Annotated in this window: 40 protein-coding genes (2 of these 40 only partly in view); 11 read left to right on the plus strand and 29 right to left on the minus strand. The window is 59.6% G+C overall.

Annotation, left to right across the window (positions count from 1 at the left end):
• Window positions 1–430, minus strand: the beginning of a protein-coding gene (locus EI291_RS01645; RefSeq protein WP_170172454.1) for a TonB-dependent receptor. Its footprint begins 2,366 nt before the window's first position; only the first 430 of its 2,796 coding nucleotides appear in the window; the start codon lies at window positions 428–430; its stop codon lies beyond the left edge, outside the window.
• Between the two features lie 178 nt (window positions 431–608).
• On the opposite strand from EI291_RS01645, the gene EI291_RS01650 reads away from it, so the two are divergent.
• Together EI291_RS01650 and EI291_RS01655 are read left to right on the plus strand one after the other, a co-directional pair.
• The gene (locus tag EI291_RS01650) at window positions 609–1,505 is read left to right on the plus strand and encodes a YicC/YloC family endoribonuclease (protein WP_125417524.1); all 897 of its coding nucleotides are present in this window, start codon (window positions 609–611) and stop codon (window positions 1,503–1,505) included.
• A 375-nt stretch (window positions 1,506–1,880) separates the two neighbouring features.
• Window positions 1,881–2,387: a hypothetical protein gene (locus tag EI291_RS01655; RefSeq protein ID WP_148103362.1), complete on the plus strand. Its 507-nt coding sequence runs from the start codon at window positions 1,881–1,883 to the stop codon at window positions 2,385–2,387.
• Window positions 2,388–2,539: 152 nt separating this feature from the next.
• On the opposite strand, the gene EI291_RS01660 is transcribed toward EI291_RS01655, so the two are convergent.
• From EI291_RS01660 to EI291_RS01705, 10 genes are all read right to left on the minus strand, one after another.
• Window positions 2,540–3,901 (minus strand): M28 family metallopeptidase, encoded by a 1,362-nt coding sequence (locus tag EI291_RS01660; RefSeq protein ID WP_170172455.1) that lies wholly within the window; start codon window positions 3,899–3,901, stop codon window positions 2,540–2,542.
• Complete coding sequence (locus EI291_RS01665; RefSeq protein ID WP_125417527.1) at window positions 3,898–4,305, minus strand: VanZ family protein; 408 nt, start codon at window positions 4,303–4,305, stop codon at window positions 3,898–3,900. Before EI291_RS01665 ends, EI291_RS01660 begins: the two co-directional genes overlap by 4 nt.
• Before the next feature lie 23 nt (window positions 4,306–4,328).
• Window positions 4,329–4,709, minus strand: a complete 381-nt coding sequence (gene gcvH, locus EI291_RS01670; RefSeq protein WP_125417528.1) for a glycine cleavage system protein GcvH — start codon at window positions 4,707–4,709, stop codon at window positions 4,329–4,331.
• A 177-nt stretch (window positions 4,710–4,886) separates the two neighbouring features.
• Window positions 4,887–12,350, minus strand: a complete 7,464-nt coding sequence (gene sov, locus EI291_RS01675) for a T9SS outer membrane translocon Sov/SprA (RefSeq protein WP_240635332.1) — start codon at window positions 12,348–12,350, stop codon at window positions 4,887–4,889.
• Between the two features lie 264 nt (window positions 12,351–12,614).
• The gene (ruvA, locus tag EI291_RS01680) at window positions 12,615–13,220 is read right to left on the minus strand and encodes a Holliday junction branch migration protein RuvA (RefSeq protein ID WP_125417529.1); all 606 of its coding nucleotides are present in this window, start codon (window positions 13,218–13,220) and stop codon (window positions 12,615–12,617) included.
• 295 nt (window positions 13,221–13,515) lie between these two features.
• On the minus strand, window positions 13,516–15,792 hold the full coding sequence (locus EI291_RS01685) for an NADP-dependent malic enzyme (protein WP_205701551.1): 2,277 nt from the start codon (window positions 15,790–15,792) through the stop codon (window positions 13,516–13,518).
• A gap of 156 nt (window positions 15,793–15,948) precedes the next feature.
• Window positions 15,949–17,904: a LysM peptidoglycan-binding domain-containing protein gene (locus EI291_RS01690; protein WP_125417530.1), complete on the minus strand. Its 1,956-nt coding sequence runs from the start codon at window positions 17,902–17,904 to the stop codon at window positions 15,949–15,951.
• Window positions 17,905–18,103: 199 nt separating this feature from the next.
• Window positions 18,104–19,543, minus strand: coding sequence for an Asp-tRNA(Asn)/Glu-tRNA(Gln) amidotransferase subunit GatA (gatA, locus tag EI291_RS01695; RefSeq protein ID WP_125417531.1), 1,440 nt, complete (start codon window positions 19,541–19,543; stop codon window positions 18,104–18,106).
• 12 nt (window positions 19,544–19,555) lie between these two features.
• Window positions 19,556–19,933: a Sec-independent protein translocase subunit TatA/TatB gene (locus EI291_RS23390; protein ID WP_125417532.1), complete on the minus strand. Its 378-nt coding sequence runs from the start codon at window positions 19,931–19,933 to the stop codon at window positions 19,556–19,558.
• Window positions 19,934–19,945: 12 nt separating this feature from the next.
• Complete coding sequence (locus EI291_RS01705; protein ID WP_205701552.1) at window positions 19,946–20,170, minus strand: twin-arginine translocase TatA/TatE family subunit; 225 nt, start codon at window positions 20,168–20,170, stop codon at window positions 19,946–19,948.
• Between the two features lie 323 nt (window positions 20,171–20,493).
• Between EI291_RS01705 and EI291_RS01710 the strand changes: the two genes are divergently transcribed.
• Window positions 20,494–21,447: a GAF domain-containing DNA-binding protein gene (locus EI291_RS01710; protein ID WP_125417533.1), complete on the plus strand. Its 954-nt coding sequence runs from the start codon at window positions 20,494–20,496 to the stop codon at window positions 21,445–21,447.
• A gap of 271 nt (window positions 21,448–21,718) precedes the next feature.
• On the opposite strand, the gene EI291_RS01715 is transcribed toward EI291_RS01710, so the two are convergent.
• From EI291_RS01715 to EI291_RS01745, 7 genes are all read right to left on the minus strand, one after another.
• Window positions 21,719–23,068 (minus strand): murein hydrolase activator EnvC family protein, encoded by a 1,350-nt coding sequence (locus tag EI291_RS01715; RefSeq protein WP_125417534.1) that lies wholly within the window; start codon window positions 23,066–23,068, stop codon window positions 21,719–21,721.
• Window positions 23,052–23,810 (minus strand): DUF4292 domain-containing protein, encoded by a 759-nt coding sequence (locus tag EI291_RS01720; protein ID WP_125417535.1) that lies wholly within the window; start codon window positions 23,808–23,810, stop codon window positions 23,052–23,054. Before EI291_RS01720 ends, EI291_RS01715 begins: the two co-directional genes overlap by 17 nt.
• Window positions 23,803–25,614: a tetratricopeptide repeat protein gene (locus EI291_RS01725; RefSeq protein WP_125417536.1), complete on the minus strand. Its 1,812-nt coding sequence runs from the start codon at window positions 25,612–25,614 to the stop codon at window positions 23,803–23,805. Before EI291_RS01725 ends, EI291_RS01720 begins: the two co-directional genes overlap by 8 nt.
• A gap of 118 nt (window positions 25,615–25,732) precedes the next feature.
• Window positions 25,733–26,743 (minus strand): sugar phosphate nucleotidyltransferase, encoded by a 1,011-nt coding sequence (locus EI291_RS01730; RefSeq protein ID WP_125417537.1) that lies wholly within the window; start codon window positions 26,741–26,743, stop codon window positions 25,733–25,735.
• Between the two features lie 59 nt (window positions 26,744–26,802).
• The gene (gene dut, locus EI291_RS01735) at window positions 26,803–27,237 is read right to left on the minus strand and encodes a dUTP diphosphatase (RefSeq protein ID WP_125417538.1); all 435 of its coding nucleotides are present in this window, start codon (window positions 27,235–27,237) and stop codon (window positions 26,803–26,805) included.
• 171 nt (window positions 27,238–27,408) lie between these two features.
• Window positions 27,409–28,908 carry a polysaccharide biosynthesis C-terminal domain-containing protein gene (locus EI291_RS01740; RefSeq protein ID WP_125417539.1) on the minus strand — a complete coding sequence of 500 codons (1,500 nt, stop codon included), beginning with the start codon at window positions 28,906–28,908 and terminating at the stop codon, window positions 27,409–27,411.
• A 114-nt stretch (window positions 28,909–29,022) separates the two neighbouring features.
• On the minus strand, window positions 29,023–29,811 hold the full coding sequence (locus EI291_RS01745) for an enoyl-CoA hydratase/isomerase family protein (RefSeq protein WP_125417540.1): 789 nt from the start codon (window positions 29,809–29,811) through the stop codon (window positions 29,023–29,025).
• A gap of 244 nt (window positions 29,812–30,055) precedes the next feature.
• Here EI291_RS01745 and mscL point away from each other — a divergent pair, with 244 nt between their 5' ends.
• From mscL to EI291_RS01760, 3 genes are all read left to right on the plus strand, one after another.
• Complete coding sequence (gene mscL, locus EI291_RS01750; protein WP_125417541.1) at window positions 30,056–30,478, plus strand: large conductance mechanosensitive channel protein MscL; 423 nt, start codon at window positions 30,056–30,058, stop codon at window positions 30,476–30,478.
• Between the two features lie 82 nt (window positions 30,479–30,560).
• On the plus strand, window positions 30,561–31,553 hold the full coding sequence (locus EI291_RS01755) for a DUF3078 domain-containing protein (RefSeq protein WP_125417542.1): 993 nt from the start codon (window positions 30,561–30,563) through the stop codon (window positions 31,551–31,553).
• Window positions 31,554–31,662: 109 nt separating this feature from the next.
• The gene (locus EI291_RS01760) at window positions 31,663–32,121 is read left to right on the plus strand and encodes a hypothetical protein (protein ID WP_125417543.1); all 459 of its coding nucleotides are present in this window, start codon (window positions 31,663–31,665) and stop codon (window positions 32,119–32,121) included.
• Window positions 32,122–32,567: 446 nt separating this feature from the next.
• Here the strand turns inward: EI291_RS01760 and EI291_RS01765 are convergent, their stop codons facing one another.
• The 6 genes from EI291_RS01765 to EI291_RS01790 form a co-directional block, all read right to left on the minus strand.
• Window positions 32,568–33,386 (minus strand): hypothetical protein, encoded by an 819-nt coding sequence (locus tag EI291_RS01765; RefSeq protein WP_148103363.1) that lies wholly within the window; start codon window positions 33,384–33,386, stop codon window positions 32,568–32,570.
• 190 nt (window positions 33,387–33,576) lie between these two features.
• Entirely contained in the window at window positions 33,577–36,663 is a 3,087-nt protein-coding gene (gene infB, locus EI291_RS01770) for a translation initiation factor IF-2 (RefSeq protein ID WP_125417545.1), read from the minus strand.
• Window positions 36,664–36,787: 124 nt separating this feature from the next.
• Window positions 36,788–38,074, minus strand: a complete 1,287-nt coding sequence (gene nusA, locus EI291_RS01775; RefSeq protein WP_125417546.1) for a transcription termination factor NusA — start codon at window positions 38,072–38,074, stop codon at window positions 36,788–36,790.
• 105 nt (window positions 38,075–38,179) lie between these two features.
• Complete coding sequence (locus tag EI291_RS01780; protein ID WP_205701553.1) at window positions 38,180–38,653, minus strand: ribosome maturation factor RimP; 474 nt, start codon at window positions 38,651–38,653, stop codon at window positions 38,180–38,182.
• A gap of 112 nt (window positions 38,654–38,765) precedes the next feature.
• Window positions 38,766–42,659 (minus strand): DUF7948 domain-containing protein, encoded by a 3,894-nt coding sequence (locus EI291_RS01785; protein WP_125417547.1) that lies wholly within the window; start codon window positions 42,657–42,659, stop codon window positions 38,766–38,768.
• 76 nt (window positions 42,660–42,735) lie between these two features.
• Window positions 42,736–46,173 carry a DUF7948 domain-containing protein gene (locus EI291_RS01790; protein ID WP_170172456.1) on the minus strand — a complete coding sequence of 1,146 codons (3,438 nt, stop codon included), beginning with the start codon at window positions 46,171–46,173 and terminating at the stop codon, window positions 42,736–42,738.
• Between the two features lie 177 nt (window positions 46,174–46,350).
• On the opposite strand from EI291_RS01790, the gene EI291_RS01795 reads away from it, so the two are divergent.
• The 3 genes from EI291_RS01795 (at window position 46,351) to EI291_RS01805 (ending at window position 50,422) form a co-directional block, all read left to right on the plus strand.
• The gene (locus EI291_RS01795) at window positions 46,351–47,481 is read left to right on the plus strand and encodes an endonuclease/exonuclease/phosphatase family protein (RefSeq protein WP_125417549.1); all 1,131 of its coding nucleotides are present in this window, start codon (window positions 46,351–46,353) and stop codon (window positions 47,479–47,481) included.
• A gap of 238 nt (window positions 47,482–47,719) precedes the next feature.
• Window positions 47,720–49,267 (plus strand): cysteine--tRNA ligase, encoded by a 1,548-nt coding sequence (gene cysS, locus EI291_RS01800; protein ID WP_125417550.1) that lies wholly within the window; start codon window positions 47,720–47,722, stop codon window positions 49,265–49,267.
• A 132-nt stretch (window positions 49,268–49,399) separates the two neighbouring features.
• The gene (locus EI291_RS01805) at window positions 49,400–50,422 is read left to right on the plus strand and encodes a M28 family peptidase (protein ID WP_125417551.1); all 1,023 of its coding nucleotides are present in this window, start codon (window positions 49,400–49,402) and stop codon (window positions 50,420–50,422) included.
• Window positions 50,423–50,498: 76 nt separating this feature from the next.
• Here the strand turns inward: EI291_RS01805 and EI291_RS01810 are convergent, their stop codons facing one another.
• Complete coding sequence (locus EI291_RS01810; protein WP_125417552.1) at window positions 50,499–51,020, minus strand: GNAT family N-acetyltransferase; 522 nt, start codon at window positions 51,018–51,020, stop codon at window positions 50,499–50,501.
• Between the two features lie 24 nt (window positions 51,021–51,044).
• Entirely contained in the window at window positions 51,045–51,950 is a 906-nt protein-coding gene (locus EI291_RS01815; RefSeq protein ID WP_125417553.1) for a S66 peptidase family protein, read from the minus strand.
• A 139-nt stretch (window positions 51,951–52,089) separates the two neighbouring features.
• Here EI291_RS01815 and EI291_RS01820 point away from each other — a divergent pair, with 139 nt between their 5' ends.
• The gene (locus EI291_RS01820; RefSeq protein WP_125417554.1) at window positions 52,090–53,316 is read left to right on the plus strand and encodes an alpha/beta hydrolase; all 1,227 of its coding nucleotides are present in this window, start codon (window positions 52,090–52,092) and stop codon (window positions 53,314–53,316) included.
• A gap of 205 nt (window positions 53,317–53,521) precedes the next feature.
• Window positions 53,522–54,682, plus strand: a complete 1,161-nt coding sequence (locus EI291_RS01825) for an alpha/beta hydrolase (protein WP_125417555.1) — start codon at window positions 53,522–53,524, stop codon at window positions 54,680–54,682.
• Between the two features lie 73 nt (window positions 54,683–54,755).
• Here EI291_RS01825 and EI291_RS01830 read toward each other — a convergent pair whose 3' ends face one another.
• The 3 genes from EI291_RS01830 to EI291_RS01840 form a co-directional block, all read right to left on the minus strand.
• Window positions 54,756–56,021, minus strand: a complete 1,266-nt coding sequence (locus tag EI291_RS01830) for a homoserine dehydrogenase (RefSeq protein ID WP_125417556.1) — start codon at window positions 56,019–56,021, stop codon at window positions 54,756–54,758.
• Window positions 56,011–57,048, minus strand: coding sequence for a homoserine O-acetyltransferase MetX (gene metX, locus EI291_RS01835; protein ID WP_125417557.1), 1,038 nt, complete (start codon window positions 57,046–57,048; stop codon window positions 56,011–56,013). Before metX ends, EI291_RS01830 begins: the two co-directional genes overlap by 11 nt.
• A gap of 237 nt (window positions 57,049–57,285) precedes the next feature.
• Window positions 57,286–57,671: the final stretch of an O-acetylhomoserine aminocarboxypropyltransferase/cysteine synthase family protein gene (locus EI291_RS01840; RefSeq protein WP_125417558.1), read on the minus strand. It continues 994 nt past the right edge of the window; the window shows 386 of its 1,380 coding nt (coding positions 995–1,380); its start codon lies beyond the right edge, outside the window; it ends in the stop codon at window positions 57,286–57,288.

Genomic DNA, 57,671 nt, shown 5'->3' on the forward strand with positions numbered 1-57,671 from the left:
CCACTTCGGCCGCGTCACGGTCCAGGGTTTTCACAATCTGGTCGTTGCTCATGCCGCTTACCACCACTTCGGCCTTCTTCAGGTCCTGAATCATGGCCACTTCGGTACCGGTTTGCTTCTGGCCGGTCACTACTACCTCTTTCAGGGCCTGGGTATTTTCTTCCAGTGCCCCGTTGAGAGTGGTTTTCTGATCGGCCTGAATACTGATACCGCTGAACGTGAGCGGCTTGTAGCCGATAGACTGGATGGTAATGTTATAGGTGCCGGCGGCCAGTTTCAGGGCGTAGCTACCGTCCAGCTCCACCGGGGCGGCCTGCGTGGTACCGGTTACCAGCACCGTGGCCCCGATGGCACCTTCGCCGGTTTTTTTATCCGTTACTTTCCCAATCAGCGTACCTTGCTGTGCCCACAACAAGTGGCTGATTGTCAAGAAAAAAAATAAGAGAAAAGAACGCCGCATACGAGGGTCGTAAAAAGGTTTCACAAAGCTAGACCGGCCCTGTTATGCTAATATTGCGGCCACGTTATGCTTGTGTTACCGCCCAGCTAAGCGGTTCACCGTCTGCGTGAAACCTGTACTTTTGCGCCCACTTTGCCCACTTCTGCCCATGCTCCAGTCCATGACCGGCTACGGTATCGCCACCCGCGAAACCGATTCTTATGCTGCTACCGTCGAAATCAAGTCGCTCAACTCCAAAACTCTTGATCTGAGTCTGCGGCTGCCGCGCTTCCTGCAGGACCGGGAACTGGAAATCCGTAACCTGGTCACTAAGAGCCTAATCCGGGGGAAAGTGAACCTGAACCTGGACTTCGCGCGCCCGCGCGCAACGGGTGCGCAGGGTTCTATTGTCAACCAGGCTGCTGTAACCACTGCCTGCCAGGAGCTGCTGCAGGTGAGCTTGGCCACCGGCCTGTCGTTGGAGCAGGTAACAGCCGTGGCTCATGCACTGCCTGGTGCTTTGCGCATCCCGGCCGATGCCACAGCTGCTACTGAGGAGGAAGAAGAAACTCCTTGGGAAGAGCTGCTGCCACTACTGCAACAGGCCCTGGACCGCGTCAACCAGTTTCGCCGCGACGAAGGGCAGGCCCTGACCAGCGAAATACTGGGATACGTGGACCGGATTCGGATTCTGTTGGCGGAGGTAGAGAAGCACGACCCTACCCGTATCGAGCAGGTGCGGCAGCGACTGGAAGGCCATCTGGCCGACATCTCCGCCAACGAGAATTTCAACCCGATTCGCTTTGAGCAGGAGGTGCTATACTACATCGAGAAGCTTGACATTGCCGAGGAAAAGGTGCGGTTAGTCAACCATCTGCACTACTTCACCGAAACGGCCGGTTTACCTGAGCCTACCGGAAAGAAATTAGCGTTTATTTCGCAGGAAATTGGTCGTGAAATCAATACCATTGGTTCCAAAGCCAACGACTCTACCATCCAGCATCTGGTGGTGAGTATGAAGGAAGAACTCGAGAAAATCAAGGAACAGATCAATAACATCCTGTAAATACTACACCCCACACCACCCGCCGGTCAGCGCTGTAAATTGAACTTTGTTGGTACTATATCGTATTGGCTATTCTTGATACAGCATTGGGATTTTTCGAGGTTGTGTTTTTCGAAGGTATAACCTGATGAAATCCGATAAACCTTGTTTCTGAGTTATGTAAGCCGTTTTTGATCAAAAAATGACGGGAGAGTGGATGAGACTCTTGATTATTTTTTTGTAAAATACTTGCAGCTTACGTTTTTGTGCGTAAATTGTGTTATCCAAACAGAGCGACTTTGCTCTCGTAGGACCATCAGCTTGCTTTTGAATCTCATCTTTTTTCAGTCTAGGATTATGAAAAAAGTCTTACTCTCTGCCCCTTTATTTTGCCTGATGCTGCTGCTGATGGCTGCCCGCCCCTTTGCCGAAGTAGAGCTGGTAAAGAAGCGCGTGCTGAGCGAGCGTGTGGAAATCCTCATTCCCAAGGGTTTTGAGGTAATGAGCGAGCAGCAGATGGACTTCAACTACGCAAAGGCGCAAAGCCGCCCCAGCGTTATCTACACCAACAATAAGGAGGCCAGCATTGCCTTCTCGTACACCGACAACACGGCTGACCAGGACATGATTGACATGTACTCGGACAACTTCTATAAGATCTACGCCAAGCAGTTCAAAGAAGCCAAGTGGTTCAACCACGGCGTGAAGGAAGTGAACGGCCGCAAAGTAGGCTATATGGAGTTGATGAAGCCCGAGCTCGGTCACGAGGTGTATCAGCTGATTTTCTTCACCGATGTGGAAGGTAAGCTGCTGATGTGCACCTTCACTTGCGCCGACCGTCAGAAGCCGGAGTGGGAAAACGTTGCCAAGCAGATCATGGGCTCGTTCAAAGCCAACAGCTAGTAGCACTACCACCTCATACAAAACGCCCAGTCTGCGTGCGCAGGCTGGGCGTTTTTGTGTCATTAGTCATAAGCAGGCTGGATGTAAGGTCAGCTTGGCTTTTAGAGGGCTACTTATGTTGATGCCCCATCCGGTAAGCTGATACCACGGGCTTACTTCACCATAGCGGCCCCCTGCAGATTCAAAAAATCCCGTAGGAGCTGAAAGACTTGCGGGAAAGTCGTAAGGGGTAAGGTTTCCGGCCGGTCTTCCACATCATGGTAAGCCGTGGTGCCGCCTCGGGTGTAGAGGAAAAATGCGGGTACTCCCTGTTCCGAAAAGTGGTAATGGTCGGAGTTGGCGGCCCGGCCGCGGGCTCCCAAGGCAGGGAGGTAACGGTGCTCCGCGTTGAGTTGCTGCAGCTGCTGGAACTGTCGCTCAAATACGCGGCCGTTTACCACGGTAGCGCCCTCGGAACCAGTACCCAGCAAATCCAGATTGAGCAGGAAACGGATACGGTTAAGCGGTACGAGTGGGTGCTCTACGAAGTATTGGGAGCCAATCAGGCCCGCCTCTTCGGCCCCAAACCCGATAAAGACCAGCGAATAAGCCGGCCGGTTCTCGGGTCGGGCATAGTAGGCGGCAAGTTCCAAGAGCATGGCTGTACCACTGGCGTTGTCGTTGGCCCCCGGGAAGTAGGTGCGCCGGCCCATCGTGCCCAGATGGTCATAGTGGGCCGTTACAACCAGAAAGGAGTCAGGCTGAATGCGGCCGGGCAGGTAGCCTACAATATTCTGGGTGTGGTACTGGCGCTGTAATTTGGCTTCAACGCGCGCAGCTACTAATGCTACGGTAGGGCCACTGGCGGTAGAGGGAATACTATTCCACACCGGCTCTAGTACCTCCAGCCGCATCTGAGTAGCTTGGTCAGGGGCAAGTGAGGCCGTGAGTTTTGGGACCAGCGTCAGGCGTAGGGCAGCCGAATCCAGGTGCTGGCGTAAGGGCAACGGTAGGGTAATCAGTCGCCGCTCATCGGCGGCCCGGAGCACCAGCCCACCACCGTGCCAGGGGTGCCGCAGCAACAGCTGCTGCGCCGTGCTGCTGGTGAAAGTAAGCGTGTCGAAACGCCATATCGGTACGGCGGAGAACGGGCCACCTACTTTGCCACTGCCGGAAGCCGGAGCCGCAATAAAGTCGATGCCCGGCCGGAGCCGCCGCGTACTGCCCAGTACCGGGAAACGGAGCATGCCTAAATTCAGCTCCAGCTTCAGCGCCCCCGGAAAGGAGTTTACATCCAGCGTGAACGACTGACGGTAGCCGGGAGCCAGCGGCTGCAGGCCGAGCTGCTCAAACCGTTGGCAGAGATACTGGGCGGCTTTCTTATCTCCATCCCGAACATAACCCCTGCCCTGAAAAGCAGGCGAAGCCAGCGTGGAGATGGTGCGCCGCACCCGTGGCATATCTTGGCTATGGGCAGGGTGGAAACCCAGCAGCGCCAGTGCCACCAAGGTGCTGAAGGTAGCAGCCCGTTTCATTGCCAGAACCGTTTGACGGTCCACATCAGCAACAGGCCCAGCACCACGCCCAGCGAGTCGCTGAGCATATCCGACCATTCACCGTTACGACCCAGATCCATCCACATCTGCAGCACTTCAATACCGGCGCCCATGGCTACGGTGCCCAGGAATACCGCCCGGAATGCATGCTTGCGGAGCCCGGCGAACCACCGCTGCCGGCCCGCTGAGAAAACGGCCAGCACTGCCAGTAGCCAGAACACAAACGCATGCGCCGCCGTGTCGAAGGACAGAAACTCCCAGTGCGGGGTTTCGGGCATGGAACGGGCCGGGGTGAGAGTACTCACTAAAATAAACGCCGCCCACGCCAGCGGCAGAACCACAAAGGCTCGGCGGCGGGGCGGGGGCGGCGCAGTGGCTAACACGGCCAACAAGAAGAAGTGGTAGACTAAGCGCCTACCAGTTCACCATAGGTAGAGGCGGTCAGCAGGGCATCCAGCTCAGCCGGGTTGCCAATGGACATTTTAATCATCCAGCCGTCGCCGTAAGGGTCGGAGTTTACCAGCTCGGGGCTGCCGTCCAGCTTATCGTTGATTTCCAGCACGGTGCCGGTGATGGGGCTGAACAGATCGGAAACCGTTTTTACGGCTTCCACAGTGCCAAATACCTCGTTCTGGGCTACTTCTTTGTCGAGCGTATCGATATCCACATACACGATGTCGCCGAGTTCCTTCTGGGCGTGGTCGGTGATGCCGATGAAGGCAACGTCGCCTTCCACGCGGATCCATTCGTGCTCTTTCGTGTACTTCAGGCTGGCAGGCAGATTCATGGGGTGCGGTACTTGAAGGGTGAGTGAGGAAAAACGCCCGATGGCGCTTCAGGTCAAAAGTACAGGGAAGCGGTGAGACGGTGAAATAGTCAGATGGTGAAATGGTGAGTTTGCTGTTCAATCCACGCAGGTAGCGCAAGAAGAACATCAAACTCACTATTTCACCATCTCAGTATTTTACTGCGAAAGGCTGTAGCGCAGCTGAATGCCACCCTCGGTGGCCGTGTTGCGGAAAGCGTTCTGTACGCGGGGCTCAGTAATGTTCTGGGTAAAGAAGAACTGCAGGTTCAGGCGTTGGTTCAGCACGTAATCAATAGTTGGGCGCAGCTGAATCTGACGGGTACCGCTGGTTACCTTGCTGGAGGCGCGGCCCTTATTGCCGGTGGAGGTAGCATTGGGGTCAACCACGTCCAGAATGGTGCGCTGCACGGCGTAGTTGTCGCTGATGCTCAGGTCGAGGCGGGCGGTCAGCTCGTTGCGCAGGATGCGCTGCTCCCCACCCACCCGGAAGGGCAGTTTGAGGCGGTTGGTGGAGTAGCCGAAGCGGATAACGATATCGGAGCGGTGCAGCTCGGTAACCTGGGCAATGGGCGTGTTTAGGCCAATGGTCCGGTCGATGCGGTACTCCACGCCGCCTGTTATTTTGCCGGTGGTCTGGAAATTCACCCCAATCAGCGGAGCCAGTCGCTCGGCAATGCTTACCTGCCCCAGAATGAAGTACGGGATGTACTGGTTCGACTGGTTGGTGATGGACGAGAAGTCATCCTTGCCCGGCTCCCGCGTGTAATTAGCCGAGGTAGTGTAGCCCGCAATGTTGTACTGCGAAGTGTACACGTGGTTGATGGTAAACGAGCGGAAGTACCGCTGCATAAATGGCAACTCCGCCAGGCCATTGTACTGAATATTCCAGTTGGGCACGGGCAGCAGAGAGAAGGGGTTGAATCCTTTGGCTTTGTAGTTGGTAGAAGATTTACCCCGGTATGCATCCAAGAAGGCCGGAATCAGCACGTCCTGGGAATTGTAACCGTACAGACCTTGGCGAAGCGGACCGGCAACGGTATAGCCGCCCCGGGCTTCCTGCAGGCGCTGCTGCACAGACACGCGGTTATCGATAAAGCGGTCAAACGCCTTCGATATTTCACCGCCGCTGCTTAGGTCCCCGAACAGCGTCTGAATGGAAATGAACGAGGTGGTGAAGGTGCCGGAACCCAAGGCATTGCTGGCCGTGGGTATAGCGCCCGTAACAGGCAGCAGAGTAGTCGTATCCACGGGATTACGGTAGAATACCTCCCGGTTGCGCACCAAGTTGCGGCGGGCATCCAGCTGAATGTTGAAGTCGCGGAACGGCTCCAGGGTGGTGCGCAACGTCAGGGCTTCCGTGAGCAGCGAGCTAAGCGGGGTGTTCAGGTACTGGCTCTCGGTGGTGTACCAGCCACGGCTGTAGGCCCGGTCGAAGAGGCCATCCAAGTCATACTGCTTGCCCAGCAGGAACGGCACGCCCGGCGCGTCAAAGCTGCTGTTCATCCCGAAGAAGCGGGTACGCGGCAGGTAGCCGGGCAGCAGCGTGCCGTTGGAGCGGGCGTACGTAAAGTTCAGGGAGCGGGCCGTCATCAGAGAGCGAAGAATGCTCTTCAATACACGTAGTTCGGGGCCTTTGCTGGAGTCAGCGGCGGCAGCCTGATCAGCAGTAGCCTGGCTGCTGCCTTTGCGGCCCAGAGCAGCGCGTGGGTCGTTTTTGCCGGCTTCGTCGGCTTTCACGCGGGGCTGGGGTGGGGGTGCGTTGTTGATGATGTTGAGGAAGCGCACCTTGTTGTAGAGCTTCACCAGGTCAATCTTGCCGTTGGCGCTCAGCTCCCCGTTGTTCTGGATGGTGTTACCCAGCTTCAGCTCGCGGGTCTGGGTGCTGTCGGGCTGCGCGGGGTATACGGGAGCTGTCAGGGCCGTAGAGGCAGCCTGCCAGGTGTAGTTGGCCGCGTAGCGCACATCCGAGGAAACCCAGTCCGTGAGCGGGAACTTGTCCAGCGGCAGGCGGTAGGTGAGGGCTACCGTCTGGTTGAAGTTGGTGGTGCGGCCGCCGTTGCGGAACAGGTTGTCGCGCAGCTGCTGGCGGTTGCGCTGGGCTTCATCGGAGCTGCCGATGCTGCGTCCGGTGCCTTCATCCACCACGGCGCGGTTGTTGGCCGTGTAGTCCAGGGCCAGGGCCTTGGTTAGGTCCCAGCGCAGGTCGTAGATGCGGTTGAAGTAGAACGACTTCTGAAACACGCCCGGGATGCCGGTGGTAACGGGCACCTGGCCGGGCTCTAGGGTACGCTGCAGGAACCGCTCATTATACCGCCGGTCCAGGTCGGCGCGGAACGAGAAGCGGGAAGGCAGGGGCGTGAAATTCACCTCCTTGAACATGGCCAGGTAGGGCGAGTCAAATGCCTTGACGCGGGCCAGGGGCGTGTAGTTCTTGGGCGTGGCCTGGTACACGTAAGCCAAGGCCCCGGTGTACGTGCGGGTATAGTCCCGGTCGGTGCGGATATCGGTGTGCAGGCGCTCCGTGATGGAGTAGCTCACGGCAAAATTTTCGATGTCGTAGGGCCGCGCCTTCTTCTCGGGGTTGGTGCGCTCCTTGCGCACGTTGAGTAGGGAAATGCTACGCTGGCTGGTCTGGTCAATCACCTCCTTGCGGTAGGCGGCTTTTTCCTCACTCGACTTAAACTTCTCCAGTGACTGGGTCAGCTTGGTATCGGGGTCCAGGGGGTCGTACTTGGGGGCGCGGGTTTCGATGCCGGCCTGCACCAGTACCGGCACCCGCAGGCCCAGCTTCTCGGGGAAGAATTTCTCGGCGGCTACCGTGGCGTTGATGTCGCCGCGGGTGATGTTGTCGGTGGAGCGTTGCTGGGCTTTGTCCTGCAGCCCCCCGAAGCCCGTGCTGATGAAGCTGCCCGTAGCCGTTACGTTGGCCACATCGGCTAGCTTGGCGTTGAAGCGGGCCGTGGCGGCCCAGCCGCTTTCGTTGTCGAAATCCAGCACCCGCAGCTCATCGGCCCAGAAGGTTACCGACTTGTTAGCCCCGTCATTCTTGGGGTTCAGCACGCCAATCATAGCGCCCTGCACCGCCGAGAGGTCGGGGTTACCCACTACTGTAATGGTCGAGCCATCAGCCAGCGTTACTGTAAACGGCTTGGTGTAGTCGATGCTGGAAGCGGCCTGCTTATTCCGGGCCGATTTGGCATCAATGAAAGCCTGGAAGGGCAAGTCAATTCGGTTATCTAGTGGCCACACCTCGTCGGCGGTGTAACGGGCCGGCGCGCCCGAGGTGCCCGGCTGGGGAGTCAGCACCAGCGGACGGGAGTACTCGTAGTAGTTCTGAATGTAGTCGGTGCCGAGGCGCACGAAGCCGCGCAGCTGCCCGTCGCGCACCGTCCGGTCTTCGCTTTCGGCGTGCATGAACATGCGCAGCCGCTTGTAGCGCAGCATGTTCAGGCTCACGTTTTTGTAAGCGGCTTTGGCAAAACCGTCGCGCAGGCCGTCCACTACCAGCCGCAGGCTCTGCTCGTTCTGCTGGCGGTTTACGGTGCTGGAGCCGTACTCCCGGTCACGCCGGATGTTGGGCGGCAACACGTAGGGAATAGCATCATTAGCCGTGCTCGAAACGCCGTTTTCCTCAATGCTTACCGTAGAGATGCTGAAGCCGTCGGCGTCCGTATCGGGATTCACAATAGTTTGGCCAGGTTCGGCCAGCTTGTTGAGGTAGCGGCGCCATTGGTTGGCCACAAACTGGGGCTGCACCATGCGCAGTACCACCGGCTGCTGCCAGCGTGTGAGGTACATGCGCAGGAAGCGGATAGACTTGAAGCCGAAATCCTGGCCGGCCGGTACACCTACCACACCCGTGGGCTGCCGCACCGGAATGCGGAACTGGTACCACGTAACGGGCTCGTTGTTGGTGTCGGTGTTGGTATTCGTGATTTTGTCGACGATGTAGTTCTGGCCCACCTCCATGCTGGTGGGGTTCAGCTGCAGGCGGTACTCGTAGTACCGCTCCGTATCCGACAGCACGTTGTCACGGTTCAGGTCTTCCTTATCAGGGAAGGCCGTGGAACTGAGCTGGCTGCCCTCGGGCGAGTTGCCCTCCATGCCGTTAAAGTTCTTGTAGCGGGCCAGGATTTTGGCGTCCTGCTGGTCGTAGCTGCCGTCCAGGTGGTGGCGGAAATTATCGGCGGCCGGGTCGGGTACAGACTGATAGACTGGGCTGATGCCGGTCAGCTGCTGTTCTTCGCCGTCATTCACCCCATCCAACCCCACGTCCTGCCGGGCGCGGGCCCCGGGGGCGGCGCTGAAGGCATCGGTGAGGAACTGCTGCTTGGTCACGCGGCCCCACAGCGTGGCGGCGGTTTCTAGCGGCAGGTTGGCCGCGTCTACCGGAATGCCATTTTCAAACTCGTACTGGTTATCGTCCTTCAGCACATCCTCCGACACCGAGCCCAGGTTGATGTACATGTCGCCGCCGGTGGTGTTGTTGGCGTTGTGCCCGTCGGAATCCACTACCCGGCCATTGTCGCCGGCCAGGAAGGGGTCCATCATCCAGAACTCCAGAAACTCCACGTTGGCGTTGTCGAAGTCGGTATCGAAGGTGATTTCGCGCGAAATACCCGCGTGGCGGGCCGCGTTGGCGGCCGGAGTGGTAGTCGAGAAGAAGGTAGGGTTGGTGGAGTTAACCTGGGGCGTGTAGTTGTACTGGCCGCGCTGGTCAGGAAAATAGGCTAAGTCCAGCGTGGTTTCAAAGGAGTTGCCGGTGGTGCCTACGTCCTTGTTCGGGAACACCTCCGTGCGCTTAATGCCGCGCACATAGTGGTTTTTCAGGTCGTTGATGCCAATGTTGCGGGGCTTGCTCTGGCCGTTGGTATAGTAGGTTTGGTCGATGGTGTACCAGGCCAGCTTGGCGCGGCTGTAAGCCACGGCCAGGCCCTGGGCCGTGCCTACCAGCGGAGCCGGTGTGGAACCCAGCCGCCAGGTAGTAGCCGAGCTGACGCCGCCCAACGTGTAGGGCGTGCGGGCATTTTCGAAGTCGTCGAGGTAGGAAACGCCGTTTTCACCGCCACTATCACTGGTGCCCAGCTTGCTCTGGCCGGGCAGCAGCTGCGCAAATTCCCCACTAAAGGCTACCGTCGAAATTTCCTTGGTACTCACGAAGGGCAGCGCGTCCAGGTACTTGGTCAGGGCCCGCGACTCGCGGCGCATGTTCACGTCGAAGCCGTAGATGGTGTTGTTGCCCGGCTCGTCGCCGATGTTCACGCGGTTGATACCGGGGGCCTGGTTTTCACGCAGGTGCAGCACCGTGGCCCCGAAGTTGATATCGGGCGAGAGGCGGTAATCGAAGCGGGCTCCGAGCAGCTTACGCGGCTGCACCTGCACCAGGGCGTTTTTTTCAAACTCCACCCGCAGCTCATTGGCCGAGTTCAGGTAGGCCGGGTTCAGAATTTTGACCTTGGCCTGGTCATAGAAAACCTGGTAGTCGGTGCCTTCCGTGAGCAGGGTGCTGCCGGCAAATACCCGCACCGAGCCCTCGGCAATGCCAATGCCGGGCAGGTTGATTTCATCAGTAGAGGTGGCCTGGAACCGGCCGCGCAGGTAGAATTTGTCCTTCTCCTGGCGCTGCTGGGCGTCGCTCTGCACCTGGTTGTACAGCTCCCGGTACACGTATTTGCGGGCCAGGTCCCGCTCGGCGGTGGAGGCAGTGGTATCAAACTGCGCCGCCAGGTAGCTGCCGAAGGGCTGCACCTCCGGGAAGATGATCTTGCCCAGCTCCGTATCCACCGTCACGCCCGGGAAAAAGTCGAAGTTGCCGTCGGGGTTCCGGTCGTTGTTGGGGTTTACGTTATCGAGGTTGAGCACCTCAATCAGGGGGCGGTTGGCAATGCGCTGGCCTTCCTTCAGCGAAATCAAATCCACCCCCGTAATGTCATCCTTATAGATGAGCTGGAGTTGGAAGTTGTCCCGGTTGAGCTGGTTGGCGTTCAGGGGATAGATGTTTTTCATCATCAAATCCCAGGTCGGCAGGTTGCGGGTCAGCAGGTTCTCGTTGCCGCTGTTGGGCGCGCCGGGAGTCGGTACGTTTACCGTCGGGTCGTTGAGGTTGGCCAGCCCCACACCGGGGTTGGTGGCCTTCAGCATCTTCAGGAAGATGACCTCCTCTTGGCCCACGTTGGTGTAATCGTTCTGGATTTCGCCAACGGTGTAGGTTTTACCGTTGTAAATGTACTGGTACGACACGCCCAGCACCTGCTCCGGCAGCAGTTGCGTGTTCAGCGAGATGTAGCCCAGCTGCGCATTGTAAGTGTACTCGCGCGGGTCGAGCTTGCGGGCCCGCACGTGCTCAAAGTCCACGTTTTTGGTCAGGTTCAGGCTGGCCAGCGCATTGTCCACCGTCAGGTTGTTGCGGAAGCCAGCCGTGCCGCGCACCTGACTGAACAGGGTGTTGTTATTGTTGTCGGCCAGGGCGTTGGGGCCGCTGGGCTTGATAAACTGCCGGCGGTACAGGCGCTTGGGCTCGGCCACGTCCATGAGCGTTACCACGTTGCGGAGGTTGTCGCTCTGGCGGTTATCGTTGGTTACCCATACCTCCAGATGCGTAATTTCCACCCCGCTCTGAATGGTCGGCAGGTTGCGCAGGGCCGCGTCGTATCGGTCGCGGAAGGCCTGGTTCAGGAAGAAGTGCCGGTCCCGCTCGTACTGGCTGGCCTTGATTTCGAACTGCCGACTCTGGCCCCCGTTCTGGATGCGCACGGCATCAGCCTGCCCGCGCAGGGTGCTGGCCAGGGCCGTTACACCCAGCCGCCCGAACTGCAGCTGGGTTTTCACACCAAACAGGTTCTGGCCGCCCGTAATAAGGGAGTTGTTCAATGGCAACGATACGTTGCCCAGCTCCACCTTCCGGATGATATCGGTTTCGTAGCCCGTGTAATCGAGCTTCATGTTGTTCTCGAAATCGAAGGCCGCGCGGGTGTCGTAGTTGAAGGTCAGCTTGAGCTTTTCGCCAATCTGACCGGTCAGGTTGAGGTTGAGGTTCTGGTCGTACTGGAAGTCGCCCACCCGCTGCTGCCGCAGGGTGAGGGTGGGGTTTTCGTTGCGGTTGCCCCGGTAGCCCATGCGCAGCGTCACGGCACCCTGGGGCCGGATGTCTACGTAGCTGCCCCCAAAAATCCGGTCGGCCATGGGGCCCAGGTAGATTTTAGGAATGAGGCGACGGTTCTCGGGCTGGTTGGCGTCGCCGGCTACGCCCCCGTTGGAGCGCTGTCGGAAATAGTTGCGCACGGCCTGCTGCTGCTGCCAGCGCGAGTACTCCTCAAACGTCATCCGACTTGGGTCGCGGAAGTCGAATTCGGGTCCTACTTTTTCGCGGATATCAAAGTTTTGCAGGCTGTCGTCGGCCTGCACGTCCATTTGTACGTTAGAAGGCAGTGGCAGTACCAGCGGGGAACGGCGGCGCTGCGGCGAAAACGGCGTACCCACCCGATCCTCCGGTGCTACCCGGGGCCGGGTGCTGGGGCGGTAGCGGGTGGTATCGGTGCGGGGCGTATCGGGGCTGAAACCGAACGACAGGCGCGGCAGCCGCTGCCCGGCAGGCAGCCAGTCGGACCACAGCTGACGCATAGCAAACGGCGCGGACGCCCCGCCTAACGGTCGGGCCTGAGACCACCACGCTACCAACGACACAACGGCCACCGCTGAGGCAGCCAAAGACTTCTTACCGGTATTCAAGCGTCAATAAGCGAAGGGCGAAAGGAGAGGAGTGCGTTTTTCGTTGCTCGTTGTTTGCGGTTCGTTTTTGTCACGCCTTCATCCACATGGAAAGCCCAGCGGCTTCCGGTGAAAAGCAGCAAAAACGAGCACCAAACAACTAAAAACGAATCTGGCCTAGTGAGACTTAAGAGCGAATTTAATCAATTCCTCCACGCTCAGGTCGTTACCGTGCTTGTGCTGAATTTGGTCGAGGGTTTTCTCGGCCGCCGCCCGCGCGAAGCCCAGCATTACCAGGGCTGCTAACGCTTCACTGCGGTTGGTATTGTGCGCCTTAGCCAGCGGCACGGTATCAATGCCGGCTTTGGCCAGCAGCTCGTCTTTGCGGAGCTTGTCTTTCAGCTCCAGTACCACCCGCTGGGCGGTTTTGGGCCCTACGCCCTTAATGCTCTGGATGGAGCGCACGTCCTCGTTCACAATAGCCTGCCGAATCTCACCCACCGACATCGACGATACCATCACAATGCCCGTGCCCGGCCCGATACCCGACACCGAAATCAGCTGCATAAACAGCGCCTTCTCGTTGGGGTCCAGAAAGCCGTACAGCGTCTGCCCGTCTTCTTTGATGTGCTGGTAGGTGTAGAGCTTGGCCTTTTCGCCCTCGGGGGCCAGCTTGGAGTAGGTAGCCAGCGAAATCCGGATTTCGTAGCCGATGCCATTTACATCCAGAATGGCTTGGGTGGGGTCTTTATAAGCGAGTTTACCGTCGACGTAGGCAATCATGCGGGGTGGTGAAGTTGGGAGTTGTCAGAACCAGCAGAACACCAGCGCACGGACTTTTGTGCCAAACCAATTAGTGGTTCCAACGAAATTAGCTGCCGCCATGCAACACGCGGCCGTTTGGGCAAGTTGCGCCGATTTTGGTCGGAATCAAAACATTGAAAGTTATCAGATGAAGAAGCCGTGAGGAGGACGATAAAAAAGAAGCCCCAACTGCCAGCGTAGCAGTTGAGGCTTCAGGATTGACAAGTTGGGAGCGACGGGTAGTGCAGTTCCCTGCCAGCGTCGGCGCAATATTCTACAGCCCTTTCCCGTCGGGTTGCTGGGCGTCTACCACGGCAATGGCGGCCATGTTCACGATTTCGCGCACCGACGCGCCCAGCTGCAGAATGTGCACCGGCTTGCGCATTCCCATCAGGATGGGCCCGATTACCTCGGCCCCGCCAATTTCCTGAATGACCTTGTAGGCGATGTTGCCGCTAATCACGTTCGGGAAGATGAGCGTGTTGGCTCCGCCGTGGGCGGCCAGCTCCGAAAAGGGATACTGCTCACGCAGCAAATCGGGGTTCAGGGCGGTGTTGGCCTGCATTTCCCCGTCCAGAATCAGCTCGGGGAAGCGCGCTTTGGCCAGCTCGGTGGCGCGGCGGGCTTTGTCGGGCAGCTCGCCGGGGTTGGAGCCGAAGTTGGAGTAGCTGATAACGGCCACCTTGGGCTCGGCATCGAAGAACTTCACCGCCCGGGCCGTGAGGCCGATGATTTCCACCATTTCCTCGGCCGTGGGGTCGATGTTCACGGTGGTATCGGCGAAGAAGAACGGGCCTTTCTTGTGCTGAATGATGTACATGGACGCCACGCGCTTCACACCCTCGGCCACGCCAATTACCTGCAACGACGGTACAATGCTCTTACCGTAATCCTTGCTCAAACCGGTGATGAAGGCGTCGGCCTCGCCGGTTTCTAGCATCATCGAGCCGAAGTAGTTCCGCTCGCGCAGCAGGCGGCGGCCTTCGTAGAGCGTAATGCCCCGGCGCTGCCGCTTCTCATAAAACAGGTTGGCAAACTCCTCGCGCTTGGCTTCCTCCTGCAGAATATCGATGATCTGGCAGCCTTCCAGGTCCAGCGAATTCTCGGCGGCAATGCGGGCAATTTTCTCCCGGTTCCCCAGCAGAATGGGCAGGGCAATGCCTTCATCGTGCAGAATCTGGGCGGCTTTGAGGATTTTGTAGGTGTCGCCCTCGGCAAAGACCACGCGCTTGGGGTTGCTGCGGGCGGCCTGCGTGATGCGGTTCATCAGCTTCTGGTTCACGCCCAGACGGGCGCGCAGCTCGTCCTCATAGGCAAACCAGTCGTCGATGTGGATGCGGGCCACGCCGCTGTCCATAGCGGCTTTGGCTACGGCCGGACTCACGGCCGTAATCAGGCGCGGGTCCAAAGGCTTCGGAATCAGGTAGGTGCGCCCGAAGCTGAGCGTGTTGTCGCCGTAGGCCTTGTTCACCATGTCCGGCACGGCGTCCTTGGCCAGGTCCGATAGCGCCTTCACGGCGGCCAGCTTCATGGCCTCGTTGATTTCGGTAGCCCGTACGTCCAGCGCCCCCCGGAAAATGTAGGGGAAGCCCAGCACGTTGTTCACCTGGTTGGGATGGTCGGAGCGGCCGGTAGCCATAATGATGTCGGGGCGGGTAGCCATAGCCACCTCGTAGGCAATTTCCGGGTCGGGGTTGGCCAGGGCAAACACGATGGGGTCGTGGGCCATTTTCAGCAGCAGCTCGGCCGGCAGCACGTTGGCCGCCGAGAGGCCCAGGAACACGTCGGCTCCATCCAAGGCTTCAGCCATGGTGCTGATGGCGCGGGTGGTGGCAAACTGCAGCTGCAGCTCGGCCAGGTCGGTACGCTGGGGCGTGATGATGCCGTCCTTATCGAATACCACCACGTTTTCCCGCTTCAGACCCAGAGCCACGTACAGGCGCAGGCAGCTGATGGCGGCGGCACCCGCGCCGCTCACCACCATCTTAATCTCCTCAATCTTCTTGCCCACCAGCTCCAAGCCATTCAGCAGCGCGGCTGAGGAAATAATGGCCGTGCCGTGCTGGTCGTCGTGCATCAGCGGAATGTTCATCTGCTCCCGCAGCGCCGTTTCGATGCGGAAGCACTCCGGGGCCTTGATGTCCTCCAGGTTGATGCCGCCAAACGTAGGCTCCAGCGACTTCACAATGCGAATAAACTCGTCGGGGTCGGTGGCGTCAATTTCGATATCGAAGCAGTCGATGCCGGCGAACTTCTTGAACAGTACGCCTTTCCCTTCCATTACCGGCTTGGAGGCGTCTGGGCCGATATTGCCCAGACCCAGCACCGCGGTACCGTTGCTGATAACACCCACCAGGTTACCTTTGGCGGTGTATTTATATACATCGTCGGGGTTGGCTGCAATGGCCTTGCAGGGCTCAGCCACGCCCGGCGAGTAGGCCAGGGCCAGATCCAGCTGGGTGCTGACGGGCTTGGTGGGAATTACCTCAATTTTGCCGGCAGGGCTCTGCGAGTGGTAGTTGAGGGCGTCCTGTTTATTGATTTTCAGCATACGCGGGGCGGTGGGTGGGCTTCCTGAAAAAGAGCAAGGAAGCAAGATGGGGCAAAATCAACCCGCGTCAAAGGTACGCCTCACCGCCCGGATAGAAAAAAGCCCCGAACCAGATGGGCTCGGGGCTTGATGTACAGCTTAATCTTATGCCAAGGCTTAGCTGCGCACAATCAGCTTCTGACCCGGCTTTACCTCATCCGACTGGAGGTGGTTCAGCTCCCGTAGCTTCTCCACGGTCAGGCCCTGGTAGCGGCGGGAGATATTATACAGCGTGTCGCCGGGCTGCACCAGGTGCACCTGCGGTATCGGGCTGCCGCCAGTGGCAGCAGGTGCCGGCCGGGTGGCTGGGCGCTGTGTGGCCATCTCACGGGTGGCGGCGGCCAGCTCGGCAGTGGCTTCGGCAGTGGCTCTGAGGTTGAGTTTCTGGCCGGGCTGCACGGTTTCGCCCTTGATGTTATTCCAGGCTTTCAGCTGGGCAATGGTGAGGTGATGCGTACGGGCTATTTTCTCCAGAAAGTCACCGGAGCGCACCAGGTAGGTAGCGGGTACGCTGTCATCCACTTCCGTCACTTTAGCAGCAACTGCTTCTGCCGACAGTGCCTTTCGGGTCGTGGTGCGCACTGTCTGCCGGGACGGTGTTGTACGGGCCAGTGCGGCAGTGGTATCTTCAGACTCGGGCAGCGGTGCAACTTTTGCCGGACGCGTCGGAGCCGGGCGCTTCACTGGTGGTACTGCGGCGGTGGCGCTACGTGGCGGAGCAGGGGCCTCGGTAGTCTGAGCCTGGGGCACAAATATTACCACCTGCCGACGCGAAGAAAGGGAGTTACTTCTGCCAAGCTCATTCCAGCGCCGTACCTGGGCCGAACTCACGGCATACTGTTCCGCCACCGAAGCTACCGTTTCGCCGCGCTTCACCGTATGTCGCACCCGGCGGTAGCGCGGCTGCGTTGCGGTACCGGAGGCTGCTACTGCGCTACCGCGCGCCGGAAATGGCTCTACCCCGGCCAGCACTACGGAGCGCAAAGGCAGGGGAGCGGGCAGTTCAGCCTGGGGCTGGCAATAGTCGAACAGCGTTTCCCGGTCCACAGCAGCCAAGGCCGGGCGGGCGGCGGCGGGCAGCTGCACTGTATAAGGCCGATACCCGGTGGGCAGCCACGGCTTGCGCAGCTCCGGGTTCAGCCGCATCAAGGCCATGGAGTCGGAGTAGCCACAGGCGCGGGCCAGGCGGGTCATATCGAAAGCCCGGCCGCCCAGCTGCAGCGTGTCCATCGTTTCGGCGTGCTGGTAGCGCAGGGTGGGGGAGTGCAGCTGATGCTCGTTGGCGTACTTCATGGCATACATGATGGCCGTGAAGGTGGGCACGTAGTTGCGGGTTTCGGCCGGCAGGTTGGGGTGCACTTCCCAGTAGGTTTTCTTGCCGGTGCGCCGCACTACCTTCTGCATATTGCCAGCACCCCAGTTGTAGGCGGCCAGCACCATTTCCCAGTCGTGAAATACGCCGTACAGGTAACGCAGATGCTTGCAGGCGGCTTCGGTGGCTTTTTCCGGGTTCATGCGCTCATCCACCCACTCGTCGCGGCGCAGTCGCAGGTCGTTGGCGGTTGGGCCCATGAACTGCCACAGGCCGGTAGCGCCTACCCGTGATTTGGCCGTCGGAATCAGGGCCGATTCCACCACGGCCAGATACTTCAGGTCGGTGGGCAGGTTGTATTTGGCCAGGTACTTCTCGAACAGCGGGAAATACAGGTTTTCGCGCTCCAGCACTCGTTGGGTGTAGCCACGCTGCCGCTCCGTGAACAGCCGCACAAAGGCCAGCACGTGGTTGTTGAAGGCATGCGGCATTTCTGTATCAATACAGCCGATCCGGTCCCCCACCAGGTCGCGTAGCTCCGGCGGAGTGCGTAGCCACGCCAGTCGGGAAGAGTCGATGGGGGCAGGTGCGGCGGCCAGCGAATCGGGCAGCAGCTCCAGGTTCACCTGCACAGAGTCGTTGGGGGCGGCAGGCTGTGGCACAGGGGGCAGCTGGGGCCGCACCTGCGCCGCCGAGGGCCGGGCCAGGGCCGAAGCCAGTAAAATGGGTACCGCAACGCGCAACAACGACTTCTTCATCATTTACATAGAAGCTGGGGCAAAGCAGCCAGAGACACAAAACGCTGAGTTTCAGCCCAGCGTATTTTCAAAAATAGCGCAGAATTACTGAAAAGCCAGAACGAGTACCCGCCGACCAACTGGCAGCCCTACGAACAATTGCATAAAATCGTTCGAGTCAGGCTTGCCACGAGGGTGGAGGGTACTCGTTCTGGGACTCAGGCTAGACTGCGGCGGGCGTGAGTGTTTTCGTTACGGAACCGGCAAAGGCCAGTAGGTGCTCCTCGCGGAAAGCCCCGCTCAGGATTTGCAGACCAATGGGCAGGCCCTGCGCATCGGTACCGTTAGGTACCGAAATAGCCGGGACGCCCGCCAGAGAAGCCTGCACCGTGAAAATATCCGCCAGGTACATAGCCAGCGTGTCCTTGTTCACGTCGCCGATGCGGAAAGCTGTGGTGGGCGTGGTGGGGAGCACCAGAAAATCGTATTCCCGCAGCAGTTCGTCGGTTTTTTCCTTGATGAGCCGGCGGACGCGCTGGGCCTTGGTGTAGTATGCATCGTAGTAGCTGGCGCTCAGTACGAAGGTGCCCAGCATAATGCGGCGCTGCACCTCGGGGCCGAAGCCCTGGGCACGCGTCTTCTTGTACAACGATTCCAGGTCCGTCGCATCCGGCGCGCGGTAGCCAAACTTCACCCCGTCGTAACGGCTCAGGTTGGAACTGGCTTCGGCCGTGGTCAGAATGTAGTACGTGGGTACAATGAAATCCAGATAAGGAAAATCCACGGCCTCCACCACATGGCCCTGAGCACGCAACTGGTCCAGTGCCTGCTCAGTCGCCGCCTTGATTTCCGGATTTAGGCCCGGCCGCTCCAAACAGTCCTTGATGTAGCCGATGCGGTAATGCGGGGCGGGCGTGAGCTGCTGGCTGTAGGCGGGCACCTCCCGCTGGCTCACGGTACTATCAAAGGTGTCGGGGCCGGCCATTACTTCCAGCAGCAGCGCGGCATCTTCCACCGAGCGGGTCAGCGTACCAATCTGGTCAAAGGACGAGGCGTAGGCAATCAGCCCGTAGCGCGAAATGCGTGAGTAAGTCGGTTTGAAGCCCACAATGCCGCAAAACGCTGCCGGCTGGCGCACCGAACCGCCCGTATCGGAGCCGATGGAAGCTAGGCACATATCGGCCTGCACGGCCACGGCTGAACCTCCGGAGGAGCCACCGGGTACACGGTCAGGATCAATTTCGTTACGCGCTGGTCCGAAATAAGACGTTTCGTTGGACGCCCCCATGGCAAACTCGTCGCAGTTCTGACGACCCAGCATAATGGCATCCTCATCCAGCAGGCGTTGCACGGCCGTGCCAGTAAACAAGGATTTGAAGCCGTCCAGAATATGGCTGCTGCTCTGCAGGGTGTGCCCTTCGTAGGCCAGCACGTCCTTCAGACCTAGCACCATGCCCGCCAGCTTGCCGGCTGTGCCAGCGGCCAGCTTGGCGTCCACGGCATCAGCCTGCGCCAGTGCTTCCTCGGGCCACACTTCCAGAAAAGCGTTAAGGTGTTCTTTGCGGCGGATGTTATCCAGATAATACTCCACGAGCTGACGGCAGGTCGTAGTGCCTGCCGTCAGCTCGTGGCGAACTTCCGTGAGGGAGTTAAAACGTCTCAAGACGATAAAGATTTAGTTCAACTGGTCGGGGCGAGGGTGTGCTTCGGGAGCGGGCGTTACTGGAGGGGTAATACCACCGTCCATAGGCGGGGCCAACGGAGCGGCAACCGGCGCGTCGGCTACCGGAGGAGCTTGGTACACGGGCTGCTGCTGCTGGTAGGGCTGCTGCTGAAACTGCTGCTGGTAAGGCTGCTGCGGCGGAGCACCGGCGTTTTCAATTTCGCTGCGGATTTCGCGGGATGCGTCCTTGAACTCACGGATGCCTTTACCCAGGCCGCGCGCGAGTTCCGGAATCTTGTTGGCACCAAAGAAAATCAGGATGAACAGTACGATGACCATCAGCTCACCGCCACCGATACCTTCCAGAAACAAAAACAAAGGAGTGTGCATGAGTACGGGCAGTTATACGCGGGGAGCGTTCGGATCATTGGGGTTGACCGGCCGGTCACGGAACTCGGGCTTCTCATCCCGCGACGCATCCTTGAACTCGCGAATACCCTGGCCCATGCCACGGAATAGCTCCGGAATACGTTTTGCCCCGAACAGCAGGACAATAGCCAGAACGATAAGCAGAATCTCGGTGCCGCCTAAGCCGCCGATACCAAGTAAAAGAGTGGCAAAATTCATACAGTGAGCAGGCCGTGGGGCCGGTTTGGGGTGGCAAAGCTACTTATACGCAGCTTTATGCGCATTAGGATTGATAAAGGTACCGCATAATTTCAAAATCAGTTCCCGTTTTGCCTCCTTCCTCTCCCGTCAGGTACCAGGGCTGGCCCTTTCATTGAATATTCATTCAGTAGCAGTAACCCTAACCAGAAAAGGCCGGCATTAGGCGGCTAAATGCACTTATTCAGCGGTTGAGCTTATGGAATGCCTTGAGCAATATGCTATTTTGAGAAAAGTTTTTCGGTTCACTCCCCTCGTTCCAGTATCCTGCTCTCTATTGCCCAATGCCCACAAAACAGATTTCTTCCCGGAGAACAAAGTCGAAGCCTGCAAGGCTGGAGGAGGCGAAACGGCTGGCGGTGCTGGAAACCTATCAGATTATGGATACGCCGCCGGAATCGGTGTTTGATGATTTGGTGCGTCTGGCGGCATTTATCTGTGACACGCCTATTTCACTAGTGTCATTGCTGGATGGCCAGCGGCAATGGTTCAAGGCCAAAACCGGCCTGCCCGGCGTGCAGAGTACCCCCCGGGACATAGCTTTTTGTGACTATACCATTCAGGCCGATTCGCTTTATGAAGTGGAGGATGCGCTGGCGGATCCGTTGTTTCAGGAGAACGAGCTGGTGACGGGGGAGCCGCACATCCGGTTTTACGCCGGTTTCCCGCTGATTACGCCGGAAGGGCAGGCGCTGGGTACTATCTGCGCTATTGATCAGGTGCCCCGGCGGCTGAATGCAGCGCAGCGGGAGGCCCTGCGCATTCTGGCGCGAGAGGTGGTGGCCCATCTGGAGCTGCGCCGGATGCACCGGCAGCTGGAAGAGGAAAAAGCCAAACTGGAAGGACTGTTACGCATGGCGAATGACGCGGCCGAATCCCTGTACCTGAACGGAGGCCAGAACGAAATCTTTATCAAGCAGGACCATAAGCTGGTGCGGGTCAAAACCTCGGACATCCGCTACGTGGAGGCCTTGGGCGACTACGTGAACATTTATTCCGGCCGGGAGCGGTACACCGTGTACAGCACCATGAAGGAGTTAGAAACCAAGCTGCCCAGCCGGGAGTTTGCCCGCGTCCACCGCAAATATATTGTGCGCCTGGACCGCATCATTTCCATTGAAAGTGATGCGCTGATTGTGGAAGCCGGCCGTAATGCCGACCAGGGAAGCACCCTATTGCCGGTGCCAATCGGCAACTCGTTTAAAGCGGCCCTGCTGAACCGGCTGAATCTGGTTTAAAATCCGACCCTGAAACAGCAGTATCCGGATTTGGATATTTCACCGAGGGAAAAAACCAGTTCGGCGAATTTGCTCATCCGACTGGTGATATCCCCCGTATCTTTCGAACGGTTATCGGGGATTAACCCTGGGGATAGTGGCCGCTCTTTATTGAGCCGCTCTACGCTGGGGGAGGGATTCTGATAGCTAAGTTTGTTTTCATAGCTCAGAAAGACACCGCGCATTGCACGGTGTTTTTTTTTTTCTCCCGCTTTTCGCCGTATTCAGGCTGTTATTTGCGCCCCAGCCAGTTTTCGGGATTGAGGTTGGAGCTGTTGTGCCACACCTGAAACTGGACTTCGGAGGTGCCTTCCGCATCGGTGGAAACCGTGCCGATAGTCTGCCGGGCCTGCACCGTCTGGCCTTCACTCACACTCACGCTCCGGAGCTTGGCATACACGGTGAAATAGTCGCCATGCTGTACCATCACAATGGTGTTCATGCCTGGCACGCTGGCCACGGTTAGCACTTTTCCTCCAAACACGGCCCGTACCGGCTCGCCCGCGCTGGTCTGAATATCGACGCCCCGGTTTTCTACTATTACATTCTTCAGCACCGGGTGGTTATGGCGGCCAAAGCGCTGACTGATAAACCCACGACCCACCGGCCAGGGCAAGCTGCCCCGGTTATCGTGGAAAGAGGCCGCCAGCTCGGCCGTTTCAGGGGTCAGCGTGACGCGGTCTACCCGTTCGGCGGCCGAGGCGGCCGCGGCTTCTGCTTCGGCCGTTGGGCTGGTGCGAGACGTGGATGTAGGACTACGGTTGGAGCCTGAGGCTGCCGAGGAGGAACGGGCGGCCGCGGTAGCGGCGGCCCGTCGGGCGGCGGCACGGGCCGCCCGGGCAATTTCCTCCCGCACGCGCTGGGCAATCAGGTTATCGAGACGACTTACGGCCTGCTGACGCGCCGCCAGCTCTTTGCGCAGGCCTTCTTCCTGCTGCGTGAGCTTGGTAACCACTTCGGCCTGCTGGGTTTTAAGGGTCAGCAGATTTTTCTTTTCTGAAATCTGATTGTTGAGCAGGCTGCCTTTTTCTTCCTGTTTTTCCCGCAGGCCCACTAGCTGGCTGCTGAGCCGCTGCTGGGTGTGAGTAATCTGGGCGGCCTGGGCCTGGCGAACTTCAGTGTACTGGCGGATGTAGCGCAGGCGCAGCAGAAACTGGTTGAATGACTCCGAGGCAAACAGGAACATTAGCCGGTTGTAGCCGTTGGCCGTTTTGGAGCCGGCGTAAATCAGGCGGGCATATTCGGCCTTTAGCTGCTCCAAGCTTTGCTTGGTCTGCTGGACCTGGTTTTCCGTCTGGTGCACATCGGTTTCGATGTAATGCAGCTCGTTGCTGATGTTTTTGATGACGCCCTGCTGTACCGTCAGCTTTTCCTTCAGGGCATTGAGCTGTCCTACGGATGCCTGCTTCTGCTTCTGCGTCTGGGCCAGAATGCGGCTGGTTTCCTGAATACGGCGCAGCGTAGCCCGCCGCTCCCGCTCCAGCTGCGCCTTGGATTTGCGCTGTGCCCAGGCCGGCTGCACTGCCAGTAACAGCAGCAGCGCACACAAGCCCAGGAGCCAGCCGTTACTTTTTGCGCGCATAGCCTTTCGGAACCGAGAACGGGAACTGCAGCCGCTCCTTGTCTACATCCACCGAGCGGTAGGTAATAGTTACGGTGGTAGGCGGCGTCTGGCCCTGTTGTACCTGCACGAGGGTGTTAAAGGCAAATTGCTGCGGGTTGCGCTCCAGCGCCCGGAAGTCGGAGTAATCCACCGTCAGCGTGTTCTGGTTGGCTGGTGCCTGTACCTGCAGCTGCTGGATACGGCCCCTTTCAAGGTTCACGAGCTGTTGCACCAGTAGGCCGGCCTGCTCGTAGTTCACGCGCTGCATAGGGCCTTCGGTGGTGACGGTGGGCTGGGTGGTGGCGCTTTGCGGAGCCAGGTAGTTGCCCAGCAGCAGCGCCTGTATAGTGGCAAAGTTCACGGGTACGTTCAGCCGCTTGCTCAGGTATTCAAAGTCGCCGGCGTAATACTCCTTGTGCAGCTTGTCCAGCACCTGCACCGAGTCGCGGGTGATGTAAATACGGCCGCCTTCGATACCCACCAGCGAGGCCGAAATCCAGATAACGCTGTCCTTGCGGATGCGGACGTTGATGTTGCCGCCCTGGTCGCCGAACTGTGCTTTGCCTTTTGCGGCCAGGAACCGAAAGTCGACGTTAGCCACCTTGATGGCTTCCGGCATGGGTACCGTGGCGGCTGGCTTACGGCCGGGCAGCAGTTTGCGGGTACAGCTGCCCAGCAGCATCAGGGCGCTCAGCAGCACCAGCACAAGGCGGTTACTCATATAATTTCTTGTCTTTGATCTTTCGGTCGATGAGCGAAGAGGCACCACCCAGCTTCTTGGCGCGCTGCCATTCCGTCAGGGCTTTATCCGTTTCGCCCAGCTGGAACAGTACGTCGCCGTAATGTTCCACCACAGTGGCATCGGTGGTTGTTTTGAGGGCTTTTTCGAACTGCAGGCGGGCGCCGGCATAGTCTTTCAGGCGGTAGAGCACCCAGCCGTACGTATCCAGGTACGTATCGTTATCAGGGTTTTGCTTCACCAGCTTGCCGGCCATTTCCTTCGCCCGCTCCAGCTTTTCACCCCGCAAAGAAAGGTAGTAGCTGTAGTTGTTGAGTGCCTGCGCATTATTGGCATCGAACGTCAGGGCGGCTTCGTAGGCTGCATCCGACTTCGCAAAGTCCTTCAGCTCGTGGTACGTGTCGCCCAGCTGGGTATCAAATTGGGCCAGCAGCTCCGGGTTATCGGTAGCCAGCTTGCGGCCGTACTCCAGCGACTTTACCGCTTTGGCCGGCTGCTTTTTCAGCTGGTAGCCTACCCCGTTGTAGAACCATAGCGGAGCTTGGTTCGGGAACAGCTCCAGGGCCTGGCCGGTGTGCGCCAAAAGAGAATCCACCTGGTTTAGCTCGGCATCAATCAACACCACCTGCTGCCAGATCTGGTAGCGGGAGTTATCGAGCCGGATAGCCTTCGAGTAATTCTCACGGGCCTCGCGGCGGTTACCGGTTACGGTCTGGATGTCGCCGGCAATGGAAAATGCTTTGGCCTCTTTCGGGTGCACTCGGGTAGTAATGGCAGCCAGCTCCTGGGCCGTCTGGTTGAGGTCGGGGTTGGGCAGCTGCTTGATGTAGTCAATCAGGATGCGCACCTTATTATCAATATCGAGAGCCGGGCTTTCGAAGGCCAGCTTCAGCTGCCGCTCCGACTCCTTGGCATTTTTCTGCTGCCGGTACACATCGGCCAGAATCATGTGGGCCCGCGGGTTGTCGGGGTCCTGCTTGAGGGCCTGTTCCGCCACCCGAATGGCATCGGGCAGGCGGTTGTTGGTGGCGTACAATTGTGCCTGGGCCAGCACGTAGCGTACCTCGTCGGGGTTGGCCGTAATTAATGCTTCGCCTTCCTGCAGCGCTTTATCCAGGTTATTCTGCTTAAGGTAAATCTGCTGTTTCTTGAACGATACCTCATCCAGCGGGCCAAACTTCTTCTCGGCTTCCTCAAACGTAGCCAAGGCTTCATTCAGCTTGCCCTGGGCCAGGTATAAATCGGCTAGGTTAAACAGATAGGGACCTGAGTTATTTACCGTCTTGATGAGGGTGGTATAGGTCTGGGCGGCTTCGTCGTACTGCTTCTGCGAGGCGTAAATCTGGGCCAGTAGCAGGTAATAGTAGGGGTTCTGCGGATCAAGCTTCACGGCGGCCTGCGCGAAGTTGGTGGCATCTTTCAGGTTGCCGCTCAGTAGGTTGGTTTCGGCAATCTTATAATTAACGGCCGCATTGGTAGGGTTGAGAGCATAGGCTTTCAACAGCCGCTCCAAAGCCTTGTTATAATCCTCCAGCAGCAGAAACCGCACCCCATCCACAAAAAAGGCCTCACTCATCTCCCGGTCTTTCTCCGACAGATTGACCCGTTGCCGGGACGCGGCATCCAGGGCGGCGCGCCGCGCCAGTTCTTTGCGCTCCTTGCGGGTGAGCTTACGCGGCTTTACGGGGCCGGCTTTTTCCGCGGGTGCCGTTGGTTGCTGGGCATAGCCCGGCCCAGCCAGCAGCAGGCCCAGCAGAAGCAGGAAAAACGCACCGAATCGACTCATTGAAAATAGTAGCGCGGACCCTGCGGCCCGCGAATTGGAAACGAGGAAACCTAACCCCCAACACGTCGGAATCCGGCAACGGTCCGCGCTACTTGAAACGTCAGGAGACGCAAAAATATCACACGCGCAGCGTGTTATAGTCGCCCACGCTTAAATCAGTAGGCTGGCTGGCTACGGTAGCGTGGCTGCCCACCATCGAATTGCTGATGTTGGCGTGCAAAACCGACGCCGACTGCTGCACAATGGAGTTGGAAACGACGGAGTGACGCACGTTGGTATGGTCGCCTAGGGAAACGTGCGGGCCTACTACCGAATCGGTGATGATTACCCCTTCGCCAATGTACACCGGCGGAATAAGTACGGAATTCGTCACCTTGGCAGATTCGGCCACCAGCTTCTCGCCGCGCTCCTGCAGGTACTCCAGGTACCGCTGGTTGGTGAAAACCGTGGCATCCTTGTTGCCGCAGTCGAGCCACTCGGTTACGCGGCCGGGCACAAACTTGGTGCCCTTGTTTTTCATGTTTTCGAGGGCGTTGGTGAGCTGGTACTCGCCTTTGTCCTTGATGTCGTTATCGAGCAAGTACTGAAGTTCCCGCTTCAGGTACTCACCGTCCTTGAAGTAATAGATGCCGATGATGGCCAAGTCCGAGACAAACTCCTGGGGCTTTTCCACGAAATCGGTAATCTGGCCCTGCTCGTCGAGCTTTACCACGCCGAAGGGCTTGGGGTCGTCCACGCGCTGTACCCAGATGGTGCCTTCGGCCGAGGCATCCAGGATAAAATCGGCTTTAAACAGCGTATCGGCAAAGGCCACTACCACGGGGCCATCCAGGGCCGACTGCGCGCACAGAATGGCATGAGCAGTGCCCAGGGGCTCATCCTGGTAGTGAATGGTGCCTTTGGCCCCCACTGATTCGGCAATCTTGATCAGGCTTTTCTCTACCTCGCTGCCAAAACGCCCGATAATAAAGGCTACTTCCTCTACCGGCTCGCCGCACACTTTGGCAATATCTTCCACCAAGCGGTGTACAATGGGTTTGCCGGCAATGGGAATGAGGGGTTTAGGAACGGTAAGCGTGTGAGGCCGCATCCGCTTGCCCATGCCAGCCATCGGGACGATAATCTTCATAAAACTGAGGTATTGGAAAGTGAAGGTTGAGAGTGGAAAAGCGGAAACAAAGCTGCTGCTTACGACTGTCCGGTGCTGCCATAACCGCCGGTGCCGCGCTGGGTTTCACTGAGGGTGTCAACGGGTTGCCACACGGCCGTTTCGTGGCGGGCCACTACCAGCTGCGCAATTCGCTCCCCATCCTGAACCACAAAGTCCTGATCCGACAGATTTACCAGCAGCACCTTCAGCTCGCCCCGGTAGTCCGCATCAATGGTGCCGGGGCTGTTGACAATGCCGATGCCATGTTTGTAGGCCAGCCCGCTACGAGGGCGGACCTGGACTTCGTAGCCAACCGGAATTTCCAGAAACAGACCCGTGGGAATGAGGGCGCGTTGCAGGGGCTTCAACGTAATTGGCTCGGCGAGGTTGGCTCGCACATCCATGCCGGCGGCGTGGGCCGTTTGGTACTCGGGCAGGGGGTGCCGCGACTGATTGATAATGGGAATGAGCATGAGGTAAAGAGCCACAGGCAGTTGCCGGTGGTGAGAAGATGATGCAGCGAAGTTCAGCCGCTTTCAATTGTCGGATTGCGGGGAAAAGCAGGAAGATTCCGATGGCCGATTGCCCGCAGAAACGGCTCAAGCTAGTGGAATTTTACTTCTTCCGCTAGTCAGGTCACGAAATCAGATAGTGCGCAGGCGCCGGCCTTCCACCGCCGCCACCAGCGCCACAAAGCCCAGCGTAAGCAGGGCGTGGAACCCGTAGCGGGCCCAGCCGGCGGCTACCGGAGTCCACCAGCTCACGGCCACCACGCCCACGGCTATGGTCAGCCAGGCCAGCAGGCGCATCACGGGGTAGGGCACCGGAAAATGCCGCTCACCCAGCCACCAGCACAGAGCTGCCATCATAAAGTAGCAGGCCAGGGTGGCAATAGCCGACCCCATGTAGCCCAGAAGCGGAATCAGCAGGAAGTTGAGGGCAACTGTAAGAATTGCGCCGGCAAAGCCCAGGTAGGTGCCGAAATAGGTTTTATCGGTGAGCTTAAACCACACCGAGAGGTTCCAGTACACACCCAGAAACAGATTGGCCAGCAGGAGTACCGGTACTACGCTCAGGCCCTGCCGATACTCGGCCCGCTGCAAAAATATCCGGGCCACCAGATCCACATTCACGCTTACACCCACAAACAGCATGGCGCAGCACAGGGTAAACCATTTCAGCACCAGGGCAAAGGTGCGGGGCGAATTTTTCTCGGTGCTCTGGGCGAAGAAGAACGGCTCGGCGGCGTATTTGAAAGCCTGAATCACGAGGCTCATCAAAATGCTGATTTTGTAACAAGCCCCATAAATGCCCACGGCCGTCAGGTTGCTCTGGCCCGGATAAAAGCCTTTGGGCAGCCATTTTGGAAGCATCACCCGGTCCAGCATTTCGTTTACCATACCCGCCATGCCCATCAGCAGAATTGGGTAGGCGTAGCGCAGCAGGGGCCGGAGTGGCTCCAGGTTCAGGCGCGGCCGGAAATCCAGCAGCTCCCGCCCCAGCAACAGCAGCGTAACCCCCGACGCTACCAGATTCGACAGAAATACGTAGCCAACGCCAATGGTAGGATTATACACGCTTTCCACCAGCGGCCGCAGCCCAGCCAAGTATTTGCCCGCCAGCACATCGGGGCAGAACACGATGAAAAACAGGTTTAGCCCCACATTCACCAAAATATTGGCCGTGCGGATGGTGGCAAACTTACGGGCCTTGTTTTCGAGTCGTAACCGGGCAAATGGAATGGCCGCCACGGCATCAAGTCCCAGAATCAGGGCAATCCAGACGGCATATTGCTCGTGCCCGGGGGGCAGATCAATCAGACTCATCAGGGGGCGGGCCAATGCGGCCAGCACAGCGGTAAGCACCACACTGCTTATCAGCAGTAGCGTCATTACCCGATCATACAACTCCTGCCGGTTCGTATCGGGGCGGTTAGCAAAGCGGAAATAGGTTGTTTCCATGCCGTAGGTAAACAGCACGTTTAGAAACGACACGTAGGCATAGAGCCCCGTCACGATACCGTACTCCGCTGCCGCAAACCGAGCGGTGTACACGGGTACCAAAAAGGTATTCAGCACACGGCCTACGATACTGCTTACGCCATAAATGGCCGTTTGCGACGCCAGCCGCTTGGCAATACTCATTTACTTCAAATAAAAATGAGAGATATTCAAAGGCACAAAAATGTCATCCTTCGACGCCGCTGGCTGGGCGGCTTGGTGCGGATGACATTTCTCGACTGGTTGCTCACCAAGCATCTATTTCCCCTGAAATGTAGCGGGGCGCTTCTCCAAAAATGCAGTAGTGCCTTCCTTGAAATCGTCAGAAGCAAAACACCGGGCGAAGGCGTCGGCCTCGGCCTGGTAGCCGTCCCGGCTTTTGTCGAAGTAGGCATCCACGGCATCCAGGCACAGGCCCACGGCAATGGGAGCTTTGGTGAGAATGCGCAGCAGTAGCTGGCGCGTGAAGGTCAGCAGCTCGGCCTGGGGTACTACATGGTTCACCAAGCCCAGGCGCAGCGCCTCATCGGCCTTAATCATGTCGGCGGTCAGTAGCAATTCAATGGCTTTGCCCTTCCCAATAAGCTGGGTGAGGCGCTGGGTGCCGCCGTAACCGGGCACCAGGCCCAGGTTCACCTCGGGCTGGCCGAAGCGGGCATTTTCGGCGGCAATACGCATGTGGCAGGCCATAGCCAGCTCGCAGCCACCGCCCAGGGCAAACCCATTGACGGCCGCAATAACCGGCTTGGGGCTGCGCTCAATCAGGCGGAAAGCATCCTGCCCCTGCACGGCCGCTCCGCGCCCCGATACCTCGTCCAGCTTCGTCAGCTCCGCAATATCGGCCCCAGCCACAAACGACTTCTCTCCGCTACCCGTCAGAATAATGCCCCGCACCGAAGGGTCATCACTGGCCTGCTGCACAGCTGCGCGAATTTCCTCAATAGTAGCCGCGTTCAGGGCGTTGAGCTTATCGGGGCGGTTGATGGTAAGGGTCAGGATGCCGGTTTCAGCTTCGGGTTGGTAGAGCAGGTTAGTGAAGGTGGTCATGAGATGTAAGTGCAGGAGTGGAAATGCAGAGGCGGTAAAGATACTGGAAATGGTAGCGCCCTTGGTCTGGCGCGTAAAACGGGCATACAACGCGCCATACACCGGGTTGAGCGAAAGTAGACAAGCAGCCAGACACCCGCGCCGCACCTTTGCCCCGCACTGGCAAAGCGCTAGTATCGGATGGGGAAAATTTTATATTTACCCGCAGGTCTCTACATCTCTCACCCTCAAACACTTCCAAAACATGGGCTTTGTTTCCGAATTCAAGGAGTTCATTTCTAAAGGCAATGTGCTCGACCTGGCCGTCGGGGTTATCATTGGTGGGGCCTTTGGCAAGATTGTTTCGTCGCTCACCGATGACATCATCATGCCCATATTAAGCCTGTTCACGCGCGGTATTGACTTTAAGGAAAAATTCTTCGCCTTGAATGGGGAGCATTATGCCGACCTCAAAGCGGCGCAGGATGCTAAAGCGGCGGTTGTGAGCTACGGCAACTTCATCAATGCTATTATTTACTTCCTCATTATTGCCTTCGTGATTTTCTGGGTGGTCAAACTGGCTAATCGATTTAAAAAACCCCAGGAAGTAGTGGTAGCGGAGCCCGGCCCAACCAAAGACCAGCAACTATTGATGGAAATCCGCGACGCGCTGCGGACCCGCTTGTAAGCGCATCAGCCGCCTACGAAGCCGGCTTTTGTTCAGCGCGCTGAGCAGAAGCCGGCTTTTTTTATCCTCAACCCTCACTGCAATGAAACACTTTGTACTGCTCTGTTCGGGGGCTCTGTTGCTGGTGCTGCACACTACCGCGGCCGTTGCCCAAACCGATGATCCGCAGCGTCCCCCCACGCCGTTGCCCGCCTACAAGATTTCGGCGGAGGTGGATACCGCGCGCGGGTGGCAGCGGGGTGGGGCCGGTACGCTCAATTTCAGCCAGGTGAGCCTGCGTAACTGGGCCCCGGGTGGCCAAAGCTCATTGTCGCTGCTGGCTATGGGCAACCTGTTCCTGCACTACCGCGGCCCGGAACACACGTTTGATCTGGCGGGCAACATGGTGTACGGCCTGCTGAAAGCCGGCAAGAGCCGCATCCGGAAAAACGACGACCGGCTGGAGCTCAATGGCCGCTATGCCCGGCAGTTTACCCAAACCCTGTCGTACGCGGCTCAGGTAAACCTGAAAACCCAGCTGACGCCCACCAAAGCCCCGGAAAAGCCGGACTCCCTGTTATCCCGGTTTTTTGCGCCCGCCTACATTCTGGTCTCATTGGGCATCGAATACAAGCCCAACACCGATTTCTCCCTGTTTCTGTCGCCAGCCACCGGTAAGTTTACCGTAGTGGCCGACCAGACTCTGGCCGATGCCGGCTCGTTTGGGGTGCGGGCCGCCCGCCTGGGCCCCAACGGTCAGCTGGTGCGCGGCACTGGGCAGCGGCTACGGCAGGAGCTGGGAGCGTACCTGAATGCCCGGTATCGGCACGTGCTGTTTACCAATATCACCTACAATACCAAGCTGGAGCTGTTCAGCAACTACTTTCACAACCCCCAGAACATTGACGTGAACTGGGAAAACCTGATTGACTTCAAAGTGAACAAGTTTGTCAGCGCCAGCGTCACCACGCTGCTGGTATACGATGACGATATTCGGGTGCCGCTGGACCGCAACGAAGACGGGGTGCCCGATGACCGGGGTCGGCGTATCCAATTCAAGGAAACCCTGGGAATCGGCCTGGCTTACAAGTTTTAACCGAAATTGAACTAACTTTACTACCTGCCCGTTGGCCGCAGAAATCAGGAGTCACTTCCTTCCGCCCGCGTTGGTATTGCCCACGGTTTTTTGCTCTGTTTGTCCTAGTATGAAGAAGTTTCTCTCTATTCTGGCTCTTGCCGCTGGTGTGCTGGTTGCTCCTGCCGCGAAGGCGCAAAGTACCGCCTCCGCCCGCGCCGACAACGCCAGCCAGCTGCAACGGGCCAATGAGGAAGGACTACGTAAAAAACGGAAAGCTTCCGCCACGGATATTGCCCGCGTGCAGCGCCGTATGAGCATGAACCCCGACGAAGCCAAGCGTGACCAGCAGATGGAAATTCTGGAGGCCCGTTCGGGTATGGGGACAGCCAACACCAGCTTCGGGCGGGCATCCGGTCCGGCCCGGCAGTACGAGAAGGGAGCCGGTGGGTTCACCGTGCGCAAATTCAAGGATAACCGCATTGGCACGGCCCGCCAGAAGCGCGGCCAGACTCGTCCAGCCGGATTCGTGGATCCAAAAGGCAAGCCCCTCAGTCATAAAAAGAAAAAGCATTTCCTGTTTTTCTAAGCAAGGCAGTGCTTTCAGTAGCTATAAAAAAAGACCCGGCGCAATGCTCCGGGTCTTTTTGTTTCTTCAGCGGTACCAGGGCCACCGTTCGCCCCCAGCCCAGCCGAAGAAGATGGGCTCCTGCAGCAGGTGCAGGGGAAAATGCTTAATGTCGGGGCCGGGCCAGGGCAGGCCCGTTGTTGAGTCGGGTGTTTTTGGTAACGAATGCTTTTCCGGGGAGTGAGGGCTGGAGGGGAACTAATGGCCGGGTAGTGAAGCGTATGGCGTTGGTATCGGGGCGCATAGGTAGTATTTCCTGCTTCCTGTTGGCCGTCGTAGCCATATCAGGAAGATGCGTACAGGCAACTGTTCCCAGAAGCAGTAATCCTAATATGTAGCGGTTTATCTTCATCCTCAGAAAATGAAAACGTAGAGTTATTCAACTCGTCGGCTACCCCTCACCTGACCTAAAAACGAGCCGTCAGACCCAGCTTCAGGTAACTCATATCATAGCCTGCTTCCGCAAACGCCCCAATGTTGTCCGTCAGGAAATAGCGCCCCCCAATGAAGATTCCCGCCTCTACTCTGGCCCCACCATACGAGTTGTCGTAGCGCCCACCCAGGTACTCTGAGTAGTACGTGTCTTTGTAGCTTTCGATGCGGGTGCCAACGCTTACGCCAGCGTAAGTATCCAGCTTGTTGTTCTGCAACAAGTCGTAGTGGTACGTGCCCCGCACCAGCACAATTACATTGTTCCAGCGGGCTTTGTAGTCGGTACCCGGATAATCATAGTGGTAGCCCTTATACCCGATCAGGCCCCCAATCCCAATCACGCCAGGGCCGATACCTTCCAGAATACCTTTCTCCAGTGAGAGGCTCACGGCCGGGGTAGCTTTCAGGCTGCCGCCAAACCCATAGCCGTACCCCAGTCCCAGCCCGATACCCAGGTTCACCATGGTAGTGCCTTTCTGAAATAACGCATTGCCGGTAGCCTGGGAGGCTGATTTTGCTACGGGCGAAGTAGCTGGGGCTGGAGTAGCCGGAGCCGCCGCTACGGGCGCGGGCTTGGTTGCCGGTGCAGCGGCTGGTTTAGCAGGAGTCTTTACTACGGCAGCAGTACGGGGCGCCGGTTTTGCTGTGGCGGGGCCTGTTGCCCGAGTTACAGTAGTAGTGCGAGCGGCAGTGGCCACTGGCCTGGCAGCAGGCTTGGTGGCAGGTTTCGTTTGGCCCAGTGCGGAACTGGCAGCCAGCACTGCAACAGAAAGAAGTAGAGGTGTCGCTTTCATAGGATGGAGGTGAGGTAGCAGAGAACTGTGTCAGGGTTGATTAGGAAGTGCAATAATTTCCTGATCTGATACAAAATTACACGCGGCCATTTCTTGCGTCAATAGCATGATGATGTGAAGGGCTCAAAACGCACCAAGGCCCCGACTCGTGAGAGCCGGGGCCTTGGTGTTGAACGAATATCGGAATGCCTTACAGCGTTCGTTTCACTTCCTGTTCTTCGAAGCCTTCGATGTTGTCTCCCTCCTGCAGGTCGTTGAAGCCTTTCAGCGAGATACCGCACTCATAGCCCTGGCGTACTTCCGACACGTCGTCTTTGTAACGCTTGAGGTCCTGAATTTCGCCCGAGTACACCACAATACCGTTGCGCACCAGGCGCACTTTGGTTTTGCGGGTGAAGGTACCGTCCGTTACCATACAGCCGGCAATGGTGCCCACTTTGGTAATGTTGAATACCTGACGAACCTCGGCGTTGGCTACTACAACCTCTTTCACCGTCGGGGCCAGCATGCCTTCCATGGCATCCTTCACCTCGTTGATGGCGTTGTAGATAATCGAGTAGAGGCGGATATCGATCTGCTCCTGCTCGGCCAGCTTGCGGGCGCTCTGCGAGGGCCGCACCTGGAAGCCAATAATGATGGCGTCAGAGGCCGAGGCCAGCAGTACGTCGGTTTCCGAAATGGCACCTACGCCTTTGCTCAGGATGTTCACGGCCACTTCCGGCGTGCTCAGCTTCAGCAGCGAGTCGGCCAGTGCTTCTACCGAGCCGTCCACGTCGCCTTTCACAATAACATTGAGCTCTTTGAACGAACCGATTGCCAGACGACGACCAATTTCATCCAGGGTGATGTGCTTCTTGGTGCGCATGCTCTGCTCACGGGCCAGCTGCTGACGCTGCGTAGCCAGTTCACGGGCTTCGCGCTCCGTTTCCATCACCTGAATCTTGTCACCAGCCTGCGGGGCCCCGGTCAGACCGAGTACCTGCACCGGCGTAGCCGGACCAGCCTGCTTCATTTTCTTACCGCGGTGGTCAGTCATGGCCTTCACGCGGCCGAAGTGCGGACCAGCCAGCACGATGTCGCCCACCTGCATGGTACCGGTTTGCACCAGAATGGTGGTCACGTAACCCCGGCCTTTATCGAGCGAGGCTTCGATAACCGTACCCACGGCGTTGCGGTCGGGGTTGGCTTTCAGCTCGAGAATCTCGGCTTCCAGCAGCACCTTTTCCAGCAGGTCGTCGATACCCAGACCGGTTTTGGCCGATACTTCCTGGCTCTGATACTTACCACCCCATTCCTCTACCAGAATATTAATAACCGACAGCTCTTCCCGCACTTTGTCGGGGTTAGCACCGGGCTTATCAATCTTGTTGAGGGCAATAACGATGGGTACACCGGCTGCCTGCGCGTGGTTGATGGCTTCCTTCGTCTGCGGCATTACCGAGTCGTCGGCGGCTACCACAATGATGGCAATGTCCGTCACCTTGGCACCACGGGCACGCATGGCGGTAAACGCTTCGTGACCCGGCGTATCGAGGAAGGTGACGCGCTTGCCCGATTTGGTCATTACGTCGTAGGCCCCGATGTGCTGGGTAATACCGCCGGCTTCACCTTTGGCTACGTTGGCGTTCCGGATGTAGTCAAGCAAAGAGGTTTTACCGTGGTCTACGTGACCCATGATGGTCACAATGGGAGCCCGCGGCTGGAGGTCCTCTTCGTTGTCTTCAATTTCGATGGTCGTATCCTCTTCCTCGGCACTCAGGAATTCCACGTCGTAGCCAAACTCATCGGCAATAACCGTAATGGCTTCGGCGTCGAGGCGCTGGTTGATGGAAACGAACATGCCCATATTCAGGCACACCTTGATAACTTCGTTTACCGGCACGTCCATGAGCGAAGCCAGGTCGTTAGCCGAAATAAACTCGGTTACTTTCAGGGTTTTGGCGTCCAGCTCGTTCTGCGCGCGCAGAGCTTCACGGTCTTCTGCAGCCATGTTCCGCTTGTCGCGGCGGTACTTGGCGCGGTTCTGCTGCTGACCACCACGGCCACCGCTGAGTTTCGCCAGCGTTGCCTTGATCTGCTCCTGAATCTGCTTGTCGTTTTGCTCAGGCGTGAGCGGAACCGCGGGCTGACGGGTGTTGCCACCACGGTTGTCCCGGTTGCCGCCTTGCTGACCGCCACCCGGACGGTTGCCACCTTGCTGGCCGGGGCCGCCCGGACGGTTACCACCGCCTTGCTGGCCAGGGCCACGGTTACCACCCTGCTGACCCAGACCGGCTTGACCGCCGGTCTGGCCGGGGCCGCTCATCGGGATGCGCTGGCGCTTTTTCTTATCGTTGGCATTGAGGCCGCTCTTGCGCACATCCGATGATGCCACAGGGCGGGCTCCCCGTCCACCACCGCCACGGCGCGACGAATCGAGGGGCAACTCAATTTTACCCAGTACCGTGAGGCCTTTCAGCTGGTCGGCTTTGGCCAAGATGGTACCTTCCTCCGTGGCGGCTTCAGGAGCTTCAGCCGCTGGTGCGGGAGCCGCCGGAGCAGCCGGTGCTTCGGGAGCCTTAGGAGTTGCCGCTACCGGAGCCGGTGCCACCGGGGCTGCTTTGGGAGCTTCCGGGGCCGGGGTAGGAGCCGGGTGGGGCGTTTCGACTGCCGGAACCGCTGCCGGAGCAGGGGCGGGTGCAGGAGTCGGAGCGGCCGGGGCCTCGGGAGCTTTAGGGGCTTCCACCACTTTGGGAGCCTCGGTAGCTTTCGGAGCCTCTGGAGCCTTGGGCGCTTCAGCCGCTGGCTGTGGAGCCGCCGAAGCCGGAGTGGGCTTGGGAGGAACCGGACGCCCTTTGGCATCTAGTTCAATTTTGCCCAATACCTTCAGGCCGGGCACGCGCGCGGGCTCTTCTGCCGGAGCTGGTGCTGATGTTGGTGCTGATATTGGTGCCGGTTGAGGAACCTCAACGGCCGGAGTCGGCTGCGCTACAGGCTGAGGGGCCGGCGCTGCCGGTTTCGGGGCGGGTGCAGCAGCCCGCGCTTGAGCGGCCTGGGTAGCCGCAGCTTCCAGCTCACTCTGGCGCTTGGCCTGGCTTACTTTGGCGGCGTCCATCTTGTCCTGTGCCGACGACGCGAAGGCCTTCTCAAGCAGAGCAACTTGCTCTGATGATAGCTTGGTCGTGGGTTTGTTTTCGATGGAATGCCCTTTTCCCGCCAGAAAATCCACAATTGTGGAAAGTCCAACGTTCAGGTCTTTGGCCGCCTGATTCAGCCGTTTGGTTGCTGCTTCCGCCATTCTATGCTCGCGAACGATACTCTTATCTTGGTGCAAAGGTACTAACTTAAATCTTGCCGGGCGGCGCTAAAATCTAACCACCCGGTTAGATTTTAGCGCCCGTGCCGTACCGGCCGCCGCGCACTCATTGCGCGTCGCCGGAATTTGGGGTTTCGTCGTCCTGGTCGTCGCTGTCTTCGAACTCCTGACGGATGACGCGGAAGAGCTCTTCCACGGTTTCTTCCTCCAGCTCCGTGCGACGCACGATGTCCTCTTTACTGACTGCCAATACGGCCCGGCCGGTATCGAGGCCGATTTTCTTCAGCTCATCGATGATCCAGCCTTCAATCTCGTCCTGGAACTCGTCCAGGGCAATATCTTCTTCGAAGTCGCCGGCATCCCGGAATACGTCGATTTCCATACCTACCAAGCGCGAGGCCAACTTAATGTTGGCACCGCCGCGGCCAATAGCCAACGAAACCTGATCGGGCTTTAAGAACACCGAAACCCGGCCAGTTTGTTCGTTGATTTTCATCGACGTGAGTTTGGCCGGCGACAAGGCCCGGGCAATGTAGAGCTCCAGGTTATCGGTGTAGTTGATGATGTCGATGTTCTCATTCTCCAGTTCACGCACTACGGCATGAATACGGGAGCCTTTCATGCCCACGCAGGCACCCACCGGGTCAATACGGTCATCGAAGCTTTCTACGGCTACTTTGGCCCGTTCGCCGGGTTCCCGCACGATGTTTTTGATGGTAATCAAACCATCAAAGATTTCGGGGACTTCCTGTTCCATCAGACGCTCCAGGAAAGCCGGAGCCGCGCGGGACAGGATGATTTTGGGCGTGCCGTTGAGGACATCTACGCGGTGTACTACGGCCCGGATGCTGTCACCTTTACGGTAGCGGTCCTTCGGAATCTGTTCGCCTTTGGGCAACACCAGTTCATTCTCGTCTTTGTCGAGAATAAGTGCCTCGCGGCCCCATACCTGGTACACCTCACCTACTACGATTTCGCCTACCTGGTCTTTGTAAGCCTGGTACAGGTTATCGCGCTCCAAGTCTTTTACGCGCTGAATCAGCGTCTGGCGGGCCATCAGCACGGCACGACGGCCGAAATCTTCCAGCTTTACTTCTTCGGCTACCTGTTCGCCAATCTCGAAGTCGGGCTCGATTTTCTGGGCTTCTGCCAGCGGAATTTTGTCGAAATCCCAGATATCCTCCGAGTTGTCATCCACAATTTCGCGGTTGCGCCAGATTTCCAAGTCGCCCTTGTCCACGTTCAGAATCACGTCGAAGTTCGAGTCGTCGTCGTACTTCTTGCGGATCATCGTGCGAAACACTTCCTCCAGGATGCTCATCATCGTGGGGCGGTCGATGTTCTTCGACCGGGCGAATTCGGCAAACGATTCAATCAGGACGTTGCTGTTCATGCTGATTATTAGTGATTTGTTGCTGGTGGTTGGGTGGCGGACTGGCAGGTTGTATGAAGGCTACGGAGCCCTGCTACCTGACAACGCACTACGGACAACGCTATACTACTTAAACGAAATCACCACTTTGGCCTCGCTGATATCAGCAAAGGATACGAAAGCGGCGGGGAGAGTCTTTTTCTTGCTTTTTTCCTTCACTACCTCGGCCAGCTGAATGCCGGTAGCATCAGCGGCTTCCAGGGTGCCGGTTTTCTCGGTGCCGTCGGCCATTTTCAGGCTGAGTGTACGGCCTACGTGACGGGTATACTGACGGGCATCGCGCAGGGGCTGGTCGGCGCCGGGCGAGGTTACTTCCAGCGTGTAGCTGGCGTCTTCACCGTATTCCTCATCTACGCGGCGGGCCAGTCGGCGGCTCACCTGCGCGCACTCGTCAATACCAACGCCCTGCTCCCCATCGAGGGTGACAGTGACTTTAGGCCGAATGGCATCCGACACGGCCAGGCTTACCACAAACAGGCTACCGTCGGTGGGTAGGCTGTCCTGGAGCAGCTCGGAAAGGCGGGCTTGATCGAGTTTCATGGGCGGGTTACCTGATAAAAGAAAGAGGGGACTATCCGTCCCCTCTGTTCGTGTTCTAGTTTGCTGGTGCAAAGATACAACGCAAAACCACGGAAAGCAAGCCGGTTGCCACCTAGCGCTGGATGGTGAGCCAGCCTTTCAGGGGAGTCCCATCGGGCAGCCGCAGAATGTAGTAGTAGATACCATCGGGCAGGCCGGCGCCGGACCAGTCGTTACGATAGGAAGCAGCTTCAAACACCTTATTGCCCCAGCGTGTGAACACCTGCAACTGCCCCGGGCAGGCCGTGCGAATCACGAAAAACTCGTTCTTGTCATCGTGGTTGGGCGTAATGATGTTGGGCGGCAGTTGCTGAGGAAGCACCTCTACGGTGGCCAGCGTAGCGGATTCGGAGCAGCGCCCGGTATTAAAGAACGTAGTGACGCGCGGCCGGTAGGTGCCGGCCTGCGCATAGGTGTGCGTAACGCTGCTGCCGGTGACGGGTGCGGACCCATCGCCAAAATCCCAGGTGGAAGTGGGGACGCCACCGCCGAAGCTGACAGTAAGCGGAGCCAAGCGGTTTTCGGGGCAGCTGGCTGGGCTCCAAGTCGGGGCAGTGGTGGGTGGAACAGCTATGGATACCCGGCGGATGCCGGTACTCTGGCAGATATCGGGCAGGGTGTACGTAAGCGTTACGCTACCGTTAAAGCCAACTGGTGGAGTAAAGCGGCCATCGGAGGTGACGTTGGGGCCGCTCCAGGTACCGCCGGCCGGTGCTCCGCGCAGCCGGAAAGGCTGGGTGCTGCCGGGGCACAGCAGTGTATCGGATCCGGCACTGACAGAGAGGGGCGCGCTGACCTGCACAGTAATGGTGCCGGTGTAGTCGCAGAGGCCGAAACCAGTACGATAGGTGAGCGTGTGGGTACCGGCCCCGGCCAGAGCCGGTGTAAAGGTGAAGCCTGTGCTGAACGGCCCCCGGACGCCGTTGCCGCTCCAAAGGACGGTGCCGGGCAGCGTTACGGCGGTGGCGCTGGTACTGCAGTAAGCTGGCAGCGTGGGCGGGCTGAACGTGGGTGTGGCCAGCACGTAGGCCATCATGGTGCCGGAGCTGGTGCAGCCACCAGGCGCGGTGATGGTGTAGGTAAGCAGGCTGCTGCCCAGCAAAGCAGGCGTAGGCGTGAATACAAAGCCCGAGGCTACTGACCCCGACACTCCCGGGCCCGACCACACGCCGCCCGCCGGGCTGCCTGCCAGGGCCTGTGGCCCGGCTCCGGTGCAGGTGGAGAGGCCCGCACCCGCTACGGCCTGCACTACGGTAACCGTGCGAGTGGTTTGCAGCTGACAGCCGTTCGTATTCACTGAGTACACCAGCGTGTGCGTGCCAGGACCGGCTACCGCGGCGTTAAACAACGTACCGCTTACACCCGGCCCTGAAAACGTGCCCCCGACCGGCGTAGCCGATAACCCCACCACAGTGGAAGTACCGGGGTTCAGGCAGAAGCTGGTTTGCGTGGGCGTGGTGAACGAAATAGCCGGAGCCGGCACCACGGTAAGCCGCAACGTGGAAACCCCGCCGCATGGCCCCACCCCCGTAACGGTGTAGGTAAGCGTCTGCGTGCCCAGCAGGCCAACGGTTGGAGTGAAGAAAAAGCCCGATGCCACCGAGCCCGATACGCCGGGCCCCGTCCAGACGCCGCCGGCCGGGCTGCCCTGCAACGGAATGGGGGCCGAGGCCGCGCACACGTTTCGGTCGGTGCCGGCCACCACGTTTACGGTTTCAAAGTTGTACTTGAAGGCCGCGTTGTTGCAGTTTACGCTATTGTTGACGGTGGAATAGTACCCGGCACCCGGCGGAACGGGCCAGTCGCTGGAGCCGCCGCAGCCGCCGCACACGGCATGATACACTACCCCACGCGGGTCGAAGCGGGAGGTGCCGCCATCCACGTGGTCTTGCCCGGTACCTCCGAAGAAGGTGGCGTAATCGAGGCTGCGGGCCCCGGCTGACAGCTGCATCAGGTAGAAGTCATTGCCATCGGTGGTGCGCTGGGTGGCGTTGGCAGTGGTAGGCAGGCCCAGCACGGTGCCATTGCCCGCGTAGCCGGTGTTATTGCCGCCACCCCAGCCGCTCACGTAAATTCGCTCACACTGGTCCACCAGAAAAGCCGTGGGCGAAATGTCAATGGTGGTCCGGCCACTGCCAAAGGAGGTGGCAAACTCGGTGGCAGTGAGGTCGGCGTTGAGTTTATGAATGAATTGCCGGCCGCCTGGCACCCCGTAGCGGTTGCCGCTTACGGGGTAAGTGCCCAGCGTCTGGCCCAGCAGGTACACGCCACCGCTCTGATCAAGCTGCACAAAATAGGCCTGGTCATACGCCGAAGTGCCCACCAGAGCCGACTTTTCGAGAACCGAGCCCGAGGCGCTGATGCGGGTAACAAAACCATCCGCGTCGCCGCGCTGCGCGGGCTGTACGGCACCGGCCGTTACCGGGAAATCGAGGCTGGTGGTACCGCCTGCCACGTACAGGCGGCCCACTGCATCCAGCTGCAGCGAGTAGGCGGCATCGGGCTGGTTGCCACCCAGCTGGCTGCTCCACACAACCTGGTTCAGACCGGGCGTGAGCTTGGTTACCACACCGTTGAGGCCGGCCGTGTATGGTTGAAAGCTATTGCGGGCCGGGAAATCGGGGGAGGAGGTGTTGGAGGCCAGGTACACGTTGTCCTGCGCATCAACCAGAATGTCCCCCCGGAAGGAGTCGCCGTAGTTGTGCAGCAGGTTGAAACCCGCTATGAAGGGCAACACGCCTTCGTTGCCAATACCTCCCAGATAGGTGGACGCCACCAGCCGGCTCCCATCGGCACTGAACCGGACAACGGCCAGGTCAGACCCATTGGGCATGTTGGAGGGCGAGTAGTTATAGTAGGGGTTGATGGCACTGCCGCCATTAAAGCTCTGATCAAGGGCCCCGGCCGTGGTGGGGAAGTTGATAGAGCCGGTAGCGGCCAGTACCAGCAGCTCGCCCTGGCCGTTCACTACCATACTCTGCGGAAAATCGGCCCCGGTGCCGCCCAAGTAGGTGGCCCATAGCCGGGCCGCCGGGCCCCGGGCCGTGGTGTTGTACTTAATGATGGCAATATCGGTGGAGCCGGCAAACTGCGTGCTGTAGGCCCCGGGGCTGGCCGGATAGCCCGTGCTGAACACAATACCGCCCGAGTACAGGTTGCCCTGCGCATCGTAGGTGGCCGTGAAGCCCCAGTTGTCGGCCAAGGAGCCCGTAAACGTGGAAAATACCACCGTGGGGTCGATGGTGAGTGGCCGCTGCGGGTCGTACGTGCCCAGGCGGAAACTCACCTCCTGGTTGCGCAACACGTAGGTGCAGGCCACCGGCTGGCGGCGGCCCTGAGCATCCAATTGCCAGGCCCGCGGGGCCAGTTCCCGCAGCGTGCCCACGGAAGTAGCAATTTCCAGATGGCCTTCCGGTGTCAGCTTCAGGGCATCGGCCCCGTGGTAGCGCAGCCGGACGCTGGCGGTACTGGCGTGCGGGGCCAGTTCGAAATCGTATTCCAGCTGTTGGTGCTCGTTTTCGTAGAACCGGGCGTTGATGCCGGGCCACACGGCCTGGTACTGCAGCTGCCGGAAACTACTCACGCCGGCGGCCCACCGGGCCGGATCCGGCCCCTGCAGGTAGTTGCGTTTTTCGCCGGTAGCTTCCGTGGGCTGCACCTTGGGCTGCGAGCCGGCCCCCACAAACTCTACCCGCACCGCATGGGCTCCCGTTAGAGCTGGGGCTGCAGCAGGCCGGGGCTGAGCCAGGTGCGGATGCTCTAGGCCCCGCGTGAGGGCGTAGGTAAGGCCCTGGGGCTCCATAAACAGCCGCCCACCCGGTATATCGGCGGCGTACAGCACCGGGGTGGGCCACTGGCCTTTGTTTTCAATGAACTCCAGATGATGGGGCTCCGGGGTGGCCGGACGGCCTTCACTCACTACACTCAGGGCCAGCCAAAGGCCCATAATCAGGTACAATTGCTTCATATACGCAACAAGCCGAATAACGCTAATAGCCGCAAAGCTACTGGTTATCCGGCTTGTTTCAGCGGGAAAAATGGCGTTACCGCTCCACCGTCAGCCAGCCTTTCGCCGAGCGGCCGTCGGCATCTTTCAGTTGGTAATAGTACAGGCCGTCGGGCAGGTTGTCGGCGCGCCAGTCGTTACGATAGTTATCCGTCTCAAACACCTTGTTTCCCCACCGCGTGAATACGCGCAGCGTGGCCGGCCGGCAACTGAAGCGCGGTATGAAGGTTTCGTTTTTGTCGTCGTGGTTGGGCGTGATGATGTTGGGCACGAATACCTCGCCCACCAGCACCGGTACAAAGCTGGTTTCCACGGTACAATTGGCGTAGCGGGCCGTAAGCTTGGCCGTGTACGTGCCCGGCTGCTGATAGATATGCGTGGGTGCTTCCTCCGTCGATACGGGGCTACCGTCGCCAAAATCCCAGGTGTAGCTGCCCCCGGTCAATACCGGAACAAACGGGCAGCTGAACGGGGCCAGTCCTGTGTATTGCGGAAAATTGCTGCATTCCGGCACGTTCAGCGGAAAATTTACGGATGGCGAAGGTGCCAGCAGCACCTGGCGGGTGGCCGTGTTGGTGCACCCGCTTTCGGTAACGGAGTAAGTGAGGGTGAAGATACCGCCGCGCAGATTGGTGTTGGGCGGAGTGAACAGGCCCGTCGGCGTTACGCCGGTACCGCTCCAGGTGCCGCCGGCCGGGGTGGCACCCGTGAGTTGTACGGGTTTGGTTTCGTAGGCGCAGAAGGTGAGGTTGGGCCCGGCCACCGGCTTGGGAAATGGGTTGACAACGACCGTGCGGGTTGCGGTGCCGCAGCCCAGCGTATCGGAATAGGAATAGGTGATGGTATGGGTACCCGGCCCCGCCTGCTGCGGATTAAACACATTGCCCGACAAGCCTGCCGGGCCGCTCCAGGTGCCCCCGGCGGGCTGGGCCTGCAGGGTAACGGAGGTCCCATTGGCACACAGCGCCGGTACCGGATTGATATTTACGGTAAGGGGGGGCGTCACAATCATGGCCAGCGGGCGGATACTGCGGCAGATGCCGGTGGTTTGCACGGAATATTGCAACAGGTTGCGACCCACCAGCGCCGCGCTGGGCTGAAACTGATAGGTGCCATTGGACTGCCGCGTAACGCCCGGCCCACTCCAGATGCCGCCGCTGGGCTGGCCGCCCAGCGTAACCGGGCTGCTGCCTACGCACACGTAGCGGGTAGGGCCGGGGTCGGCTACCGTGAGGCCGAAGCTGATGGCAAAGGCGGCGTTATTACAGTTGCTGCTGCCGTTGCGGGTGGTGTAATAGTTGGCTCCCTGTGGTACCGGGAAACTCTGGGTACCACCGCAACCGCCACACACGGCCTGGTACACCACGCCTTTTTTATCGAAGCGGGAGGTGCCGCCATCCACATGCTCACCCCGGGCTCCCCGCTCCCCATAAAACGTAGCGTACTCCAGGCCCGTGAGCCCCGCTGCATATTGGGCCAGGTAAAAGTCGCTGCCATCGGTAGTCGTCTGCATGGCCCCATTTGTTACAGGTAAGCCTATGGTTGAGCCGCCACCGTAGGTGGCATTTACGTTGCCCCCCCAGCCGCACACGTACACCCGCTCACAATCGTCCACCAGAAAAGCCGTCGGTGAAATATCGTATCCATCCCGCCCCGAGCCAATGGTGGTGCTGTACTGGGTGGCGCTCAAATCACCGTTGAGCTTCTGAATAAACTGATGTGCGCCCCGCACGCCGTAGCGCCCGGCCGTGATGGGGTAATTGCTGGAAGTGGTCTGCCCTAGAATGTACACATCGTTGTTTGCATCCAGCTGCAGGAAAAAAGCCAGCTCATTGGCTGAGGTGCCCACGTAGGTAGCATAACGCAGCGCCGTACCTGCCGGCGTGAAGCAGGCTATAAATCCGTCGCGCCCGCCTGCTGCTGGCACCTGCAGCGCGCCGGCAGTGGTGGGGAAGTCGTGGCTGTCGGTGCCGCCGGCTACATACAGATGCCGGTCGGGGGTGAGCTGCAGCGAAAAGGCCGCGTCAGCGCTGGAACCTCCCAGATAGCTGCTCCAGATCAGGCGGTTCAGGGTGCGGGGCAACTTGCATACCAGCGCATCAGAAATGCCCTGGCGCGCTGACTGAACCGGCTGGGCCAGCGGAAAATCCGGGCTTTGTGTGACGGAGGCTATGTACACATTGTTCTCTCCATCGGTAAGTACATCCCCTCTGAATGCGTCCCCATAGTTGTTCACCAGCCCCAGGTTAAGCCCGTCGTTGCTGGTGCCGCCCAGAAAAGTAGAGGCCATCAGCCGGGAGCCATCGGAGCTAAGCGTGCTGACAAACAGGTCGGCCCCAGCTGAGTATCCCATCTGCCCGGTAAGCTGCCCACCCAGCGGGTTGATGCCCGGCCCCCCTTTGAAGGTGCTTTGCACTACGCCGGTTGAAACCGGAAAATTGGCTGACCCGGTAGTGCCCAGCACAACCAGCTCGCCCAGACTGTTCACTACCAAGCTATGCGGAGCATCGGTGTTGCTGCCGCCCAGATACGTTGCGTACAGGCGGGCGGCCGGGCCGGAAGAGGTAACGCGGTATTTGATGATGGCCACGTCGCCCATGCCAGCGAATACCTGCTGGAACGCACCTACGGAAGCCGGGTAGCCCGTGGCAAACACCACCCCGCCGGAGTACATGTTGCCCTGCGCGTCGTAAGTAGCCGTGAACCCCCAGTTATCGGCCGTAGAGCCGGTAAACGACGAAAACAAGACCGTGGGGTCAATGGTGAGCGGCAGTTTGGGATTGTAGCTGCCCAGCCGGAACCGCACCGTCTGGCCGCTCAGCTCGAAGCGGCAGCTTACCGGCTGCTGCTCGCCCGAGGGCAGGGTCTGCCAGGCCCGGGGTGCTTGTTCTGTCACGTCGCCCACCGAGGTCCGGATGCGCAAATGGCCCTCCGGGGTCAGCTGCACGGCATCAGCTCCGGTGTACTGCAGCCGGATGGCGGCGGGGCGGCCTCCGGGAGCCACTTCCAGGTCGTATTCCAGCTGCTGCTGACGGTTTTCGTACAGGCGCACATCCACACCCGGGTACACCCCTTTGTAGTACACCTGCCGGAAGCCCCGGACCTGGCTGGCCCATTCCGCCGGGTTGCTGCCTCGGAAATAGTTGCGGGTGCCGGCCGTAGGCTGCAGGGCCTGCGGCACCACGCGCGGGTTGCCCCCCGCAAACGACATTGTGTAAGCATGGCCCCGCACCGCGGCCGGCGCCGGCTGAAGCGGCCCGGTAGCAGCAGCATCGTGTTGGTGCGAGGCAGCCCGCAACCCGGCCGGGTCCAGCAACGAGTAGGTAAAACCTGTGGCCGTCAGGTAGAGTTGGCCGGCGGGTACTTCGGCCTGAAAATATACGGGCTTAGGCCACTGCCCCTTGTTTTCCACAAATTCCAGACTTTGATCGGGTTCCGGAGCCCGAACGGGACGTGGGGCGGCAACTGTCAGCAAAGAGCTTACACAGAGAGTAATACAGGTAAAAAATCGAAACATAGAAATGGGCTGAAGAACGGCACGAAATATACATACTCCGGCGCGCAAAACTCGGGCCGTTTTCAGGTAGTAGCGTGCTTCGCTGGAACGGCTACCTTTGCTGACCTGACCAAATCTGCCGCTGAAAGGTTGCCCGTGCGTCGTTCGTTTGCTTTCAAGACTACCGTGTTGGTAATGGGGTGGGTGCTGGCGGCCATTGCCTGCGCCCAGATTCCGGCGTACACCTTCTGGCCGGCCATATTCGGGGCGCTTACGCTGCCGGTGGCCCTGGCCCTGAACCTGCTGCTGGTGGGCTACTGGCTGCTGCGGCGCTGGCCGGTGGCGTTGCTGCCGCTGGCCGTGGCGGTGCTCACGTGGCCGCACTTTCAGCGGGGGCTGGCCCTGCACCCGTTCAAGCTGAGCAATGCCCCCGTGCCGGCCAATGGTCCGGTAGTAAAGGTGCTGTCGGCCAACGTGCGGATCTTCAACGTGTATCCGCAGCTGCGCAATGAGGGGCTACAGTCGTCGAAAGCCATGGTGAAATGGCTGCAGGATACCCCGGCCGATATTCTGTGCCTGCAGGAGTTTTACAACGAGCCGGCTGGTACCCGCACCCAGGATGGTACCGTGTTTCGTACAGTCGATAAGATCGGGCGCGAGGCGGGCCGGGAGGCGTTTCTGTCCAAAACCCTCACCAACAGTGCCGGGGCCGAGTTTGGTATGGCCATCTTTTCGCGCTTCCCCATCGTGCATCGGGGCACCATCAACTTCGGCAAGCTCACCCAGAACCACGCCATGTGGGCCGACGTGCGCCTGCCTTCCCACGATACCATCCGGATATACAGCTTCCATCTGCAGAGCATGAGCATGGATGAGAAGGACATTGTGGACAGCTATTCCAGCAAGGCCGGGCTGCGGCAGAAAGGAGCCGGGCTGCTGCGGCGCTTCAAGCGCGGGGCCATTGCCCGCCACTGGCAGGTAGATACCTTAGTAAAGCGTTTCAACCGGTGCCGCTACCCCATCCTGCTCTGCGCTGACCTCAACGACGTGCCCTACAGCTACAGCTACGACCAGCTGGCCGATAATTTCCAGAACGCCTGGGCCACGGTGGGCAACGGCGTGGGCAGCACCTACAACGGCCGGCTCCCCTTCGTACGCATCGATAATCAGTTTGCCGGTTCCCGATTCTCCGTCGAGGATTTCCAGGTGCACTACGAAATTCCCTACTCCGACCATTTCCCTACCACCGCCACCTATCAGCTACGCCCACCCGGAGCCAAACGGTAGATATATGTACCGGTAGTGGAACCGTTTGTACTACCTACCGAACTTTATAGACTACGAAGCGAGTAGTTTGTACTGCTTGGGCTGGTTTATAAACTAAGTTTCGGGAAATACGGGGCTAATAGCAGACTTTTAGTTGGTTTGCGCTGTTAAGATACCCTTTGCCGGCGGCGGCCGTAGCAGGTGATAAAATCTGGCACCGCCGCCATTTCATGCCGCTACGGCGGTTACTTTTGCACTCATGCAGCACCCTCTCTCGCTCTACAACACCCTCACCCGCCGCAAAGCCCCGTTCCAGCCTCTTAATGCGCCCTTTGTAGGGGTGTACCTCTGCGGACCAACGGTGTATAACGAAGCCCACGTGGGCAACGCCCGCGGGCCGGTGGTGTTTGATGTGCTGACGCGCTACCTCCGTTACCTGGGCTACACCGTGCGCTACGTGCGCAACATCACCGATGTGGGCCACCTCGAAGGCGACGCCGACGAAGGAGAGGACAAAATCGGGAAGATTGCCCGGGCCCAAAAAGTCGAGCCCATGCAGGTGGCCGAAGGCTACACCAACCTGTATCAGGCCCACATGGAAGCCCTGGGCTGCCTACCGCCCGACATCACCCCCCGGGCCAGCGGCCACATTGTGGAGCAGGTGGAAATGGTGCAGCAAATCATCGACAACGGCTTCGGCTACGAGTCCAATGGCTCGGTGTACTTTGATGTGCCTGCCTACAACGCCGCCGGCCGCGAGTACGGCAAGCTTTCCAACCGCGTGGTGGAAGAGCTGCTGGCCGGCTCCCGCGACAACCTGGCGGGCCAGGAAGAAAAGCGCAGCCCCTTGGATTTTGCCCTATGGAAGAAGGCCGATGAGCGCCACCTCATGCGCTGGCCCTCGCCCTGGAGCGACGGGTTCCCCGGCTGGCACTTGGAGTGCTCGGCCATGAGCCGTAAGTACCTCGGGGCCGAGTTCGACATTCACGGCGGCGGGCTGGACCTGATGTTCCCGCACCACGAGTGCGAAATTGCCCAGAGCCAGGCCTGCAACCACCCCACCAACGAGGCGCAGGTGTGGATGCACAACAACATGATTACGGTGAACGGGCAGAAGATGAGCAAGTCGCTCGGCAACTTCATCACTATCAGCCAGCTGTTTTCGGGCGAGAATACCACCCTGGCCCAGGCCTACTCGCCCATGACGGCCCGGTTCTTCCTGCTCCAAGCCCACTACCGCAGCCCCGTGGATATTACCGATGAAGGTTTGCAGGCCGCCCGCAAAGGCTACCGCAAGCTGATGAACGGTCTGCGTCTGCTGGATAAGCTGCGCGAATTCAGCCTCTCACCCGATGTAATCAAAGCCCGTACCGTGGCTCCGGTTACGGAAGGCAAAACGCCCGATACCACCGCTGCCGACGCGGAACTGCACAAGCTGGTGCAGGACTGCTTTGTGGGCCTGAACGACGACCTGAACACGGCCCGCTGCATTGCCAGTCTGTTCAACCTGCTGCGCAAGCTCAACGGTTTCGCCGCCAATCCAGCCACGCTGGCCACCGTCAGTGCCGCCGCGCTGGACGAGGCCACCACGGCCTACCAGGCGATGGTGCAGGATGTGCTGGGCCTGCGCGACGAGCCCCGGGCCAGCGCCGAAGACCTGCTCCGCCTTACTCTGGAGTTCTACCAGGAGGCCAAAGCCACCAAGGCCTACGACAAAGTGGACCAGATTCGGGCGGCGTTGAAGGAGCAGGGTATCGTGGTGAAAGACACCAAGGCCGGCATCGACTGGGCGTATAGCGAGGAGTAAAACGACTTGTTTGAACGTCATGCAGAGGCGCAGCCGAAGCATCTCGCTCGTGAGTAATTAAATTGCCAGTGCAACATCAGCACGCGAGATGCTTCGGCTGCGCCTCTGCATGACGTTCTTCATTCATTTTCTATGACGTCCAACCTCTCTCGTCTTGCCCCGGCCGCTGTGGCCAGTCTGCTGTTGCTCACGGCCTGCCCCAGCAAAAACGACACCGCCGAAACCACCACTGATACCGCCACCGAGGAGCCGGCGCTGCCCAAAGCCCCGGCTTTCAACGCCGATTCGGCCTATGCCTTCACGGCCAAGCAGGTGAGCTTTGGCCCGCGCGTGCCCAACACGCCGGCCCATGTGAAAACCGGCGACTGGATTATCAGCAAGTTCAAGGAGGCGGGCCTGACGGTGAAGGAGCAGCCCTTCGAGGCCATGGCCTTTGATGGGAAGATGCTCAAGTCGCGCAACATTATTGCTCAGTACATGCCCCAGGCCACACGCCGGGTGGCCATCTTCGCCCACTGGGATACCCGCCCCTTTGCCGATAAGGATAAAGAGAAGAAAAACGCGCCCCTCGATGGTGCTTCCGACGGGGCCAGCGGCGTGGCCGTGGCCCTGGAAATGGCCCGCGTGCTTGGTGCCCAGAAGGATAGCCTGGCCCCCGGCGTAGGTGTCGATTTCATCCTGTTCGACTCGGAGGACTACGGCTACGACGGCAGCACCCAGAGCGAGAAAAAGAATCTGCTGGGCAACCAGGAAAGCTGGTGCCTGGGCTCTCAGTACTGGGCCAAAAACCTAATGCCTGTCAACTACAAGCCCAACTACGGCATCCTGCTGGATATGGTAGGGGCCAAAGGCGGTAAGTTCAGCCGTGAGCAGCTTTCCCGCGAGAAAGCCCCTGATGTGGTGGCCAAAGTGTGGAACACGGCTTCCCAACTGGGTTTCTCCGACTACTTCCTGTTCGTTGATGGCTACGGCATAACCGATGACCACGTGTTCACCAACAACGCCGGCATCCGCACCATCGATATCATCGACTTCCTGCCCAACGGCGAGTTCCAGCCCTACCACCACACCACCCAGGACAACATGAGCATCATCGACCGGCGCACCCTCAAAGCCGTCGGCCAGACGCTGCTGACGGTTCTGTACGGCGAGTAAGTTGCCTATAAGTACCTCACGAAAAAGCCCCGGTAGCACAAGCTGCCGGGGCTTTTTTGCTCAAGAAGAAAATGACTCAACTAAGCAGCTTATAATACACCACTGTACCCTCCAGCGCCCCGCCGGCCGTGCGGGCAAACTGCGGAATAACGCCTGCGGCCGTATAGCCCAGACCTTGGTAGAGCAACTCGGAGCCGGCACCCTGCAGCGTATCCAGCACCAGCGTGGAGCGGTTGTGCTGCCGGGCCTCAGCCTCCAACGCCAGCATCAGTTGCCGGCCGATGCCCCGGCGCTGAGCTCGGGAGTGGACCAGCAGCTTCGATACCTCGGCCCGGTGCAGGCCGTTGAGCTTAATGGCTAGTACCAACTGCACAGTGCCCTGGAGCTGTCCGGCCTCTTCGGCCACCAATAGCAGTGTGGTGCCGGCGGCCACAGTGGCTCCAACTTCCTGCCAATACGCCAAACCCTCCGCCGTAAGCAGTGGCGGCAAATAGCCCACCGACGCGCCATTATCTACGGCATCACGTAGTAGCTCCACTAAATGGGCCACATGCTGGGAGAACTCCTGCGCGGGTATGCGGCGGATGGTGATAGGCATTGTCTATTTAGGGAGTTGTTCGGGTTATATATACTCCAGCCGGGTACCGCTGGCATCAACCGTCAGGCGAGCTTCCCGACCTACAATTAGGGCCTGGTTCTGGGGCTCGTGGCCTACCGGGAAGTCGTAGGCCACTGGGAAATTATAGCGGCCAGCGTAGTGGTCGATGATTTCCTGGGGTGTCTGGCCGTAGGGCACGGCATTGTCCTGCGGATTGGTGAAGTGGCCCACCACCAGCCCCGCCAGCCCGGCCAGCTTGCCGGTGCGGTCCAGGTGCACCATCATCCGGTCGATGGCGTAGAGGTACTCGTCGATGTCCTCCAGAAACAGGATGCGGCCGGCCGTGGATACGTCGGATTGGGTGCCGGTGAGGGTTTGCAGAATGCTCAGATTTCCACCCACCAGCTCGCCGGTGGCCGTGCCCGGTTGGTTGAGCGGATGCGCGGGAGCCGCATAGCTGATTGCCTCCCCAAACAACGCCCGGCGCAGGCTTTCCAGCGAATCCTCGCCGCCTTCCACATGAAACAGCAGCGGCATCACGCCGTGAATGCTCTGGTGCCCAAGCCGCAGCAAGTGGCAGTTCAGCGTGGTGATATCCGAGAAACCGGCAATCCATTTCGGGGCCTCACCGAAGCGCGAAAAGTCGATGCCATCAATGATGCGGGTGGTGCCGTAGCCGCCCCGGGCGCACAGAATGGCCCGGATTTCGGGGTTATCCAGCTGCTGCTGAAAATCCTGCCGCCGGATTTCGTCCTCACCCCCGAACTGGTGGTGGGCCACGTTGGTACTGGCCCCCAGGACCACGCGCAGGCCCCAGCTTTCCAGGGTAGCTACGGCGGCGTTCAACTCCTCGTGGGAGGCTTTGCGGGCCGGGCACACAATGGCAACCTGGTCGCCGGGACGGAGGGAGGGAGGGACGGTGGTAGGCATGGCTGGAAAGTAACTGAGCGGGCAAACGTAACGAGTAGAAGCATCTTCTACTGTTGTGCTACAACAGGTTGTTGGAAAAAGAAAAATTTTGATTGAAAGAGTTATATTTTATATTGCATAAGACATATCATGCCGCCTTATGAAAAAACTTGCTCTGATTCTGTTTTGCGTGTGGCTGGGAAGTGTGCTGGAAGGCGCGGCGCAAAGCCGCATTGATACCACCGGAGGCCGCTACTACAGGCCCATTTTTGCCAACGTAACTCGCACGCAGGATGTCACCTACGGGGCCGCCGCCGACTTTCTGGGTAACAACCAGAATCTGCGGCTGGATGTGTATCAACCCGCCGGCGACACCGTACGCCGCCGGCCTTTATTGGTATTTGCTCACGGGGGCGGGTTTGTTTCCGGCAACAAGAACGACGCGGATATCGTGGAGCTGTGTACCCGCTTTGCGCGGATGGGCTATGTAACGGCCAGCATCGACTACCGGCTGCTGTTCCTGCCGTTTGATACCGTAAATATTGGCCGCGCCGCTATCCGGGCCACCCAGGATATGCGGGCCGCTGTGCGCTTCTTCCGAAAGGATGCCGCCACCAGCAAAACCTACCGCATCCACTCCGGCTTTATCTACGCCGGGGGCTCTTCGGCCGGAGCATTTATGGCGCTGCAAACCGGCTATCTGGATAAGGATGCGGAGGTGCCCGCTTACATCGGGCTGGCGGCGCTGGGCGGACTGGAAGGCAACGGTGGCAACCCTGGCTACAGCAGTGTGGTACAGGGAGTCGTCAACCTGTGTGGTGCCCTGGGCCGACCCTGGTGGATTGAAGCCGGCAATGTGCCCCTGGTGAGTCTGCACGGTACCGCCGATGCCACCGTGCCCTATGGTGCGGGCATGGTGGGTGGTGGCTTGCCCGCCCAGAAAGTGTACGGCAGTGCTATTCTGCAAGCTAGGGCCACGGCCGTGGGCGTACCCAACCGGCTATACACCTTCAAGCGGGCCGGCCACGTGCCGTACAGCGGCAGCAGCCCCGCCGCCGTAGCCTATCTGGATACCACCACGCGCGTAGTGCGCGACTTTCTGCGGCCTCTGCTGCGGCAAACATCCACCGTTACGGCCGTGAAGTCGGTTGCCTCTGCAACGCCCCAGGCATTTCCGGTACCGGCCAGTGCCACCGTGCAGCTGCAGTGGCCCGCCACGCAGGCGTTTCGTCGGCAGCCGGTAGAAGTGCTGAATGCTACCGGACAGGTAGTGCGCCGGCTGCAATGGGAGCAGCCTACGCTGCTGCTTCAGCGCGGTGCCCTGCCCGCTGGCACCTATCTGGTGCGCACGCAGGGGCTAGCGGTCCGGCGCATTGTGTTTCTGTAAAGCAGGTGATGCCTTTCGGTAGTGAGCCTGTTCGGGAAGTATGAAGAAAGAATGTCATGCTGAGCTTGCCGAAGCATCTCAACCTCTGACTAACCAATAGTATTTCAACGAAGCGGTAGAGATGCTTCGGCAAGCTCAGCATGACCGTCGAGCGACTTGAGTATCTTTGAAAAGGCAGCTGCTTTACTGGTGGCTGCCTTTTGCTATGAAATACCTCTTGCTGCTGCTGCTAAGCTGCTGTCTGCTGGCAGCGCAGGCGCAGCCGACCACGCCCATCGATACCACCCACGGCCGCTACCACCGGCCGGTGTTCCGGCAGGTGCAGGTGCGCCGCAACGTGGAGTTTGCCCACGTGACTACCATGATTGGGCTGCCCCAGACGCTGTACATGGATGTGTACGAGCCCCAGGGCGACACCGTGCGCCGCCGCCCCTTGGTGGTGCTGGCGCACGAAGGTGGCTTCCTCACCGGCACCCGCGACGACGCCGTCATGACGGCCCTGTGCACCCGCCTGGCTCGCCTGGGCTACGTGGCAGCCACCATTGATTACCGGCTCTATTTCTTCCCATTCGACACCGTGGGCATTGGGCGGGCGGCCATTCGGGCCACCCAGGATATGCGGGCGGCCGTGCGCTTTTTCCGCCACGATGCCGCTACGGCCCACAAGTACCGGATACACCCGCAGTACGTGTTTGTGGGCGGCTCCTCAGCCGGGGGCTTCATGGCGTTGCAAACCGGCTACCTCAACAAACCCTCCGAAGTGCCCGCTTACCTGGACCTGGCCGCGCTGGGCGGACTGGAAGGCACGGGCGGCCACGCGGGCTACAGCAGCCGCCCCCGGGGCGTGGTGAACTTGTGCGGCGCCCTGGCCCGGGCCAGCTGGCTGGAACCCGGCGACCCGCCCCTGTGCAGCGTGCACGGCACCCGCGACGGGCTGGTGCCCTACGCCAAAGGCACCATTGGGGCGCAGCTGCCGGCCCAGCTGGTGTACGGTAGCGGGGCGCTGCGCCTGCGAGCCAACGCCGTAGGCGTGCCCAATGTACTGCGCCGTCTGCGCGGGGCGGGGCACGTGCCGTACTCCTTCGAGCCCACCTACATCGATTCGGCTTTCTTTGCCATGCGTGACTTTTTGCGGCCGTTGCTGGGCAGTGGAGCGCCGGGGCCGCTGCTGGCCGCCACCCTGAACCCGCGCCGGGAAGCGCAGATAACGGCTATGCTGCTGCCGCGCCGGGTGCAGCTGGTGCCCGCGCTGCCGCTCCCCACGCTGGAATGGCAGCCCGATCTGCTGAAAACGGCACCTGATTCGGTGCAGCAGCGGCCGGTGCCGGCAGCGGCGGAAGCTGTCGGTGCGGCCCCGCCCCGATAGAAATCAGCAGCCCCGCCACTCTCAATAAAGTGGCGGGGCTGACAGGAAACACTACACTGCTTTCCGGCTGGAATCAGGCCAGGATTTCGGCCGTGAATACCTCGGTGCTGACGGGGCGGAGGCGGCCGGTGCGCACGATGAATGCGCCGTACTTGCGCAGGGTGTCCCGGTGCCGGATGAGGTTAGCCAGGGCCACGTACCCCACCACGTATTCGTCCTCGTCGGCCTCCTCCGAAATTTCGCTGAAGTCCAGCAGGTCAATCAGGCGGTCCTCATCGGTGCGGAGGTAGATTTCCACTTCCAGGTCGGAGGCGTACTCGGCGGGGGTGGTGGCTTTGGAATACTGGTAGGTGAAGCCCTGGCGCAAGGCAGCCAGATCGGCCAGCACGGCCGAGCCCGTGGGGTGCCCACCGGCCCCGCGGCCCTGCAGAAACTGCTCACCCGCAAAATCCGCCTCAATTACCACTCCGTTAAACTCCCGATCCACCGAATACAGTGGCGACTCAGGCCCTACCAGCTGGGGCGTAACCAGGGCTGTAATGCGGCCATCGGCCAGGCGCTGCAGGCCGGCTACTACTTTAATCTTCTGCCCGTTGCTGGCGGCAAAGGCAATATCCACGGCGCTGATGCCCTCAATGCCTAAATTCAGCACTTCCTCCGGGTTCAGGAAGGAGCCGTAGGCGTGGGCAGCCAGCAGCACGGCTTTGGAGCGCGGGTCGAAAGCACCCATGTCCAGGGTCGGGTCGGTTTCGGCGAAGCCTTTGTGCTGGGCTTCCAGCAAAGCCGGGGCGTAATCGGAGCCATCCTCACCCATGCGGGTGAGCACGTAGTTGGAAGAGCCGTTCAGAATACCCGTGAGGCGGCGCAAGGGCTCGGCCCCGAAATAGGCGTCCAGCGTCCGAATGATGGGAATACTGCCGCACACGGCCGCTTCATATAATAAGGTGCCCTGGCCGGCGCGCTGCAGCTGTACCAGCTCGGGCAGGTGGCGGGCCAGCATGGCTTTGTTGGCCGTTACCACCCGTCGGCCCCGGCGCAGGGCCTCGCTCACCAGCCGGAAAGCCGTATCAGCGTCGTCAATTACCTCCACCAGCACATCCAGCGAATCGTCGTTTAGCAGGGCCTCAGCATCGAACTCAAACCGCCCGGCCGGCAGCGGACGAACCTTGTCCGGCGTTTTTACAGCAATGCGGCTGATGGTGAAGCCCGCTTCGGGCCGCTGTTGCAGAATATCGTACAGGCCCTGGCCCACGCAGCCAAACCCAATCAGGCCCACGCGCCAGGGTTGGGCCGGGGCAGATGCGGAGGAAACAGGCAGGGAAGCAAGGTTAATGGACATACGTCTGGACGTAGAATCGTTCGAGGAAGTGGGTGATTTGGGCGGTTTCAATCAGGAAACCGTCGTGGCCGTACTGGGAATCCATTTCGGCATACATGGCTCCCTTGATGTAGCGGGCCAGTAACTGCTGTTCCTGGGGCGGAAACAGCACATCGGAGGTGATGCCCAGCACCAACGTGCGGGCCCGAATGCGGCCCAAGGCCGCCTGCACCCCGCCCCGGCCGCGGCCCACATGGTGCGAGTCCATGGCGTGGCTGAGGGTCACGTAGCTGTAGGCGTCGAAGCGGGCCACCAGCTTGTCGCCCTGGTAGCGCTGGTAGGAGCTAGCCAGGAAATCGGTGGTTTTGGTTTCGTCCGCGTCGGTTTGGGTGCGGCCGTAGGCATCGTGGCTGCGGTAGCTGAGCAGGGCCACGGCCCGCGCCGCCCGCAGGCCTGCCGCACCGCCGGCCGGGGTGGCCTGGTGGTAGGTCGGGTCGGCCAGAATAGCTAGGCGCTGCGCCTCATTGAAGGCAATGCCCCAAGCCGAGTGCCGGGCGCTGGTAGCCAGCAGCACAAGGTTTTCAAATAGATCTGGCCGCTGCACGGCCCATTCCACTGCCTGCTGCCCGCCTAGTGAGCCCCCAATCAGGGTATTGATTCGGGCCAGGGCCAGATGCTCCCGCAGGGCCTCGTGCACCGTTACCATATCCCGGATGGTAACCAGCGGAAACTGCTGGAAGGCTGCTTCGCCGGTAACCGGGTCGGGGGTGAGCGGACCGGTAGTGCCGTAGCAGGAGCCCAGCACATTGGCGCACACGATAAACCACTCGCTCGGGTCGAAATGGCAGCCCGAGCCTACCAGGCCGGGCCACCACTCCAGCACATCGGAGTTAGCCGTAAGGGCGTGGCACACCCACAACACATTGTCGCGGGCGGGGCTCAGCTGCCCGTAGGTGTGGTAGGCAACTTCCACGTGCGGCAGTACGCTGCCGTTTTCCAGCCGCAACGGCCGGGGCAGGCGAAACACGTGGGATTCTGCGGAAGACATTGTTTTGGAGTGATGAGTGATGAGTGCTGAATGATGAGCTATGACTGTTGACTTGTTCGCGCCAATTCATCCTTCATAACTCATCACTCAACTCTCAGAAAAAGATGCGGGCACCGTTAGTATTCCGGACTTTTCTCTCACAAAAACCGGAACAGGTGCCCGCGCTGCGTGCTGGAAGCTGCGTAGCGGGCAGCTCTCTCACCTGCCGCCCACTATCTAAACCCCTCTCAAGTTTTGCTAGACTTCCAGCGGGGCAGCGTGTTCGGGTTCCGGCTCGGGCAGCAGGGTGCTGCCGTGGTCGGGGGTAGCGGCGTTGCGCACCGCGTCAAACGCCTGGGCCAGGTCGGCCCGGATATCTTCAAAGTGTTCAATGCCCAAGGACAGGCGCAGCAGCGTGGGCGTTACGCCGGCGGCGCGCTGCTCCTCGTCGGAAAGCTGCTGGTGCGTAGTGGCTGAGGGCTGGATAATGAGCGTTTTGGCGTCGCCCACGTTGGCCAGGTGGCTCACCAGTTTCAGGTTGTCGATGAACTGGATGGCGGTTTCCTTGCTGCCTTTGATGGCGAAGGTGAGCACCCCGCCGTAGCCGCGCTTCAGGTATTTCTGGGCCAGGGCGTGGTAGGGGC

Source organism: Hymenobacter rigui, assembly GCF_003944715.1.
In the GTDB taxonomy this organism is placed as follows: domain Bacteria; phylum Bacteroidota; class Bacteroidia; order Cytophagales; family Hymenobacteraceae; genus Hymenobacter; species Hymenobacter rigui.

Excerpts from the sequence above, each read along its gene's own strand:
- EI291_RS01650 (WP_125417524.1), top strand. The coding sequence starts at position 609 with ATGCTCCAGTCCATGACCGGCTACGGTATCGCCACCCGCGAAACCGAT.
- EI291_RS01655 (WP_148103362.1), top strand. The coding sequence starts at position 1,881 with ATGCTGCTGCTGATGGCTGCCCGCCCCTTTGCCGAAGTAGAGCTGGTA.
- EI291_RS01660 (WP_170172455.1), bottom strand. The coding sequence starts at position 3,901 with ATGAAACGGGCTGCTACCTTCAGCACCTTGGTGGCACTGGCGCTGCTG.
- gcvH (WP_125417528.1), bottom strand. The coding sequence starts at position 4,709 with ATGAATCTGCCTGCCAGCCTGAAGTACACGAAAGAGCACGAATGGATC.
- sov (WP_240635332.1), bottom strand. The coding sequence starts at position 12,350 with ATGCGTCAGCTGTGGTCCGACTGGCTGCCTGCCGGGCAGCGGCTGCCG.
- ruvA (WP_125417529.1), bottom strand. The coding sequence starts at position 13,220 with ATGATTGCCTACGTCGACGGTAAACTCGCTTATAAAGACCCCACCCAA.
- EI291_RS01685 (WP_205701551.1), bottom strand. The coding sequence starts at position 15,792 with ATGCTGAAAATCAATAAACAGGACGCCCTCAACTACCACTCGCAGAGC.
- EI291_RS01690 (WP_125417530.1), bottom strand. The coding sequence starts at position 17,904 with ATGATGAAGAAGTCGTTGTTGCGCGTTGCGGTACCCATTTTACTGGCT.
- EI291_RS23390 (WP_125417532.1), bottom strand. The coding sequence starts at position 19,933 with ATGCACACTCCTTTGTTTTTGTTTCTGGAAGGTATCGGTGGCGGTGAG.
- EI291_RS01705 (WP_205701552.1), bottom strand. The coding sequence starts at position 20,170 with ATGAATTTTGCCACTCTTTTACTTGGTATCGGCGGCTTAGGCGGCACC.
- EI291_RS01710 (WP_125417533.1), top strand. The coding sequence starts at position 20,494 with ATGCCCACAAAACAGATTTCTTCCCGGAGAACAAAGTCGAAGCCTGCA.
- EI291_RS01715 (WP_125417534.1), bottom strand. The coding sequence starts at position 23,068 with ATGCGCGCAAAAAGTAACGGCTGGCTCCTGGGCTTGTGTGCGCTGCTG.
- EI291_RS01720 (WP_125417535.1), bottom strand. The coding sequence starts at position 23,810 with ATGAGTAACCGCCTTGTGCTGGTGCTGCTGAGCGCCCTGATGCTGCTG.
- EI291_RS01725 (WP_125417536.1), bottom strand. The coding sequence starts at position 25,614 with ATGAGTCGATTCGGTGCGTTTTTCCTGCTTCTGCTGGGCCTGCTGCTG.
- EI291_RS01730 (WP_125417537.1), bottom strand. The coding sequence starts at position 26,743 with ATGAAGATTATCGTCCCGATGGCTGGCATGGGCAAGCGGATGCGGCCT.
- dut (WP_125417538.1), bottom strand. The coding sequence starts at position 27,237 with ATGCTCATTCCCATTATCAATCAGTCGCGGCACCCCCTGCCCGAGTAC.
- EI291_RS01740 (WP_125417539.1), bottom strand. The coding sequence starts at position 28,908 with ATGAGTATTGCCAAGCGGCTGGCGTCGCAAACGGCCATTTATGGCGTA.
- EI291_RS01745 (WP_125417540.1), bottom strand. The coding sequence starts at position 29,811 with ATGACCACCTTCACTAACCTGCTCTACCAACCCGAAGCTGAAACCGGC.
- mscL (WP_125417541.1), top strand. The coding sequence starts at position 30,056 with ATGGGCTTTGTTTCCGAATTCAAGGAGTTCATTTCTAAAGGCAATGTG.
- EI291_RS01755 (WP_125417542.1), top strand. The coding sequence starts at position 30,561 with ATGAAACACTTTGTACTGCTCTGTTCGGGGGCTCTGTTGCTGGTGCTG.
- EI291_RS01760 (WP_125417543.1), top strand. The coding sequence starts at position 31,663 with ATGAAGAAGTTTCTCTCTATTCTGGCTCTTGCCGCTGGTGTGCTGGTT.
- EI291_RS01765 (WP_148103363.1), bottom strand. The coding sequence starts at position 33,386 with ATGAAAGCGACACCTCTACTTCTTTCTGTTGCAGTGCTGGCTGCCAGT.
- infB (WP_125417545.1), bottom strand. The coding sequence starts at position 36,663 with ATGGCGGAAGCAGCAACCAAACGGCTGAATCAGGCGGCCAAAGACCTG.
- nusA (WP_125417546.1), bottom strand. The coding sequence starts at position 38,074 with ATGAACAGCAACGTCCTGATTGAATCGTTTGCCGAATTCGCCCGGTCG.
- EI291_RS01780 (WP_205701553.1), bottom strand. The coding sequence starts at position 38,653 with ATGAAACTCGATCAAGCCCGCCTTTCCGAGCTGCTCCAGGACAGCCTA.
- EI291_RS01785 (WP_125417547.1), bottom strand. The coding sequence starts at position 42,659 with ATGAAGCAATTGTACCTGATTATGGGCCTTTGGCTGGCCCTGAGTGTA.
- cysS (WP_125417550.1), top strand. The coding sequence starts at position 47,720 with ATGCAGCACCCTCTCTCGCTCTACAACACCCTCACCCGCCGCAAAGCC.
- EI291_RS01805 (WP_125417551.1), top strand. The coding sequence starts at position 49,400 with ATGACGTCCAACCTCTCTCGTCTTGCCCCGGCCGCTGTGGCCAGTCTG.
- EI291_RS01810 (WP_125417552.1), bottom strand. The coding sequence starts at position 51,020 with ATGCCTATCACCATCCGCCGCATACCCGCGCAGGAGTTCTCCCAGCAT.
- EI291_RS01815 (WP_125417553.1), bottom strand. The coding sequence starts at position 51,950 with ATGCCTACCACCGTCCCTCCCTCCCTCCGTCCCGGCGACCAGGTTGCC.
- EI291_RS01820 (WP_125417554.1), top strand. The coding sequence starts at position 52,090 with ATGAAAAAACTTGCTCTGATTCTGTTTTGCGTGTGGCTGGGAAGTGTG.
- EI291_RS01825 (WP_125417555.1), top strand. The coding sequence starts at position 53,522 with ATGAAATACCTCTTGCTGCTGCTGCTAAGCTGCTGTCTGCTGGCAGCG.
- EI291_RS01830 (WP_125417556.1), bottom strand. The coding sequence starts at position 56,021 with ATGTCCATTAACCTTGCTTCCCTGCCTGTTTCCTCCGCATCTGCCCCG.
- metX (WP_125417557.1), bottom strand. The coding sequence starts at position 57,048 with ATGTCTTCCGCAGAATCCCACGTGTTTCGCCTGCCCCGGCCGTTGCGG.